The organism is uncultured Roseibium sp. (genome assembly GCF_963675095.2).
Lineage (GTDB): Bacteria > Pseudomonadota > Alphaproteobacteria > Rhizobiales > Stappiaceae > Roseibium.
Genome location: NZ_CAXXSJ010000037.1, coordinates 55,450 through 103,159 on the forward strand (window position 1 = coordinate 55,450; position 47,710 = coordinate 103,159).

Genomic DNA, 47,710 nt, shown 5'->3' on the forward strand with positions numbered 1-47,710 from the left:
CGTGTCGTCGGCTTTTCGAAGGCATGTGAAATGGCGCTGACAGGTGACGCGATCGATGCCGACGAGGCGCTCGCCTGTGGTCTCGTCTCGCGGGTCGTTTCCGAAGACGACCTGATGGCCGAAGCCCGCTCTCTGGCGCTCAGGGTGGCGGCCAATCCGCCGCGGATGGTGCGCATGACCAAGCGCCTCCTGCGTGAGTCCTGCCGCAGCGATCTCGCCGCGCTTCTGGAAATGTCGGCTGCCCTGCAGGCGCTTGCCCAGGCCAGCGAGGATCATGTCGAGGCGGTGGCCTCGCTTCTGGAAAAACGACCAGCCGTCTTCACAGGAAACTGACGCAAGGTACCTGAACGTCACGCAAGCCTTTGCGCGGTCGGCGAAAAAGTCGGTTGCGCGATGGCAGGCTTTGAGTAGAATAAAATGAAGTGACGTTTCACACAGTGAAATTACTCTGCAGTCGCGATAAGACTTTCATGAAACCCGAGGAGGATTGAACTATGATCAAACGTTTGTTGCACCGTTGTGCGGTTGCTGTGGGGGGCATGCTTGCCGGTGCCGTTCTTGCAGGTTCCGGTGCCACGTCCGCGGATGCGAAGACGCTGACCTTCGCTGACAGCTTCCCCGCCGGTCACTATCTGTCCGAGCACGCCATGAAAATCTGGATGAAGCGTGTGGAGGAACTCACCAACGGCGAGATTGACTGGACGTATTTTCCTGCCGGTCAGATCGCCAAGGCCAAGGGTACGCTGACCGCGGTCCGGGACGGCCGCATCGATGCAGCCTATGTCGGCATCAGCTATTTCGCAGACAAGCTGCCCCTCAATACCGTTTCCATGCTGCCGGGCATGACGACGTCTTCGTCGGCAGGCGCTCCGGCCTATTGGCAATTGCTCAAGGACGACACGCCGCTTCGCGAGGAATTCCTCAAGAACAACGCGGTGCCGGTTTTTGGGGCGATGATCGATCCCTATCAGATGGTCATGGCGACTGGTCCGCTGATGACGCCGGAGGATTTCAAGGGGTAAGAAGATCCGTTCGGCGGGCGGCGCCATGAACCTGACGCTTGAGCGTCTCGGTGCGATCCCGGTCGCCATGCCGGCGCCGGACATGTACGTGGCGATGGAACGCGGCATCGTTGACGGCACGCTCTTCTCCGTCAACAGCATCAAGCCGTATCGCGTCAATGAACTGTCCAAGTCACTCAGCCGCAACGGCTCATTCGGCACCTTTGTCTTCTCCATCGCGGTAAACAAGGCGACATTCGACAGCCTGTCGCCGGAAATCCAGAAAGCCTTCATTCGGGCCGGTGACGACACGGTGAAGCATCTGTCCGCCTATGTCGACGAGAGCGTTGGCAAGAACCTCGAGGAATTTGCCAAGGAAGGCATCGAGATCTATGACTTCCCGCCGGAAACGATGAAAGTCATCGATGCCGCGCTTGCCGAAGCGGAACAGGACTGGGTCAAGCGCATTGCCGCACGAGGCCTGCCGGCCGAGGCGGTCCTTACCGAGTTCAAGAAAGCAATGGGCGAATAAGCCGCAACGCATCCCGGGCCGCCTTCCTGGCAGGGCGGCCCGCTGCCTTCGCGGTCGGAGGAACCTCGTCATGCATCATCCCGAAGCCCAAGTCTCTTATCCCACGGCGGGTTTCCGTCACGTCGATCGGGTTCTGATCGGTTTAGAGCATATCGCGGTCTGGTTCGGGATCGCCGGTCTCGGTGCGATCATGCTGCTGGTCTCCGCCGATACGCTCGGACGATATTTCTTCAACGCGCCGCTGCAGTTCCAGTATGAGTTGACGAGCCACTACCTGATGGGAATGACTTCGCTTGTCGCGCTCTCCTGGGGCGTGCGCCGCGGCGCCCATATTCGCATCAGCCTCATCGACGATTATCTGGGCCCGCGCCTGCGCGGCCTTCTGTTCGGCTTCAATTTCTTGCTGGCCGCAGCCGTCATGGCCGTCATCTGCTTCTATTCCGCAGCGGAGGCTCTGCGCTCCTGGTCGGATGCGGAGGTGTTCTTCGGCGTTGTCGATTGGCCGGTCTGGCTCGCTCATATCTGGGTGCCCATCGGCTGCGGCCTTCTGGCCTTGCGGCTCGTGTTCGACGGGGTTCTGGTGATCGTCGATCCGACCCATGCGACGCTTCTCCGCGCGACTGCGGATCCCGTGAACGAAGTGGACGCGGTCTAACCGTGTATCCGTATTTGGGAAGGGCCGCCGTGTCGGCCGCGAACCTGACAAAGAGGACAAACTGGTGAGCCTTGTCATTGGAATTGGCGGATTGTTGCTGCTGCTTGTCGGCGGCATGCCGATCGGATTTGCGCTGGCAACGTCGGGCGCGCTCGGGCTGGCCGCTCATATGGGCCCCGGTATTGTCGGGCCGCTGATGGCCGACAGCTTTTTCGAACACTCATCGTCCTATCTGCTGCTCACGGTGCCGATGTTCGTGCTGATGTCGGAATACCTGTCCGCGAGCGGCATTGCCCGCGATATCGTCGTGGCGAGCTACCGCTGGATCGGCCGTCTTCCGGGCGGGCTCGGCATTGCCTGCGTCGCGGCAAGCGCGCTGATGGCTGCGGTCATCGGTTCCAGCACGGCTTCGGCCGCCACCATGTCGACCGCTGCCTTCCCCAACATGAAGCAGCTCAAGTATCACCCGCGCCTGGCAGCCGGCATCATCGCCATCTCGGGCACACTGGCGATTATGATCCCGCCGAGCGTTATTCTGGTGATCTATGGAATCATGACCGAGCAGAGCATCGGCAAGCTTCTGATCGCCGGTGTGATCCCGGGTCTTCTCACCATGCTCGGCTACATCGTGGTGATGGTCTATCTGGCATTGCGCCACCCCCATCTGGCGCCGCGCGCACCGAGCTTCGACCTCCGCACAGCGACGAAATCGTTGACCACTGTCTGGCCCGTCATGCTGTTGATCGTCGTTGTCATCGGCAGCCTGTACGGCGGTGTCGCCACGCCGACCGAAATCGGTGCGGTCGGCTCGCTCTTTGCGCTCATCATCGTCGTCATCCTGCGCCGCATCAACGGCGAAGGCATGCGCGGGGCCATGGAGAACACGCTCAGGACCTACATGATGATCATGATGATCATCCTCGGCGCGATGGTCTTCGGTTTCTTCATGACCTACACGCAGCTTCCCCAGAAACTCGTTACGGCCGCGACGGTGTCGGAGCTGCCGCCCTGGGTGATCCTTGCCATGCTGATCGGTATCTATCTGTTCCTCGGCTGTTTCCTCGACCAGATCGCGATCCTCGTCCTGACCGTGCCGCTGACCTTTCCGATCGTCTCCTCACTCGGCTTCGATGGTATCTGGTACGGCATCATCATCACGAAGACGGTCGAAATCGGACTCGTGACGCCGCCGCTGGGGCTCAACGTCTATGTCACCTCCTCGGTCACCGGCGTGCCGCTCGGGGAGGCGTTCAAAGGTGTTATGCCTTTCCTGCTGATGGAGCTCGTTCTGCTTCTATTGCTGGTCGCTGTGCCGGACATCAGCCTCTGGCTGCCGTCGCACATGCGCTAAGGAATTCCCGCATGGGTCGGGGTTCGTTCAATGACACATATTTCGGGAGATAAGCCGTTCATGCAAACCGGGCAGATCGCGAAGCCGGAAGGGCCGTTGCGGGGCGTTCGAGTCCTTGATCTCAGCTCGGTCGTGCTGGGACCCTACGCCACAATGATCCTCGGCGATCTTGGCGCCGACGTCATCAAGATCGAGGCCCCGGACGGCGATATCCTGCGTCACATCGAGCCGGCGCGGAATCCGGGCATGGGCGCGGTTTTCCTGAACACCAATCGCAACAAGCGCAGCATGGTTCTCGACCTGAAGCAGGAAGAGGCGCGTGACGTTTTGCGCGATCTCGTCGCCGACGCCGACGTTTTCCTGCACAGCATGCGGCCCAAGGCGATCCGCCGCCTGGGTCTCGACTATGAGGCACTGTCCGGGCTGAACCCGCGTCTCGTCTATTGCAACGCCTGGGGGTTCCGGAGCACCGGGCCCTATGGAGACAAACCGGCTTACGACGATGTTATCCAGAGCCTGTCCGGCCTGGCCGAACTCAGCTCGCGCGCCGGCGGCGATCCGCGTTACGCACCGACTGTCATCGCTGACAAGATGACGGGGATGACAGCGGCCTATGCGGTGATGGCGGCACTGTTTCACCAAGCCCGTACCGGCCAGGGACAGGAGGTCGAGGTGCCGATGCTGGAGTCGGTGACCTCCTGCCTCCTGGTGGAGCATCTTGCAGCCGGCGTCTTTCAGCCGGGGGATGCAGCGCTTGGCTATGACCGCGTCCTGGCGGCTCATCGCCGCCCGTATGCGACGCTCGACGGTTTCATTGCTGTCATGCCCTACAATACCGGCCATTGGCAGCGTTTCTTCCACGCAGCCGGCCGGCCGGATCTCGCTGAAGATACCCGTGTGACCGACATGGGCAAGCGTAGCCGTCATATCGGCGAGCTTTACGCCCTTATCGCCGAGCTGGTCGCGACGAAATCGACCGACGACTGGATCCGCTTGCTCGAGGAAGCCGACGTGCCGAGCGTGCCGGTCAAGTCGATTGATGCGCTTTTCGACGACCCGCATTTCCAGGCCACCGGCTTCTTCATCGACTATGACCATCCCAGCGAGGGACGGTTGCGCACCACGGCCGTGCCGACGATCTTCGGCCAGACGCCTGCGGGGCTCCATCGCGTGCCGCCGCGCCTCGGGGAACATACCCGCGAGGTTCTCGGAGAACTCGGCTACGATGAGGCGCGCATTGCCGCGCTGGAAGCGGGGGGCGTGACTGTGCCGCAAATGGCGGGGACGAAGACCGCAGGGCCAGCAAATGCGGCCACCGGCCTTTCCGCCGCCGGCGTCTGACAAAATCGAAAAGCAAGGAACACAAAAGTGGCAAGCGAACCTCGTCTTCTCGGCCGTGGCTTTTATTGGCAGGAACTGACCCCCGGCGAGCGCTTTCGGACCTATGGTCGTACGATTACCAGCACCGACCGGTCCCTATTCGTCGGCTTGGCCGGGATGGTTGAGGTGCTTTTCACCAACGCGGACTATGCACGAGACCATGCCGCGATGCGTGGCGAGGTCTGTCCCGGCGCACTGGTCCTGTCGATCGCCGAGGGCCTGGCATTGAACGCGACCGCGCAGGAAACCGGTCTCGCTTTCCTCGGTATGGAGATGGACATCAAGCGACCGGTATTCGCCGGCGATACGATCGAGTTGGAGATCGAGGTGGTTGAGGTGCGGGCCGAAAGCAAGGGAACGCGCGGTCTTGTCCGCACGATCAACACCGTCCGCAATCAGAATGGCGAGGTCGTCATGATCTACCGCCCGCTTCGCCTGATGGCAGGCGACCCCGGGGCCGCCGAAGCCTGAGCAGCGGTTTCAGGTCAGGTCAAAGATTGGTGGCCAGAAGGATTTCCACCCGGATCTTCTCCTGTGAGACCAGCGTGCTGCGCTGATCGGTCATGGCTTTCAGCTTGCGGATGGCACTTCTCGCAAGATGGCCGGGATCCTGGGTGATCAGGGCGTCCAGCAGGCCGCTTTTCAATGCGGCCTCGGTATAGGGCGTCCGCTCGTGGGCGATGGTCACGATGTGCTGCGGCAACTGGATCTCATCCAGGACGGTTAGCGGGACCCGTGCCTCCGACGACAGGATATAGGCCGCGACAATGTCCGGTCTTTTCAGGGCTGCGGTGATGATGGTGCGGGCGCGGTCGGGATAGCCGTAGGTCTCCAGCGACGGCAGCGCGTGAAGATGGGGAAACTGCGAATTGATGATCCGGTCGAACCCGAGCCGGCGTTCCAGGCTGTCGCGCGACTGCATGGTTTCCGAAACAATGAGGATGCTTCCGGTTGCCGCACGAACGAACCGGCCGAGCAGGGTGGCCGCGGTCGCGCCGGCGGCGTTGTTGTCGATGCCGACCCAGTCGTCGCCGGTGCCGGTCTGGTTGGAAATAAAGGGCAGGGTCTGGACGCCGCGCTCCTGCAGGCGGTGGATCGCATCGCGCACCTGGGGCGTTTCCGGCGCCATGATCGCAACGCCGTCGACCGTATCGGTGGTCAGGGTGCCGAGGTAGCCGGCAATTCCATGCGGGTCGTTCTCGTTCAGGTGCTCGACGTAGGTGGTGACCATGTCGTTGACCAGAATGCTGTTCGCCTCGTCGATATGACGCACGATTTCCTCGTGAAACAAGTCGCCTGAGCGCGGCAGGACAAAGACGAACCGGTAGCTCTTGTTCTTGGCGAGATTTGCGGCCGACAGGTTGCGGACGAAGCCCAGTTCCTTGATGGCGGCGTTGACCCGGTCAATGGTCTTCTGCTTGACGCCTTCGCGTCCGTTCAGCACGCGATCTACGGTGGCCCGGCTCACGCCCGCAAATTTTGCGAGGTCTTTCGTGGTCGGTCGGGCCAATGGGTCACTGAGGGCCTGGGATGAATTTTTCTTCATCTTATCAGTTGCTTGTTTTCCTTCGGAAGGTGCCGGAATCGCGGCCTGTTTCCGTTTCCCTGACCTTTCCATAGCACAAATTGAGACACGTGCGTCATTTTTTGCTTGTTTTGAGGCACGTGTCTCATTTAGTCTTCTTTCAACGGAGCCGCCGTGCCGGGGAGGGTATGGCCGGTCTGTTCTAGGGAGGATTGATCAAATGAAATCCAGATTTCTGATGGCCGCAGGTGCCTGCGGTCTGCTCATGAGCGGTTTTTCCAGTGCGGCTCAGGCGGAAGACCTGACCTTGTGCTGGGCATCCTGGGATCCGGCCAACGCGCTGGTCGAACTCAGCAAGGATTACGAGGCCCAGAGCGGCAACAAGATGAGCTTCGAGTTCGTGCCCTGGCCGAACTTCGCGGACCGGATGCTGAACGAACTGAACTCCGGCGGCAAGCTGTGCGACCTCATGATCGGCGACAGCCAGTGGATCGGCGGCTCGGCCGAAAACGGCCACTACGTGAAGCTCAATGATTTCTTCGACAAGGAAGGCATCAAGATGAGCGACTTCATCGATGCCACCGTGACCGGTTATTCCGAATGGCCGAAGAATTCACCGAACTACTGGGCTCTACCCGCGTTCGGCGACGTGGTCGGCTGGACCTACCGCAAGGACTGGTTCGAACGGCCGGAACTGCAGGCCGAATTCAAGGAAAAATACGGCTACGCCCTTGCCGCGCCGAAGACCTTCGCGGAACTCAAGGACATCGCCGAGTTCTTCCAGGGTCGGGACATCGACGGCAAGACGGTCTATGGCGCCTCCATCTACACCGAGCGCGGATCGGAAGGCATCACCATGGGCGCGATGGACGTGCTCTACAGCTTCGGCTTCCTCTATGAGAACCCGGACAAGGCTTATGATATGGAGGGCTTCGTCAATTCGGCAGGCGCCGTTGCAGGCCTTGAATACTACAAGGCGCTCTACGATTGCTGCACGCCTCCGGGCTCGTCCAACGGCTACATGAGCGAGGGCATCGATGCCTTCAAGTCCGGCCAGGTCGCCATGCAGATGAACTTTGCCTTCACATGGCCGGGGTTCGAAAACGACGCCAATGTCGGACACGGCAAGACCGGCTATTTCGTCAATCCGAAGGGCCCGGACGGCAAGCAGTTCGCGCAGCTTGGCGGGCAGGGGATTTCCGTCGTGGCCTATTCGGACAAGAAGGATGCCGCGCTCGACTACATCAAGTGGTTCGCAAAGCCGGAGGTTCAGGCGAAGTGGTGGGAAATGGGCGGCTTTTCCTGCCTTAAGGCGGTGACGCTTGCCCCCGATTTCCCGGAAAGCCAGCCTTATGCGCAGACATTCCTGGACTCCATGGCGGTCGTGAAGGACTTCTGGGCCGAGCCGAGCTACGCCACGCTTCTGCAGGACACCCAGAAGCGCTTCCACGACTATGTGGTTGCCGGCAACGGCACGGCACAGGAAGCCCTCGACGGGCTGGTGCGCGACTGGACCGAAACCTTCGAAGACGACGGCAAGCTCTAAGCTCGCCTCTCGGGCGGGGCGGGTCATGTCCCGCCCGATGCTCCCGGCCAATTTCCTTTCGGATCGAGAACCCATGACGGACAAGACCACTGCGCGGGCCCCATCTGCTCCGCCGGGCGCCCCTGTGCGCGCCATCCGGGGCGTGAGCGACCGACTGGTGAGCTGGGCGTTCATCGCGCCGACGATCGTGCTCCTGCTGGCGATCAATATCTTTCCGCTGATCTGGACAATCCGGCTCAGTCTGACGAACTACCGCGCCAATCGCACCGGCGCCGAGCTGAAATGGCTGGGCCTGAGGAATTACGAACGGATCCTGACCGATCCGGACATCTGGAACGCCATGCAGGCGACCGCGCATTTCGTCTTCTGGACGCTGGTGCTTGAGGTTCTGATCGGCTTCACGCTGGCCTATCTGATCAACAAGAAGTTCAAGGGCAACGATCTCTGGACCACGATCATCGTGCTGCCGATGATGTTGAGCCCGGCAGTGGTCGGAAATTTCTGGACGTTCCTCTACCAGCCGCAAATCGGCCTGTTCAATTATTTCATCGGCTTTCTGACCGGCGCGGATCCGTCGTCGTTTTCCATGATCGGCGATGTGGCGCTGGCGCCGTGGGCGATCATCATCGTCGATACCTGGATGTGGACCCCGTTCGTCATGCTGATCTGCCTGGCCGGGCTCAGGTCGATCCCGGAGTCCATCTATGAAGCGGCCGAATGCGACAGGGCGAGCAAATGGCGCCAGTTCTGGACCATCACCATCCCGATGGCCCTGCCGTTCCTGATGCTGGCGGTCCTGTTCCGGGGTATCGAGAACTTCAAGATGTTCGATCTGGTCGTGCAGCTTACCGGCGGCGGTCCCGGCAGTATCACCGAGTTGACCTCCATCAATCTGAAGCGGGAAGCCTTCGAGAAGTGGCGCACCGGGTATGCCAGCGCCTACGCGGTGATCCTGTTCGTGACCGTGTTCGGTCTGGCCTCAATCTACGTCAAGGCGTTGAACAAGGTGAAGGAACGATGAGCTTTTCCGTTACCCAGCCGTCGCTGCGGCAGAAGTGGATCGCCGGCGTTCTGGTCGTAGGCTATGCGGTCCTGACCCTGCTGCCGCTCTTGTGGATCATCGCGACCGGGTTCAAGTCGCCGAACGATGCCATCGCCTATCCGCCCAAGGTGGTGTTCGAGCCGACTTTGGAAGGCTACGTCAACCTGTTCACCACCCGGACCAGGATGTCGCCGGAAGCCCTGAAGGACATGGGCCCGCCGCAAACCTGGTACGACAAGATCGTCCGCCAGTACGACATGGTGATCTCCGGCCCGAGCCGATACGGCGAGCGGTTCCTCAACTCGGTCATCATCGGTTTCGGTTCGACCTTCCTGTCGGTGTTCTTAGGCACGCTCGCCGCCTACGGTTTCTCCCGCTTCAAGGTGCCGCTGAAGGACGACCTGATGTTCTTCATCCTGTCCACCCGGATGATGCCGCCGATCGCGGTGGCAATCCCGATCTTCCTGATGTTCCGCCAGCTCGGCCTGTCGGATACCCATTTGGGCATGATCCTGCTTTATACGGCGGTCAACCTGTCGCTTTCCGTCTGGCTGTTGAAGGGGTTCATCGATGAAATTCCCATCGAGTACGAGGAAGCGGCCCTGATCGATGGCTACACCCGGTTCCAGGCCTTCTACAAGGTGGTGCTGCCGCAGGCGGCGACCGGGATCGCGTCGACTGCGATCTTCTGCCTGATCTTCTCCTGGAACGAATATGCCTTTGCCGTCCTGCTGACCTCGGGAACGGCCCAGACGGCACCGCCCTTCATTCCGACCATCATCGGCGTGGGCAAGGACTGGCCCGCGGTCGCCGCCGGCGCCACCTTGTTCCTCGTGCCGGTCATGGTCTTCACCGTCCTTCTGCGCAAACATCTGTTGCGCGGGATCACCTTCGGAGCTGTCCGGAAATGAAAACGCTGCTTACCGACTTGTCGCGGCTGCGCCGGGGGCCGTGGGAAATGGTCGCCACCGTGCTGATCGCGCTCGGGGTCTTCATGCTGATGCAGCCCTTCGCGCTGTGGCTCTACACCTATTCCTTCATTGTCACTTTGGTCGGAACGGTGATGTTCATCATCGTCAGCCATTTCCCGGAGTAGTTGATGGCCCAGATCAGGATTGAACATCTGCGCAAGGAATTCGGGTCGTTCACCGCCGTGAAATCGTCCTCGTTCACGATCGAGGACGGCGAGTTCTTCATGCTGCTCGGGCCCTCCGGCTGCGGCAAGACGACGACCCTGCGGATGATGGCCGGGCTCGAACTGCCGACCAGCGGACACATTTATATCGACGACGAGGAGGTCAGCCAGAAGCGCGCGAGCCAGCGCGACATCGCCTTCGTCTTCCAGATGTTTGCGCTCTATCCGCATATGAACGTGCGCAAAAACATCAGCTATCCGCTGATCAGTCAGGGCATGCCCCGGGCGCGGGTGAAGGAGAAGGTGGCGGAGGTCGCGAAGATCCTCAGGATCGAGGATCTGCTCGATCGCCCGGTCGGCGGCCTGTCGGGCGGCGACCGGCAGCGGGTTGCGCTCGGCCGGGCCATTGTGCGAGAGCCCAAGGCCTTCTTCATGGACGAGCCCTTAGGCGCGCTCGATGCGGAGTTCCGCGAACACATGGCCGAAGAGCTGCGCGCGCTTCACGACCGCATGGGCGCGACCACGGTCTATGTCACCCATGACCAGCTTGAGGCCATGCAGATGGGCGACAAGATCGTGGTCATGAACCACGGCGTCATCGAGCAGTTCGGCGTGCCGCAGCAGATCTACGACTGGCCGGCCACCAAATTTGTGGCCGAGTTCATCGGCTCTCCGCCGATGAATTTTCTCGATTTCGACGGCACGGTGGCCAACGGCGCGACCCGCGTGCACCTCGGCGAAGCTCAGTTCGAGGTGCCGGAGCAACTGACGGGCGCGCAAGGGGCTTTGACCCTCGGCGTGCGCCCGGAACATGTGGCGCTGAACGACGAAGCCGCCTATCGCGGAGAGGTCATCGCGCAAGAATATCTCGGCACCACCCAGATCGTGACACTGGAAACGGCGAACGGCGTGTTGAAGGCCCGCATTCCGTCCGACCGGCCGGTTCGCGTCGGCGAACAGACCGGCGTGGATCTCGATGCGCGCAAGCTGACGGTCTTCGATGCGACCACCGGAAAGGCGTTGCTTTCGACCGCGAACGAGGAGGTCCTTCACCATGGCTGAAGTCAGGCTTTCCGGGATCTCCAAAAGCTTCGGATCGACGGTCGCCCTCGACGACGTCACCATGACCGTACCGGACGGGTCCTTCGTTGTCCTGCTCGGGCCGACGGGGGCGGGGAAGACCACGCTCCTGCGCATGGTGTCGGGGCTGGACACTCCGGATTCGGGGTCCGTGTCGATCGGCGGCCATTCCATGGCCGGCCTGACGCCGGCTCATCGCAATGTCGCGATGGTGTTCCAGCAGTATTCGCTCTATCCGCATATGAACGTGCGGGAAAACCTGGAATTTCCCTTGAAGTCACCGATGCTGCGGACACCGCAGGCGGAGATCGACCGCAAGGTGGCCGAGGTCGCGGAGATCCTGCAGATCTCCCACAAGCTGGACAACAAGGCGACGGCGCTTTCCGGCGGAGAGATGCAGCGGGTCTCCATCGGCCGGGCGTTGGTGCGAAACCCGTCCGTCTACCTGATGGACGAGCCGCTGAGTTCTCTGGATGCCAAGTTGCGGGCGGACCTGCGGGTGGAACTGAAGAACATCCAGGCCAACTCCGGGGCGACGCTGCTTTACGTCACCCATGACCAGATCGAGGCCATGACCATGGCGACCCAGATCGGGGTTCTGGACCAGGGCCGGCTGGTGCAGTTCGGCACGCCGCGCGAGGTCTACGAAAACCCGGTCAGCGTCTATGCCGCCAGCCGTCTCGGTCAGCCGCGGATCAACATCCTGCCCGCGGACCTCTTCGCCGGGGCTCCGACAAGGGCCGCTTCCATCGGCCTGCGTCCGGAGCACATTGCCCAGGGCGAAGGCGAGGAGAGCTTCGTCAACCGGGTGGAGCACCTGGGTGACCAGACCCGTCTGCACCTGGTTTTCAAGAACCATGATCTCGTGACGGTAACGGATGCGCACACGACGCTGACCCATGGCGACATGGTGAAGATCCAGCCGAGAAACCCGCTTTATTTTGACGCCTCTGGCGCAAGACTCGCCTGAGGGAGGGCCACATGACGCATTTCATGAACAAGAAAGAAGACCTCGTCACCGAAGCCATTGATGGCGCGATCACCGCGGCCGGCGGAACGCTCGCCCGCCTGGACGGTTATCCGCACATCCGCGTCGTGGTGCGCAGCGACTGGACAAAGTCTAAGGTCGCGCTCGTCTCCGGCGGCGGTTCCGGTCATGAACCGGCCCATGTGGGCTTCGTCGGCAAGGGCATGCTGACGGCGGCCGTGTGCGGTGATGTGTTCGCGTCCCCTTCCGTCGATGCGGTTCTGGCTGCCATCCTCGCGGTCACCGGGCCGGCCGGATGCCTGCTGATCGTGAAGAACTACACCGGCGACCGCCTGAACTTCGGGCTGGCGGCGGAACGGGCACGTGCCTTCGGTCACAAGGTCGACATGGTGGTTGTCGACGACGATGTCGCCTTGCCGGACCTGCCCCAGGCGCGCGGTGTGGCCGGAACCCTGTTCGTGCACAAGATTGCCGGTGCCCTGGCCGAAAGCGGCGCGGCCCTTGAAACCGTTGCCGACACGGCGCGGCGCGTGATCGGCAGCATCAAGAGCATCGGCATGTCGCTGGATACCTGCACGGTGCCCGGCTCGCCGAAGGAACACCGCATTCCTCAGGGCAAGGCTGAACTCGGGCTCGGCATCCACGGGGAAGCGGGTTTTGAGCAGGTGGCCTTCGTCGATGCCAGGCAGGCCATGGATGCGGTCGTGGAAAAGCTGCGGGTCGCAATGTCCGACAAGCCCCACGTCGCTCTCGTGAACAACCTCGGTGCGGCCTCGGTCCTGGAAATGGGGCTTCTTGCCAACGAACTGATGCAGTCGTCCATCGGTTCCCAGATCAAGTGGATGGTGGGACCGGCGTCGATGATGACGTCTCTCGACATGCACGGCTTTTCCGTGTCGCTGCTGGAACTGGGCGATGGAGATGCCAAGCTTTTGTCGGAGCCGACCCCCGTGTCGGGCTGGCCGGGATGTGTGGCGCTTGAAGAAACCAGGGTGCTGCCGCTTCCCGATGGTCTGGCGCCGATCAAGGCGATGCCGTCGCCGCACGAGCCGACACGGGCGTTCCTGACTTCCTGTTGCGAGCTTCTGATTTCAGCCGAAGCGGATCTCAATGCGCTGGATGCGAAATCCGGCGATGGCGATACCGGATCGACCCTGGCGAATGCCTCCCGAGCGCTGATTGCATCGATGGATAGCCTGCCGCTGGCCGATTTCACGCAGCTGTTCCGGGCGATCGGGCAGGAACTGAGCCAGACCATGGGTGGGTCCTCCGGTGTGCTGCTGGCGATCTTCTTTGCTGCCGCCGGCGATGCGTCGTCGTCCGGCCTGCAGATGCGGGACGCGCTCAAGGCCGGTCTGGACCGGATGCAGCAGATCGGCGGCGCCAAGCCGGGTGACCGGACCATGATCGATGCGCTTCAACCCGCATTGGATGCCCTGGGCGACGGGTTCGCTGCTGCGGCGACCGCCGCCCGCAAGGGCGCCGATCACACGGCAACGCTTGCCAAGGCCAATGCGGGCCGGGCGTCCTATCTGAATGCGGAGCAACTGATGGGGCACAACGATCCGGGCGCGGAAGCCGTCGCCCTGCTGTTCGAACATGTGGCCCGTCTCTAGAATGGCCTGAGTACCTTCGCCCTGCACTGATCCGCAGGCTCCCCGGATCCGTATTACAGATGGATCTCAGATTATCCCGCGTGGGCCTAGCGCCCCGTAGGAGAAGGGGCGCATGCAATGGACGGTCAACAAAAGCGGGCCTGGGTCGTCGGTGCCAGTTCGGGTATCGGCGCGGCAGTCGCCTTAAAGCTTGCCGATGCCGGATACCTTGTCGCGGCTAGCGCGCGGAACGAAACGGCGCTAGATCGGCTCGCGACCGAGGCCGGTGGTTCGGTTCGAGCGTATCCGGTCGATATCCGCGATGGCGAATCCGTCGGCCGGACGCTTGGCGAAATCGAAGAGACCATGGGTCCTGTCGATCTCGCCGTCTTTGCCGCGGGGATCTACCGGCGCGATGAACCGGGACGGTTCGCGGCGGACCTTGTGGCGAAAACGGTCGACGTCAATCTGATGGGGACCAGTCATTGCCTGGATGCGGTTCTGGGCCGGATGGTGCCACGCCGCAGCGGGCATGTGGCCATCATTGCCTCGGTGTCCGGTTATGCGGGTCTTCCTGGCGGAGGTGTCTACGGGGCGACCAAGTCGGCGTTGATCACGCTCGCGGAAGCGATCTATCCGGAGCTGAAGGAAAAGGGGATCGCCGTCAGCGTGATCAATCCGGGCTTCGTGCAAACGCCGCTGACCGATCAAAACGACTTTCCCATGCCGTTCATGATTTCGGCGGAAGATGCGGCGGGACGGATCGTGCGGGGACTGCAGTCCAGACGGTTCGAGATCGCCTTCCCGAAGCGCATGGTCTACCTGCTCAAGCTGCTTCGGTTGCTGCCCTATCCGCTCTTCTTCGCCGTTACGAAAAAGATGCTGCGCGCGGATCGTGTTTAAGGCTATCGAGCAAGTGTGAACTGCACGACGTCCAGCCGGCCCGAGCGGAATCCGGCGGCGCAGTAGTGCAGATAATAACGCCACATCCGGTAGAAGCGGTCGTCAAAGCCGAGGGGACGGATCTTCGACCAATTGTCGGAAAAGACACGATCCCAGGCGAGAAGCGTGCGCCCGTAATCCGGGCCGAAACGCAGCCTGTCCGCGACCTGAAGGCCGCCTTTCGTGGCGCTTTCTTCAAATACCGTTACCGATGGCAGGAAGCCGCCGGGAAAGATATAGGTCTGGATGAAATCGGCACCGCGGCGATAGTCCCGGAACTGGCTTTCATCGATGGTGATGACCTGGATCGAGGCCTTGCCGCCGTTTGCGAGCAGGTCGCGAACCCGCTCAAAATAGACCGGCCAGTTCTCTTCGCCGACAGCTTCGAACATCTCGATCGAGACGACCTTGCTGAAACTGCCTTCCACATCGCGGTAGTCTTCAAGGCGGATCTCTGCCAGTGCGGATAGTCCCGCCAGCGCCAGCCGCCTGCGGGCGTAATCCGCCTGCTCGGTCGACAGGGTCAGGCCGGTGACGCGGCAACCGGTTTTCCGGATGGCATGTTCGGCGAAACCGCCCCAGCCGCAGCCAATCTCCAGCACGTGGTCATCGGGACCTATGCCAAGCGTTGCGATGATGCGGTCGTATTTGGCAGCCTGTGCCTCTTCCAGGGACATGTCCTGCCGCTCATATAGGGCGGAGGAATAGGTCATCGTGCCGTCGAGCCAATGGCGATAGAAGTTGTTGCCGAGATCGTAGTGGAAGGCGATGTTGCGCTTGCTGCCGGCCCGGGTGTTGCTGTTCAGGAGATGCCGCAGGCGCGCAAACCACCGGCCGAAGGCCGGCGCGCGCATTGCGCCCTGAAGCTGGTCCTCGTTGACGAGCGCCAGTTCCAGGAACGCAAGCATGTCTGGGCTGTCGATGTCGCCATCCATATGGGCGCGGGCAAAGCCGAGGCTGCCACCGCCGAGGACCTTCCAGAAGGCGCCTGCGGTGTTGAGTTTCAGCATGGCCGACGGGCCGGGCTCGGGGCCTTCGACCTGAAACTCCCGTCCATCGGCGAAAACGAGGGTCAGCCGCCCGCGGGAAATCCGCTGCGCCCAGCGGCAGATCATGCGTTGCCAGAGGGGCGGCTTTTGCTCGGCGATCAGGGCTGCGGACTGGTCGATCTCACTCATATCAGTTCTCCCCCAGGCGGTGGCCCGCGACGACGGTGGTGTCGATGGGACGGGTTGCCGCCTTATGACGGTAAACCGAGATCCCCTTGAGCCACAACCGCAAGGCCTCGAAATGAATCGCGCCCATGATTTTCAGGGTCATGAGTGGATAGGTTGCGAGCGCCTTGAGGAGGGTGCGATCGCTCAAGCGCCGCCGGCGGCCGGAAAAGGACGCATGAAGGAGCGGGCCGTCGGTATCGGCCTCGTTGATCGCAATCAGGACCCGCTCAGAAGGCGGCGCGATACGGAACCGGTAGCGGCAGTCCATCGGGATGAAGGGGGAGACGTACATTTCCTTGGCGCACTCGTGTCGAAACTGGCCGTCGCGCCCTGCACCGGCGGGGATCACGTAGGTATGCCGCTCATGAAACGTGTTGCTGACCTCGTAAAGGATGGCGCGCAGGTCTCCCTCGGCTGTGCGGCAGAAATAAACGGTCAGCGGATTGAAGACGTAACCGAAGATGCGCGGGTAGCAGAGCACGCTAATACGCATTCCCGGGCTCCACAGGCCGGCGCTTTCCAGCTGGTCCCGCACCCAGTCCTTCAAGCCGTTTCGGTCCCCGGAGCCGTGGTCGGCGTCATGAAAACTGAAGACGGCCCGACGGTTATGGCCGAACAGCTTCAGTTGCCGGTCGAGCCTCTCAAGTTCGTCGAGATCGAGAAGCAGGGAAAAGACGCGGTAGCGGAGCTTGTGGGCCTTGGGACGGAGGCGGTTGTGAAACACCTCGCCGGCATAAAGGGCGGATGTGAGCGTCATTCGGCGGCGATCCTGTTCTCCGGCACGACGATGCGGTCCGACGGGTTTTCAAGAGACCACGGACGCTTCATGCCGCCAAGCTCTTCCGCGACCGCCAGACCGGATTGCAGCCCGTCCTCATGAAAACCGCTGCCGAAATAGGCGCCGCAGAACCATGTCCGGCGGCGACCCTGCAATTGCCAGAGGCTTGCCTGCGCCGCCATCGCGTTGCCGTCGAAGAGCGGGTGGGTGTAGTCGAAGGTGCGATGGATGTTCCGGGCGTCGATTTCCCGGCTCGGGTTCAGCGTCACGAACAGCGGCAGGTCGGTCTGCAGGTTCTGGAGCCGGTTCATCCAGTAGGTCACGCACAGCTGCTCTTTGCCATTGCCGCGTTTTTCGCCGATGTAGTTCCAGCTCGCCCACGCTCCCTTTCGCTTCGGCATCAGTCCGGGATCGGAATGCAGGACGGCGGTGTTTTCCGTGTAGCCGAAGCTGCCCAACAGGGTTTGCTCTTCAGCATCCGGATCGGCAAGCAGGTGAAGCGCCTGGTCCGCATGGGCGGCGATCACGACCTGGGAAAACCGGTCCGACTGTCCGTTGGCGCAGGTGATCGTCACGCCGAGATCGTCGCGGCGGATTTCGACAACGGGCGAGCCGAAACGCAGGGTTCCGCTGAAGGCGCCGAGAAGGCGTTTGACGTAGGCGCGGCTGCCGCCGGTGACGGTCCGCCACTGCGGCCGGTCCTTGAGAAGCAGGAGCCCGTGATTGGCAAAGAACCTGATGAAAGCCTCAAGCGGATAGGCGCGCATCTCGCTGGCGGTGGTCGACCAGATTGCCGCGCCCATGGGCAACAGATGGTCCTCGATAAAGGTGCGGCTGTAGCCTTCCCGGTCCAGGAAGTCTCCAAGCGAAAGGGTCGCAATATCGCGGCGGTTCAGAGCCTCTGGGGCTTCGCGATAGAACCGCAGGATACCGCCCATCATCGACCAGAACCGCGGACTGATCGCATTGGTTCGCTGGCTCAGCAGCCCTGAGAGGCCGGAACCGGAATATTCGAACCGGCCGCCGTCCAGCGAAGCGGAAAAGGACATGTCGGAGGCTTCCGTCGGCACGCCGAGATGATCAAACAGCGCGACGAGGTTCGGGTAATTCTTGTCGTTGTAGACGATGAAACCGGTGTCGACCGGGGTCTTGCCGGTAATGGTTTCGACATCGACCGTGTTGGAATGGCCGCCTGCCCGGGCTTCGGCCTCAAAGAGCGTGACGTCTTTTGTCTGCGACAGCAGCCAGGCGGCGGAAAGACCGGAAATACCGGAGCCGATGACGGCGATCCGCGCATTGCCTGCATGAAAATCTTTATTGCCCCGAAAGCTCATCGCAAACCAACCGTTTCTGTTTTGTGTTGGATGGGATTACGCATGAAGGCTGCCGTCGGATCGGTGCCAAAAAATATTTTATGCGCCGTGATCCACCACGCCAAACGGCGCGTAATAGCGGCATGACAATAACAGTTTCCCAGGCGGCCGAGCGATGCCACTATGGTCTTGCGTTAGCCAGATGGACCGCACGTCCGGTGCGGAAGCCACGTGGCGTTGCGATGATCAAAGTGCGCGGAACTCCCATGACCGAAGACCCTGAAGACATGTCACGGCTGATCGCAGCCGTGGCGCGGGCGCAGGATGTGTCTGCCTTTGAGAGACTGTTCCGACATTTTGGTCCGCGGGTGAAGGCCTACATGATGCGCCACACCGGCAACCATCAGACCGCAGAAGAACTGATGCAGGAAACGATGATGCTGGTGTGGAACAAGGCCACACTGTTCGATCCCGATAAAGGAAATGCCTCGACGTGGATCTTCACGATCGCGCGCAACACCTTCATTTCTGCCTATCGCAAGCAGAACCGGCCGGAATTCGATCCAAACGATCCGGCTTTTGTCCCCGATGATATTGCGCCGGCCGATGTGGAATTCCAGAACAGGCAGGAAGCGGACCTCGTCCACGCGGCTCTGAAGGACCTGCCCGAAGAACAACGCGAACTTGTGCAACGTTCGTTCTTCGGTGACGTGTCGCATTCCGATCTTGCCGAGGAATTCGGATTGCCGCTCGGAACGGTGAAGTCGCGCATTCGCATGGCAATCGCCAAGCTTCGAAAAAGCCTGGGGGAACGCTGATGAGACCGCGTCATCATATCCGGGACGAGTTGCTCGCAGCCTATGCGACCGGGGATCTGGCGGAAGGCTGGAGCCTGCCTGTGGCCACCCATCTTGCCTTGTGCCCCGAGTGCCGGGCGCGGCTGGCTCGCTTCGAAGCAGCCGCCGGAGATATGCTGGAGACAATCGAGCCGGCAGAAGCGTCCGTGGAAAGCTCGTGGCAGGAAATCCGGCAGCGCCTCGCCGAAGCAGGGTCTCCTACCTCCAGGCCGAAACCGAAGACGGAAACAACGCGCGGCGACTATGTCTTGCCCGCGCCGCTCAGAAATTACGTCGGTGCCGACGCGGACGAACTGAAATGGAAAGCGCTGGGCCGGGGTGCCTATCAGGTCCTGGTGCCGACAGGGGATGAGGAAACCAGTGTGCGCCTGCTGCGTATCCCAGCCGGCAAACCGGTGCCGGAGCATGGCCATGGCGGGCGCGAACTCACGCTCGTGCTGTCCGGAAGCTTCAGCGACGTGACCGGGCGTTACGGACGGGGCGACCTGGAGGATGCGGACGAGGACCTTGAGCATCAGCCGATCGCCGGTGACGAGGAAGACTGTATCTGTCTCGCGGTCACGGACGCGCCGCTTCGCTTCAAGAGCCGCCTGTTGCGGTTTGTCCAGCCGATGCTGGGTATCTGAGGAGAGACGAATGCGCGTTCTGGTTCTCAGCTATCTGTCTGCCGCTGTGGTGTTTTTCGGTCTCGATTATCTGTGGCTCAGCCGGGTGGCGATCGGTTTTTACCGCTCTCATATCGGTGACCTTCTCAGAGACCGCCCCGATATGACGGCGGCCGGGCTGTTCTACCTCGCCTATATCGCCGGCATCGTCTATTTCGCCGTCCTGCCTGGCCTGCAGAAGGAGAGCGTGGCCATCGCGCTCGTGAACGGAGCGCTGCTGGGTCTGCTCGCCTACGGCACCTATGACATGACCAACCTGGCAACCCTGAAGGGCTGGTCGTTGACCGTCAGCGTGGTCGACATGGTCTGGGGAACCGTGTTGACCGCCACGGCTTCGGCGGCGGCCTTTGCCGTGGCCGGTCTGCTGAAAGCAGGATGACGGAGCAAATCCGCAACCTTGTCCTCGTTCTCGGGGACCAGCTTTCCCTTTCGATGTCGAGCCTGAGCGACGCCGATCCGGCCCGGGACCCGGTGCTGATGTGCGAGGTCGCCGAGGAGGCCACCTATGTCCGCCATCACAAGAAGAAGATCACCCTGATCTTTTCCGCCATGCGGCATTTCGCGGACGAGCTGCGCGACCATGGATTCGAAGTTCGCTACGTGAAGCTCGATGACGATGGCAACAGCAATTCCTTCACCGGCGAAGTGAAACGCGCGGTCGGAGATCTGAAGCCGGAGCGGATCGTTGTGACCGAGCCCGGCGAGTGGCGGGTGCGACAGGCCATGGACCGCTGGTCTGCCGACTTCGACATCCCGGTCGAGATCCGCGACGATACCCGCTTCCTGTGTTCCCGCGGCGATTTCCGCCAATGGGCCGGAGATCGGCGCGCGTTGACGATGGAATTCTTTTACCGGGAGATGCGCCGGCGGACGGGTCTGCTGATGGACGGCGACAAGCCGTGCGGGGGGCGCTGGAATTTCGACGCCGACAACCGCAAGCCGGCTTCTCCTGATCTCTTCCGTCCGGCGCATTCGACCTTTTCCCTGGACGCAATCACGCAGTCGGTCATGAAACTGGTCAATGCCCGGTTTCCGGACCACATGGGCTCGGCCGATGGATTTGCCTTTGCGGTGAAGCGCGAAGACTGCGAACGGGCGGCGGACGATTTCATCGAAAACTTCCTGCCGGATTTCGGTGAGACGCAGGATGCGATGCTCAAGGACGATCCGTTTCTCAATCATTCGCTTTTGTCGTTCTACCTGAACCTCGGCCTGCTCGAGCCGATGGCGCTTTGCCGGGCGGCGGAACGGGCCTATTTCGACGGTCACGCGCCGCTCAACGCGGTGGAAGGGTTCATCCGCCAGATCATTGGCTGGCGGGAATATGTGCGCGGCGTCTACTGGCTGTTCATGCCGGACTACGCCGACAGCAATTTCTTCGATGCGAAACGGCCGCTGCCGGCTTTTTCTGGACGGGAAAGACGGAGATGGCCTGTCTTGCGCAGGTGATCGGCGAGACGATCGAGAATGCCTATGCGCATCATATCCAGCGGCTGATGATCACGGGAAACTTCGCCCTGCTGGCTGGGCTCGATCCCCATGCGCTGCATATTTGGTACCTGGAGGTCTATGCCGATGCGTTCGAATGGGTGGAGCTGCCGAATGTCATCGGCATGAGCCAGTTCGCCGACGGCGGACTGCTCGGCACCAAACCCTATGCGGCGAGCGGCGCCTATATCTCGCGCATGTCGGACTACTGCAAGGATTGCCGCTACGATGTCCGCGCCAAGACCGGCGAGGGGGCCTGTCCGTTCAACGCCCTCTATTGGGATTTCCTCGACCGGAATGCGGACAGGCTCTCGTCCAATCGCCGGCTGGCTCAGCCCTATACCACCTGGCGACGTATGGGAGAAGACAAGAAGCAGGTCTACCGTCAAAGCGCCCGGGCGTTCCTTGAAAAACTGGATGCCCGGCACCCTGTTTGATCAAAACGTCGGTGGGGTACAGGCGCTGACGACGACGCAGCGCTTGTTTCTGAGCGCCTTGAACCGGTGCGGGGTCGTGCTCTTGAACATGTAGGCATCGCCCGGTCCGAGCACCTTGCGCTGGTCGCCGACGGTGATCTCGATATGGCCTTCCATGACGATGCCGGCTTCCTCGCCCTCGTGGCTGAGCATCACCCGGCCGGTATCGGCGCCCGGCTCATAGACCTCGTAGAGCATCTGCAGGTCATGGCCGAACAGGTTGTTGCCAACCTGCCTGTAGGAAATCTTTCCTTTGCCGATCTCGGTCAGTTCCTCGGCGGCAAAGAACACCTGGTCCTGGCGTTCCGGTTCATAGGCGAAGAAGTCCGACAGGCCGATCGGAATGCCGTCCAGAACCCTCTTCAGGGCGCTCAACGACGTGTTGATCTTCGCGGCCTCGATTTGGGAGATGAAACCGTTGGTGACGCCCGCCCGCTTGGCGAGCTCCCGCTGGGAATAACCGTGGGCTTCGCGGATCGCGCGCAGCCTGAGGCCAACGTCCTTCGAGAAGTCATCCGTGTTTAGTGTGTTTATCATCATAAACACATACACATGGAATCCGATGAAAACCAGTGACTTGCCGGATTGAAGAAACAGACTTTTCTTCCGACTGAAATCAAGGCCTTCTAGTCCCGGTTGCTGAGGAGAAGTGCCATGGATGCTGTCGTCGACCGAAACGAAACCCGTTCCAATCAGGTTCTGGATGCCTACTGGATGCCGTTCACCGCGAACAGGCAGTTCAAGCAGAACCCGCGCATGCTGGTCTCCGCCAAGGGCATGCATTACCAGTCCGACGACGGCCGAACGATCCTCGACGGCACGGCCGGCCTTTGGTGCTGCAATGCCGGTCACGGCAATGCTGAGATCACCGATGCGGTCGCCCGGCAGCTCTCAAATCTCGACTACGCACCGTCCTTCCAGATGGGCCATCCGATCGCGTTCGAGTTTGCCGAGCGGCTGAAACAGATTGCGCCGGACGGGTTCAACCATGTCTTCTTCACCGGCTCCGGATCGGAGTCGGTCGACACCGCGCTGAAGATCGCGCTGGCCTATCACCGCGCCCGCGGCGATGCGGGCCGGATCCGCCTGATCGGCCGGGAACGGGGCTATCACGGCGTCGGTTTCGGCGGCATTTCGGTGGGCGGCATCGTCAACAATAGGCGCCACTTCGGCACGCTTCTGACCGGTGTCGATCATCTGCCGCATACCCACGCTCCGGAGCACAACGCCTTTTCCAAGGGACAGCCGGAGTGGGGCGCCCATCTCGCCGACGACCTTGAGCGGATCGTCGCCCTGCACGGCGCGGAAACGATTGCCGCGGTCATCGTCGAACCGGTCGCCGGGTCAACCGGCGTGCTGGTGCCGCCCAAGGGCTACCTGGAACGCCTGCGCACTATTTGCGACCGGCATGGTATCCTGCTGATCTTCGACGAGGTGATCACCGGGTTCGGCCGTCTGGGCACGCCGTTTGCCGTCGACTATTTCGGCGTGAAGCCGGACCTGTTCACGACGGCCAAGGCGCTCACCAACGGTGTCGTTCCCATGGGTGCGGTGTTCGCGCAGGACCATATCCATGAGGCCTTCATGAACGGTCCGGAAGGGGCGATCGAGCTCTTCCACGGCTACACCTATTCCGGCCATCCGGTCGCCTGTGCCGCGGGCCTTGCCACGCTGGACATCTATGAAAAGCACGGCCTTCTGACGCGCGGCGCCGACATTGCCGATCATTGGGAAAACACTATCCATTCGCTGAAAGATGCCCGCCACGTCAAGGATGTACGCAATCTCGGCATCATTGCCGGGATCGAGCTGGACTCCCGTGACGGAGCCGTGGGCCAGCGCGCCTACGAGGTGTTCGTCAAGTGTTTTGAGGCGGGTCTCCTGATCCGGGTGACGGGCGATATCATCGCCCTGTCGCCGCCGCTGATCGTCGAGGAAGGCCAGGTTTCCGAAATGGTCGACACCCTGCGCGATGTTCTGGCCGCGACCGACTAGACCTGAACCGCTCCATCAGTAGCTGTCGGAAACGGCGACCCTGACGTCAAGTACGGCCTGCCGCCTTTCGGTGCGGATTGCGTTGATGGCTGCTTCCAGGGCAGGGCGCAGATCGGTGCCGTGGGTCACCCGTGCCGTGAAGGCGCGGCTGGCGGCGGCGACTTGCAGGTAGTCGGGCGCGGGTTCCAGGGACGTCAGCGGCATGGTGTTCGCTTTTGCCGCCGCCCCGTCCTTATAGGCGTTGACGACCGAGCGCCGGACCGCGTTCCACATGCCGTTGTTCTTGATGATCACCAGCACGGGCAATTGCAGCGCCTCGGAAATCTGGTGGCAGGCGACCGGGTTGGAAAAGATGTAGGAGCCGTCGCCCATACAGGCAACGCAGAGCCGGTCCCGGTCCGCCAGTTGCGCTCCGAGGGCCGCCGGAAAGGCCCAGCCGAGGCCGCCTGCGTGAACGTTCATGAACATCCGGTTGGGACCCTTCAGGTCCATGGCGCCGGCGACGACGCCAAGTTCGCAAAAGACAGCGGCATCGTCCCCCATCACGTCTGAAAGCGTACGGCTCAAAAACTCCGCGCCGATGGGATCGCCAGCCCCTTTCGAAATCAGATCCTCCATTTTCTCACGTCGCGGCGCGATCTCCGCGGCCAGGCGGTTCTTGCGCCTTTGGACGCGGGCCTCATCCGTTTTCAGCGCAGCGCTCAGAGCCTCGATGGCGCGCACCGGATCGGAGCCGATGGCAAGGTCCGTCTTGTAGTTGCGCACCGGCATGCGCGCGAAATGCGGGTCGGCTCCGATGTGAACGATTTTCACGTCCTCGGACGGGGCATGGAACCGCTCGATCCAGGGAATGTCGGTGTCGAGCACGACGATCAGATCAGCGCCGGCAATGGCGGCCGCCGGGTCGTGGCCGAGAAACATCGGATGGTCGCTTTGCATGACATTGCGAACGACGAAGGGCTCGGCAACGCCGATGCCGTGGGCCTCCGCAAGGTCGGCCAATGCGGCAGACAGGCGGCCTTCGGTGTCGCCGCGCTGGCACAGGATCACGGGCCGTTCCGCCTCGCTGAGCCAGACCGCGAGCTGATTGATCGCCTCGGCGTCCGGGCTTGCCGGCGTGGCGGCCGGCCGCAGGCGGGCGGGCTGTTGCGCGCTTTCGGGGATGTCCGCGCCGAGCGGTTCGCGCGGCAGGCTGATATAGGCCGGACCCTCGGGGGCGCTGGTTGCCAGCGACAGGGCACGGCTCACCAGCGCGTCGCCCTGTTCCGGATAGCGCATCTCGTAATTGAACTTGGTGACGTCACGGATCAGGGAGGCCTGATCATATTGTTCCTGGCCGTACTGGATCGGGGTCGCCCGGCTACCCATCCTTCCGGTTTCGGTGATCGGGGTCCGTCCGGACATGACCAGGACCGGGATGTTGTCGCTGGCGGCATTGATGACGCCCATGGCCGCATTGGCGAGCCCGACGTTGACATGAACCATGACCGCCTGGGCCTTGCCGGTCACCAGATAGTAGCCGTGGGCCATGGCGACCGAGGCCGTCTCGTGGGGAACCGTCACCGGTTCGGGAATCTCGTCGGCCGGCAGGGCGGAAAGGGCTTCGATGATCGGCGGAAAATCGGTTCCCGCATTGGCAAACAGATAGTCCACACCGGCCCGCTTCAGGCCGAGCAGCACGGATTCGGCGCCGTTTTTCGGCGCACGCGGATGCTTCGACGTCATTCATTCCCTCCCGTGTCCGGCGATCTCTGTCGCCCGACTGCGACAAAATGGACTTGTCAAAGCTGCGAATGCAAGTAATAAATGATCAGAAATCTCAATTATTGGGATTTTTGTCGCCTTTTGGAGGAGGCGGCGATCAAAGGGAGGAACCACATGACAAGATTTTTCAAGGCAGCAGCCTTTGCCGCGGCGATGGTCGCGGCCGGGTCTGTCCAGGCGCAGACGGTCGGGATCGCAACGTCGAACCCGGGTTCGCTGTTCCACAATATCGGGACGGCTGTTGCCAATGCGGCCAATGAAGCGGGGTTGAACACCACCGTTCAGCCGGCCACCAGTCCGAACCAGTTCATTCCGTTCGTGAATTCCGGAGGGATCGAATTCGGCGTCGCCAATCTGCAGGAAGTGAATTACGCGATTTCCGGTGAAGCCTGGTGGAACGGGGTCAAGAACCCGAACCTTCGCGTCGTGGCCATGCTGATGCCGCTCAAGGAAGCGATCTTCGTGCGCGCCGACAGCGACATCAAGACGCTCGCCGACCTGAAGGGCAAGCGGATGACGGACGGCTATACCGCCCAGAACACCATCCTGCCGCAGCTCGACGCGGTCTATGCCACCGCGGACATGACCCGCGAAGACATGACGCCGGTCTATGTCACCTCGGTCGTTGCGGGGGCGCAGGCTTTCATCGCCAATGATTCCGACGGTTTCATCTTCGCCCACGGTGCGGGCAAGGTCCGCGAAGCGGATGCGTCCGTCGGCGGTCTGCGTGCGCTGCCGGTTGCCGATGACAGCGATGAAGCCCTGGCCAAGGCCCGCAAGCACTGGCCGACTGCCTTCTTTGCCAAGATGAAGGCCGGCTCGTCTCCGGGCGTTCTCGAAGACGCGACCTATATCGCTTTCCCGCAGGTGATCTTCACCCATTCCGGTGTGCCGGACGATGTCGTCTATGCGATGGCCAAGGCCATTTACGACGGCAAGGATGCCATGGTCAGCACGTTCAAGCCGTTCGCCGCATTCAATCCGAAGGACATCAAGGGCGATCCCGGCATTGCCGAATTCCATCCCGGTGCATTGAAGTTCTTCACAGAAGCTGGTCTGGACTGAGGACGCACCGTGCAGGACGAAACGGAAGAGAGAGGCCTGATCGGCCTCTCTCCAGCGATCCGGCGCCCGATCGCCGATGTGCTGGCAACCCTCTTGACGCTGACGACGATCTGCTGGGCGCTGTCCGTGCCCCGCTATCTGGGCCTCGGCTTTTATCCGCAGCAGTTCTTCGCCGCGGTGCTTGCCCTGGTCCTGCCGATCGCTTTTCTTGAGCTGCCGGCACGCCGTTTTTCGAGCCGCAAGGTCGTGCCCTGGTATGATGTTGCCCTGGCGCTGATCGCGTTTGCTTCCGTTTCCTGGATCGCCGTCGGCTATCCGCAATTCGTGCTTCAGATCTTCGCGAAACCCGCGGTGGTCTGGATCCCGGGCATCATCATCACACTGCTGACGCTCGAATGTCTCAGGCGCGCGACCGGCTGGACGCTGGTTTTGATCATCTGCGCCTTTCTGCTTTACGCTCTCTTCGGCGACGTGCTGCCGGGCCGCCTTCAGGGGCGGGCGCAGGACTGGCAAATGCTCGCCGGTTACATGACGCTCGATTCCAACGGCATTCTCGGCCTGCCCATGTCGGTGGCCGCGACCGTCGTCGTCGCCTTCATCCTGTTCGGGACGCTATTGGGTATCACCGGCGGGTCGAATTTCTTTACCGATGCCGCCATGCTCGGCATGGGCCGGTTCCGTGGCGGGTCGATGAAAATCGCCGTTCTGGCGTCGGGCCTGTTCGGATCGATTTCCGGATCCGCAGTCGCCAATGTGGTCGGCACCGGCGTTGTGACGATCCCCATGATCAAGCGCGATGGTTATCCCGGCCACAAGGCCGCGGCGATCGAGGCAGTCGCCTCCACCGGAGGCCAGCTCATGCCGCCGGTGATGGGGGCCTCCGCCTTCCTCATGGCAGAGTTCCTGGCCATTCCCTATTCCGACATTGTCACGGCCGCGCTGGTTCCGGCAATCCTCTACTACGTTGCCCTGTTCATCCAGGCCGATCTGGATGCGGCGCGCATGGATATCCGTCCGGTGCCGAAGTCGGAGATCCCGGCCGGCCGGATCGTCGTGCGCGGCCTGCATTTCATTCTCGCCTTCGCCGTCCTGATCTGGCTGTTGTTCTGGCAGGGGTTTCAGCCTGAACGTGCGGCGCTCTGGTCCGCTGTGGTGCTGATCGCAACCTCACTTGCGATCGGTTATCGCGGCAGCCGTCCGGCTCTGCGCGCGATCTTCGGCAGCCTGTCCAGATGCGGTCATTCCGTGGTCGAGATCATCCTGATCTCGGCGGCTTCCGGCCTGGTGATCGGCGTCTTGAACGTGACCGGCCTGTCATTCAATCTCACCTACCTTCTGGTCCAGATCGGCGGCAACAACGCCTTCATCCTTCTGAGCCTGTCGGCCATCGTCTGCATTATTCTGGGCATGGGGCTGCCGACCCTCGGGGTCTACGTGCTGCTGGCGGCGCTTGTCGCACCGGCCCTGATCAAGGTTGGTATCGATCCGATTGCGGCCCACTTGTACGTGCTCTATTTCGGCATGATGTCGATGATCACGCCACCGATCGCCATTGCGGCCTTTGCCGCTGCGTCGCTGGCGAAAGCGCCAGCGATGGCGACCGGTTGGGCCGCCATGAAATTCGGCTGGGTCGCCTATATCATTCCGCTGCTGTTCGTGTTCTCGCCGACCCTGCTGCTCAATGGAGCGCCTTTGGAAATCGCCTTGGCGGTCACGACAGCCGTCGCCGGGGTCTGGCTGGTTTGCATCGGAATAGCCGGTTACTTTGCCGGTCCTCTGACCTCCTGGGTCCGGGTCCTGTTTGCCGTTGCCGGATTGCTTGCTCTCATTCCTTCCGGGGCCTTTCCCCAGGCCGTCATCACCGATGTGATCGGCGTTGCCTGCGGCGTCCTCCTGATGGGGTGGCAACTGATGAGCCGGAAGCCCGCCACAGCAAAGGATACCGTCCAGTCATGAGCGTTTCTTCCGGCAGCGGCGAGCGGCTGTTCGCGATCCTCGACCTGTTCACCGAGGACAGGCTCGAGTGGACGCCGCAGGAAATCATGGCGGAGCTCGGCTATACGCGTCCGACGCTCTACCGCTATCTGCGCACACTGAAGGATGCGGGGTTCCTGACCTCCCTGCCGGGGCGGGGCTTCACCCTCGGGCCGAGGGTGGTGGAGCTGGACTTTCTGGTCCGCCGCTCCGACCCGGTCGTGGAGATCGGGCGGGACCAGGTCGACGCGCTGGCAAACCGCTATCCGTGCTCGTCGCTCCTGGTGCGCTATTACGGCAAGAAGCTCCTGTGCGTGCATTCGGCCTGCTCGATCCCCGATCCTCGGTCGAGTTACCCCAGAGGTCGGCCGATGCCGTTGGCGCGCGGGGCAATTTCGCGTGCTATCCTCGCCAACCTGCCGCGGCGCCAGCAGAAACCGATCATCACCGAAGCCCTTGAGGACTTTGCCGAGATCGGCATCGGCTCCACCGTTGAAGACGTGCTCGATTCGCTGCGGGCCATCCGCCGCCGCGGATATTCAATTGCCCATGGGGAGGTCACGCCGGGTGTCGTCGGTATCGCCGCGCCGGTTTTTGATTCCGGGCGCCTGCCCATTGCAGCGCTCTGCGTCACCATCGAAGCAACAGCTCTGGAGGCCCAGGGTCTGAGCGAGGCCACGGTTGCCGAAAACGTTCGCGAGGCGGCAGCGGAAATCAGCTTCGAGCTGGCGGAACTGCAGCACGATCCAACCGAAACAATAGACCAGAACCCGGCCGAGGCCGGAGAAACAGCTTGATTGCTCAGGGAGAAAACACGTGAGAAAACTCGATATTTTCAATCATATCTGGCCGAAGCCTTTTTTCGATGCCCTGATCGATCACATCGGCGAAATGACCGACATCACCCGGCGCTCCGGCGATGTGCCGATGATGACCGAGCTGGATCGGCGGTTCGAGGTCATGGACATGTTCGGGCCCGACTACAGCCAAGTTCTGTCGCTGGCCTCGCCGCCCTTGGAAAAGCTCTGCGATCCGGCGAAGGCGCTCGAACTCAGCCGGATCGGCTCCGATTCCCTGGCTGAGCTTTGCGCAAAATATCCGGACCGCTTTCCCGCCTTCATCGGCACCGCGCCGATGAACAATCCGGATGCGGTCGTCGAGGAGAGCCGGCGCGCCATCGAGGATCTCGGCGCATCGGGGATGCAGATCTTCACCAACGTGTCGGGCAAGCCGCTCGACCTGCCGGAGTTCGATCCGTTCTTCGACTACATGGCGAAGTCGGGCAAGCCGGTGTGGCTGCATCCGGCCCGCGGTGCCAATTTCACCGACTACCTGACGGAGAAGGAATCCGAATACGAGATCTGGTGGACCTTCGGCTGGCCCTATGAAACCTCCGCCGCCATGGCGCGGCTGGTCTTTTCCGGCGTCTTCGACCGGCATCCGGGCCTGAACGTCATCACCCACCATGCCGGCGGCATGGTCCCCTATTTCGAGGGTCGGGTCGGCCCCGGATGGGACCAGATGGGCGCGCGCACGTCGAACAAGGACCTGGCGGCCGTGCGCAAGGCGCTCAAGCGTCCGCATCTTGAGTATTTCAAGGATTTCTATGCCGATACCGCGACCTTCGGCTCGCGCAAGGCGATCGAGCATGCCATCGAATTCTTCGGCGAGGACCATGTGGTGTTTGCCTCCGATGCGCCGTTCGATCCGGAAGCGGGCCCGATGTATATCCGCGAAACGATCCGCATCCTGGAAGAGCTGGACGTCTCGGAGGAAACCCGGGCGAAGCTGTTCCACGGCAACACCGAACGCCTGCTCGGTCTGAAGGGATAACGATGGCGGACGGTTTTACCCATGACGTGATCATCATCGGCGGGGGCCCCGTCGGGGTCGGGCTTGCAATCGAGCTCGGCCTCAAGGGCATCACCTCCGCCGTGGTGGAGAAATACGAGACCATCCAGCCGATCCCGAAGGGGCAGAACCTCACCCAACGCACCATGGAGCATTTCCATTTCTGGGGCTGTGAGGAAGATCTGCGCAATGCCCGCACCGTGCCGCGAGGCGCCGGCATCGGTGGGTTGACCAATTACGGAACGCTTCTGAACGACTACAGCTATGACTGGCTGAACCGGGCCGCGGTCAAGGACTATTACTACAGTGCCAACGATCGCCTGCCGCAATATGCCATGGAAGCGGTGCTGCGCACCCGCGCGGCGGAGATCGATGCCATCGATCTTTTCTACGGTTTTGACGGCGCGGATATCGAGCAGGACGCCGAAGGCGTCACGGTGACGGCGACGGAATACGGGGGCTCCGGACAACGGATCCTGCGCGGACGCTATGCGGTCGGTTGCGACGGCAGCCATTCCTTTACCCGGCAGGCAGCGGGAATCCCCCAGACCCTTGCCGATCACGACCGCAAGATGGTGCTGTTGGTCTTCACCTCCACGGAACTCCACGAACTCCTGGAGCGCTATCCGGGCAAGGCGTTCTTCAACGTGCTGCATCCCGACTATGACGGCTACTGGCTGTTCTTCGGCCGGGTCGATCTCGGGACATCGTGGTTCTTCCATGCGCCGGTTCCGGCGGATGCCACGGAGGAGAATTTCGATTTCAAGGGGTTCGTCCAAGAGGCCGTGGGCTACGAGATCGACCTCAGTGTGGATTACATCGGCTTCTGGGATTTGCGTTTTGCCCTGGCCGACACGTATCGCAAAGGCAGGGTGCTGATTGCGGGCGATGCCGCGCACAGTCATCCGCCCTATGGAGGCTACGGAGTGAATTCCGGCCTCGAAGATGCCCGCAATCTCGGCTGGAAACTCGCCGCAACCCTGAAGGGCTGGGCGGGACCAGGCCTGCTGGACAGCTACGATGCTGAACGGCGGCCGGTGTTCGCGTCGACGGCGGCGGACTTCATCGGCAATTACATCGAACAGGACCGCGAATTCCTCAATCGCTACAGTCCTGAAAAGGATCCGGAAGAGTTCCGGACGGCCTGGGGCAAACGCAGCGAAGACACGGCGGATGTGAATTCCTTCGAGCCGAACTACGAAGGCTCGCCGCTCGTCACCGGAAGCCCGGCCGGTGCTGCGCCGAGTGCGAAGGGAACACATGAATTCAAGGCCCGTCCGGGCCATCACCTCGCGCCGCAGGTTCTGCCGGACGGACGGAATATCTTCGAGATGCTGGGCGAAGGCTTTACGCTTGTCTCGATCAAGGGGGATGCCGCCCTGGTCGAAGCGTTCCGGCAATCGGCTGAGGAGCGGACCATTCCCTTGACGATCGTCGAAGTGGACGCGCCCAAACTGATCCTTGCTTACGGGGCCTCGATGATCCTGATAAGACCGGATCAGTTCGTCGCTTGGGTAGGTGACGAGGGTAGTGCGGACAGGATATTGGCAAAGGCCATCGGCGCGAATTGAGGGGTGGAGGACGTTACTCGTCCTTCGTTGCCTGGTTCGACTGACCGAGAGAGGCCGCGGTTTCGCCTGCCATGTCGGCCCGGATCAGGGCCGTCAGGAAGTCCGGAAATTCTTCCGGTTCGACCAGTGCGGACAGGTAGGTGACATCTTCGGGCAGGCCGAGGGAACGGGCGGCCGCGTAGGTTCGGTCATCTGTAAAGGGATAGAGTTCCTTCCAGACGACCTGAGCCTCGCGGCAGAAGATATCGGCGCCAACGTCGCCGATCCCCTTGAACTCCTTCAGGAGTTTTCGTTCCGTCAGCGGGTCGCGGTGGGCCTTCTCACGCAAGGCCCGCAGATCGCCGTCATAGTCGGCCATGATCTTTTCTGCGAGTTCGCCGAGCAGCGTCGCCGTCTTTTCGTCGAAGCGCGCATAGCCGGCGGCTGTCAGCACGCTTTTCCGGTCGGCCCAGTGGCTGAGGGCAAGCTTGGCCGGCGTCGTCCAACCCTTGTCCGCCAGCGCTCTTGTCGCGCGCATGGCGAGGCGTGCGGAAATCGGCGCGCTCATGAGCAGGCATGCGCACAGCCAACGGAAAAGATGCGCAGGAATATTGCCGGGCAGATCCAGTCCCAGCTCGCTGGAATAGGTTTCCCCGTATCGGCGTAACAGGCCCGATATCAGGCTGTCCTGCGGCATGTTTCGGTCCTCTGCAGCCCGGTCATTTTTAATTATCGCCTAGCGCTTTTTCCGGATCGCCTCGGATCCGGCGACCACTTCGAGCAGTTCGTTCGTGATCGTTTCCTGCCGCTTTTTCCGGTATTCGGCAAGCAGGTTTTCCCGCCGCTCGTTAATGTTGCGTTCCGCATTCTGCATGGCGGCAAGCCGTGAGGCATGCTCGCTTGCCAGGGATTCGGCAAGGGCTGCGTAAAGAACCAGGGTCAGGTGCTGCCGGATCAGCCAGGAAAACAGTTCGCCTTCGTCCATCCGGTACATGGGTAGCCTTTTCGACGGCCAGGGGGTGGTCGCGAGCCGGTCCAGATAATCCTGCGAGATCGGAAGCAGGTCCTTGTGCGTCGTCTCCGCGAGCGCCTGCTCGGATCTGCGGTTATAGACCAGCGCGACAGGCCCGACCCCTTCCTCCCGAACCCAACGGTCGAGCTCAACGACGATGGCCTGGACGGAATCGATCAGGCCGTCGACTGAGCCGGGCAGGGTAAACAGCCTGTCCACCGGCCGGTCCATGGCTTCCAGGCGGGCCGCGGCGCGGACGCCGACGACGCAGATGAAGGGCGGTCTCTCGTCCGCTGTCTTTGCTTCCGTCTCCAGTCCCTGGCAGGCGAATTCGGCAATCCGGTCGTTGAAGCGGCCGCACAAGCCCCTGTCGGAACCAACGACGATGAGCGCGCGGCGATGACCGGACTTGCGGTCCGGCCCGGTGAGGTCGAGCGGCTCCGCCTTGTTCCTGCGATTGCGCAGAACCACCTGCAGGCCCAGGGTGATAGTCCGTTCGTAGTCGGCGATCGCCGTCACCGCATGTTCGTATTGCCGGATGTTGACGGACGACAGCGCCTTCATCGTGCGGACGATGGACTGGATTTCCTCGGTGGTGTGCAGGCGTTCCGACAGCGCCTCGAGCGTTTCCATAGCGATTAGCTCCCGCCGGTGTCGGGCAGCAGGACCTGCAAGGCCTGTTTCATCGTATCGATCAGGCGGTCGCGGTCGTCGTCGCCCAGTTCCTCGTCGCCTTGAATGCGGGTGCAGATCTGGGCGCAATGTTGGCTCGCGGCCTCGCAGACGCGTTTTTCCGCTTCCGCGATCCGCTCCGGCGGGACCCGGTCGAACAGGCCGTTGGTCGCGGCCAGCAGCGCGACGATCTGATCGACCACGGACATGTGCGCGTGTTCGTTCTGCTTGAGGATTTCCCGCACCCTCAAGCCCCGGTCGATCTTCATCCGGGTTTCCGGATCGATCTGGGTGCCGAAGCGGGCGAAGCTCTCCAGTTCCTCGAACTGGGCATAGAACAGGCGCAGGTCGCCGGCGACGGAGCGATAGGCGGGAAGCTGGGTTTTGCCGCCGACGCGGCTGACGGATTCGCCGATGTCGATGGCCGGAAGCTGGCCTTTTTCGAAAAGACCCGGCGACAGGTAGATCTGCCCGTCGGTGATCGAGATCAGGTTGGTCGGCACGTAGGCCGAGATGTTCTGCGCCTGGGTTTCGATGATCGGCAGGGCGGTAACGGAGCCGCCGCCGAATTCGTCCCTGCGACGGGCGGAGCGTTCCAGAAGCCTGGAATGGATATAGAAGATGTCGCCCGGATAGGCCTCGCGTCCCGGCGGGCGGCGCAGCAGCAGCGACAGTTCCCGGTAGGCGCGGGCGTGGCGGGTCAGATCGTCATAGACGATCAGGACGTCGCGGCCTTTCTCCATGAAGTGCTCGGCCATGGATGTCGCCGCATAGGGGGCTACGAACTGGAGCCCGGGCGCCTCATCGGCGCTGGCGACGACGACGATGGTCCGCTCCATCGCGTTGCCCGCGCGCAGGGCCTGGATCACACGGGCGACGGCGGAGGCCCGCTGGCCGATGGCGCAATAGATCGAAACGACACCGCTGTCGTGCTGGTTCAAAATGGTGTCGACGGCGATCGCGGTCTTGCCCGTCTGCCGGTCTCCCAGGATCAGTTCCCGCTGGCCCCGCCCGATCGGGATAGCGGCGTCGATGGCTTTGATCCCGGTCTGGAGCGGGACGTTGACCGGCGCGCGATGCATGATCGGCAGGGCGGGGCGCTCGATCGGCAACCGGGCTTCGGCCCGGATAGCCTTTCCGTCGTCCAGCGGCTGACCCAACGGATCGACCACCCGGCCGAGCAGGGCGTCGCCGACCGGCACATCCACGACCCTGCGGGTGCGCATTACGGTGTCGCCGGGGCGGATGTGCTCCGTGGGCCCGAGCACGATCACGCCGGTCCGGTCCTCACCAAGACTGGAGGCAATGCCCATTTCGCCGTGGGGGAAGGAGACCAGTTCGTCGGCATATAGGTCGGTGAAGCCGGCGATTTCGGCAATGCCGCTGCCCACGCTGAGGACCCGTGCGATATCGGCGACTTCCAGCGTGGCCTCGGTCTTGTCCAGGACCTCGTCCATCTGGTCGAAGAGTTTGTCAGTTAGATCTTTGGGCAGGTCCTCGGGCAACTCAGGCATTGGTTTGCCCTTCCGGCTTCGGGGTGCCCATTCCTGCGGCGTCCAGGGTGTCGCGGACAAGGTCGTCCAGCTTCTTCAGATAGCTGCCGGCCGACCACTCGACGATCTCCTCGCCCAGGGTCAGGCGGATGCCGAGGACCACGTCCTCGTCGGTGCGGTAGTCGAACTCGATATTTGTGCCCAGATTGTCGTGAACGGCCTGCGCGATGAGGCTGCGGGCATCGGCGGGCAAGTCGATGCCGCATTCGATCACCGCCTCGCTGTCGGGCCTGCTGGCCGCAGCGCGCAGACGGGTCTTGTTGTCCTCTGCCAGCGTCTCCATGCGCCGGGCGAATTCCTTGGCAATCTGTGTGGCGAGATCCGTATTGGCGAAGTCGGACAAGGTGCGGCGGACGACTTTGACCACCTGATCGGCCATGCGTTTGCGCAGCTGGCGCACCAGTTCCGTCTTTTCCTCTTCCAGGTGCTCCTGCCAGTTGCTGCGCTTTTCATCGAATTCCTTGCGGAGGTCCTGCTCCAGCCGGTCCTTCAGTGCTTCGGCCTCTTGGCGGGCCTCGGCCAGGACTTCCTCGGCACGGGCGTCGAGGTCCTGCTGCCGTTCGCGCAAGGCCTTTGCTTCCTGCTCCGCTTCTTGCCTTTGCTTGCGCGCATCGGCCAGGCGCTCCTCGATGCGGGCTTCACGCTTCGCCATGGCACGCGTGATCGGCGCGTAGAGGAAACGCTGCAGCAGCCAGATCAGGACCAGAAAATTCGCTATCTGCGCGGCGATCGTCAGCCAGTCGAGCTCCAAGGTTTATCCTCCGGCGGCCTGGGTGGCTTGCGTGACGAACGGGTTTGCAAACAGAAGAATCATGGAGACGACAAAGCAATAGATCGCCGTCGATTCAATCATGGCCAGGCTGACGAACAGGGTCCGGGTGATCGTGTTCGACGCATCCGGCTGCTGGGCGATGGCGAGCAGCGCCTGGGAGGCCGCCCGGCCTTCGGCCAGGGCCGGTCCGATGGCGCCGAACATGGTCGTCATGCCGGCGGTGAAAACGGACACGATTTCGATCCATGGAATTTGTTCCATATTCATTCTCCGGGAGTTTGGATTTCGTCTGAGGGGCTGGCAGCTTCCGCTTCTTTCGGTCCGTGCCGATGGGTCTTCGATGCGGAGGCGATATAGACCATCGCCAGAACGGCGAAGATGTAGGCCTGAACCAGGCCGGTGAGCAGGCCGAGAAGCTGCATGATGATCGGAAAGAAGAAGGGGGCGATACTGATCAGGATGCCGACGATGATCGAGCCGCTCATGATGTTGCCGTAGAGACGGACGGCAAGGGCCAGCGTCCGCGACACCTCGCCGATGACGTTGAACGGCAGCATCATGAAGGTCGGTTCGGCATAGCTTCGCAGATAGGCGAGCAGACCGCCCCTGGCGATGGAAAACATCGGCACCGCGATCAGGACACAGATGGCCAGCGCCGCCGTCGTCGACAGGGATCCGGTCGGCGGTTCGTACCACGGCAGAATGGTGAGGAGGTTCGAGGTCGCGATGAACAGGAACAGGGTTCCGATGAAGGGGAGGTAGCGCAAGGGGTCTCCCGCCCCGATATCGGCGATCTGATCGCGAATGCCGCTGACGATCACTTCCAGCAGGACCTGCCAGCGGGAGACGGTTTCTCCTTCGGACAGGCGGGAGGTGATCGACCAGGACCCGAGCACCAGGATGGCCATGATGGCCCAGGTGAACACGATCGTCGCGTTCAGCCTGAGGCCGTGCCATTCGTAAATGATCCACTGGTCCGGACTGATTTCCATTACCGGGTGCCTTCAGGGTTTTTCTGTTTGGCGATGCGCGTTGCCGAGAAGCGGACGATCACGAACCCGGCGACGGCGGCGGCCAGTTCGTAAAGCCCGAACTTGCCGAGGACGAACCACGCCATGGCGCCACCGACCAGCGCAAGCCGCCCGAGCGTGCTGGCGGCAAAGACCCACCCCGGCCCGCCGCCCGTGAAGCTGCGGACGGCAAACCACAGCATCACGAAATAGGCGGCACCCAGAATGGCTCCGACGGAAAAGGCGATGACAAGGGGGAAAGGGGACATGTCAGGCGTGGCCCTCCGTCGGCGAACTCACGCAGCCGTTCAGTGTCTTAGTCTTCATCATCGTCATCATCCTGACTTTCCCGCTGAACCCAGTACCAGGCGTTCATGCAGCCAAGGGCCACGCCGGCCAGAAGCATGGCGAGCGTCCAGGAAAACTTCGGGTTTGAAATCATCCGGTCGTCCATCCACACGCCCAGGGCGGTGCCGAGCACGGTTGGAATGGCGACCGCCCAGCCCACGAGGCCGAACATGCCGAGGCCGTAGAGTTCGCTCTTTCCTTCCCGCAGGTGGGCTTCCCTTTTGCGCTTTGCCTTGCGGGCGATCTCGTCGGCCTGTCTGCCGGCGCTTTCATCGTAGCTGTGTCTGTCCTTGCGGGTCATGCGGACTGTTCCAGATCGAGGAAGCGGCGGACCATCTGCGCCTCCAGCCGGGCCAGCGCGGAGCGGGCCGCTCTTTCATTCTCGTCGAGATCCCGGAAGACCTCCTGCACGCGGTCCTGCAGGCTTTCAAGATCGTGCCCGAGGATCGCGTTGCTTGTCGAGACGAGGACTTCCTCGGCGGATTTCACCAGGGTTCCGGCGCGAATGCCGGCGTAACACTCGGTTCCATCCGTCGTCTCGTAGGTCAGGATGCCCGGAACCAGTTGCGAGACGAAATCGATGTGGTTGGGCAGCATGCCGAAGGCGCCGTCGGGCCCTTCGGCCACGATCCGGTTGACCTCGATATCGAGAAGGATCTTTCTGGGTGTGACGATCTTAAGCTGCATCAGTCTTGGTCCCTGCCGCCGCTTTATCGCGTTCCAGATCACCGACAGTGCCGATCATGTAGAAATCGCTTTCCGGACGGTCGGCGAATTCATCGGCGAGAATGCGTTCGCAGGAGGTGAGCGTGTCCTCCAGGCGGACGAAGGTCCCTGGATTTCCGGTCATCTTTTCGGTGGAGAAGAACGGCTGGGTCAGGAACCGTTCCAGGCACCGCGCCCGTTTGACCACCGCCCGGTCCTTTTCCGACAATTCCTCCAGGCCCAGCATGGCGATGATGTCCTTCAGCTCCTCGTATTCGGCAAGCGTGTTGCGGACGGCGCGGGCGACAGTGTAGTGGCGGTCGCTCACCGTGCCCGGTGTCAGCATCTTGGAAAACGAGGTCAGCGGATCGATCGCGGGATAGATGCCTTCCGAGGCCTTCTTGCGCGACAGCACGATCGAGGCGGACAGATGCGAGAAGGTGTGGGTGGCGGCCGGGTCGGTAAAGTCGTCGGCGGGCACATAGACGGCCTGGATCGAGGTCATCGTTCCCTTGTCCGTGGAGCAGATCCGTTCTTCCAGATCGGCCAGTTCCGTGCCGAGGGTCGGCTGGTAGCCGACGCGTGACGGCATTCGTCCGAGGAGGCCGGAGACTTCGGATCCCGCCTGCACGAAGCGGAAGATGTTGTCGACCAGCACCAGAACGTTGCGGCGCAGGTCGTCGCGGAAATACTCCGCCATGGTCAGGGCCGCGTGGCCGACCCGGAACCGGACGCCGGGGCTTTCGTGCATCTGTCCGAAGACCATGATGGTCCGGTCGAGGACCTTGGCCGCTTCCATCTCGCGGTAGAGTTCCTCCGCCTCGCGGCAGCGTTCGCCGACGCCGCAGAACAGGCAGATCCCCTCATATTCGGCGACCGTGTTGTGGATCATCTCGGTGATCAGCACGGTCTTGCCGACCCCGGCACCGCCGAACAATCCGGCCTTGCCGCCCTTTTCCAGAGGGCTCAGCAGATCGATCGCCTTGATGCCAGTTTCGAAGATCTCGCTTTCGACCCGGCGTTTGGACAGGGGGACCACGTCCCCGTGGATCGACCGCCGGGGCAGGTTGGCGAGCGGCTCCTTGTTGTCGATCGTCTCGCCGAACAGGTTGAGCATGCGGCCGAGCAGGTCTTCGCCGACCGGCACGGTCAGCGGTCGTCCCGTGTCGTGTACGGCAAGGCCCAGGCGCAGTTCGGACGAGGGGTTGAGAACCAGTCCGCGCGCGATATCGGCGCCGGGCAGGGTTGCGACCTCGATATCGATTTCGGGATCGGACAGAGCCACGAGGTGATTGCCGATTTCCGGCAGGCGGCCGGTGAAACGGACATCGGCAACGCCGCCTTCCAGGGCAACGATGTGTCCAATATTCCGTCCGTCCGCCATGAAGGATCCTGCCTGTGACTGAATTCCGGGGCGCTGCTTATGAAAGGATAGGTGACTTACGTTTTATTTAAAACGTTTAGTGCGGTGCGGGATGAGACACATTGACCGCGATCAACACCCGCGAACGGTGGGTTCTGTGAATAGTTCCCCATGGCATTCCGAAAACTGCCTATAGTTTCCAACCAGGGCCCGTTAACTTTTCAATTGCATATTTACATGGCCGCGTGAGGGTGCCAAACCGTGGTTTGCCGGCTCAGGCAGCGAAGGGATGCGACGAATGGCCCTTAAGAAAATTTGACTGAATGGCTGGCTTTGAGATAGCGCAATGATAGATTGCTTTTTTGGCATGTAAAAAAGCCCCACTAGAAAATGCACCACTGGACGCAGGTGCCTGAGTATTGGGAGAGGTTACTGATGGATTATGACGCGCTGTTCCAGGATCAGCTCGATCAGCTGAAGGAAGAAGGCAACTATCGCCTCTTCGCCGATCTTGAACGCCGTTGCGGCTCCTTCCCGAAAGCCGACAATCATGTCGGCGACGAGCAGCGTGAAGTCACCATCTGGTGCTCCAACGACTATCTGGGTATGGGCCAGCACCCGAAGGTCATCTCGGCCATGCACGAGGCTCTGGACCATTGCGGTGCGGGCGCGGGCGGCACGCGGAACATCTCCGGGACCAACCATTACCATGTGAAACTGGAAAACGAGTTGGCCGACCTGCACGGCAAGGAAGCCGCTCTGCTGTTCACCTCCGGTTACGTGTCTAACTGGGCGGCCCTCTCCACCCTCGGGTCGCGCCTCAAGGATTGCGTGATCCTGTCCGATTCCATGAACCACGCCTCCATGATCGAAGGCATCCGCCATTCGCGTGCGGAAAAGGTGATCTGGAACCACAACGACGTGGCCGATCTGGAGCGCAAGCTCGCCGCGATCGAACCGCACCGGCCGAAGATCGTCGCTTTCGAGAGCGTCTATTCCATGGACGGCGATATCGCCCCGATCGAGGCCATCTGCGACGTCGCCGATAAATACGGCGCGATGACCTATCTCGATGAGGTGCATGCGGTCGGTCTCTATGGCCCGCGCGGCGGTGGCATTTCCGAACGTGACGGCGTCGCCGACCGGGTGACCCTGATCGAAGGCACGCTGGGCAAGGCCTTCGGCGTGGTCGGCGGTTACATCACCGGCTCGGCCGCTCTAGTCGACTTCGTGCGCAGTTTCGCCAGCGGCTTCATCTTCACGACGGCCCTGCCGCCGGCGGTTGCCGCAGGCGCCACGGCCTCGATCCGTCACCTTAAGGAAAGCGAATTCGAGCGCGCACGGCATCGTGCGGCGGTCGCCAAGCTGCGCGCGCGCCTCGATGCGGCCGGCATTCCGCACCTGGACAATCCGAGCCACATCGTTCCGGTGATGATCAAGGATCCGGTCAAGTGCCGGATGATCAGTGACATCCTGCTGGATCAGTACGGTATCTACATCCAGCCCATCAATTATCCGACGGTCGCCAAGGGCACCGAGCGTCTGCGGATCACGCCTTCGCCGATGCACTCGGACGCGGATCTCGACCGTCTGGTGCACGCGCTCAACGACCTGTGGTCCCAATGCGCCCTTGCCCGCGCGGTCGCCTGATCGCGCGCAGGAGACGGCGCTTCGTTCGCTGAGGCAGCTGTGAGTGATGACAGCTAGCGTCCTTGCTCCCGTCTCCCCCCTTGAGGGGGAGATGTCACCGACGGTGACAGAGGGGGGTAACGGCGGCGGCGTCACACTTCAGTGCTGCGATATTCCGATAGGCTGACACCCCCCTCTGTCCGCATACGCGGACATCTCCCCCTCAAGGGGGGAGACGGGAACAAGCGGTGTGGCCGTCACAGTTTCAGCGTTCGGACCGGCGGTGAGGTTACTCTGTATTTTCAGATGCCGACGCCACTCAGGCGTCCGGCGTCCACAGCCGGTTGATGTCGAACGCGTGAATGTCCTTCATGAGGTCGACGAAGGCCTCGGCGGCCTTGTCCAGAGACTTCTTGCCCTTTTCGGCGCTGGCGTTGGCCGCGTTGCCGACGGCACCCTTCGGGTTGAGGTCCTGGGACTTCCAGCCGAACTGCTGCGGTCCGTGCCCGCGCAGATACTTGAACTCCTTGATGAACTCCTGCTGGGAGGACTTGAAATCCTCTGCCTGATCCATGCGTACAAGCTCCGGATGGAGGTGCAGCATGATGGAGGTTTCCACGTCGCCGCCATGGATGCCGTAGACGAATTCGCCTTCCGGGAAGACCCCTTCAGGCTGTCCGAAGCGGGACCAGGCGGTGGCGGTGACCAGCATGTCGTGCTTTACCCTGAGTTCCCGGGCGACGATGTCGATGATCGGCACGTTACCACCATGGGAATTGATCAGGACCAGCTTGCGGATGCCGGCGCGCGCGACGCTGTCGCCGATGTCCAGCCAGGCCTTGGTCAGTGTGTCCCAGGAGAGGGTCAGGGTACCGGGCGAAGAGATGTGCTCGTTCGACTTGCCGATAGCCTGGGTCGGCAGGAAGGTGACGGGCAGGTCTTCCGGAAGCAGTTCCAGGACACGGGCGATCTGACCTTCGGCGATGGCGGTGTCCGTATAGACCGGGAGATGTGGCCCGTGTTGTTCGATGGCGGCAACAGGAAGGACGGCGATCCAGTCCTTGGTGGACGGATCCCTGAAATCCATCGTTGTCATTTCGTGCCAATAACGTCTTGGAAGCATTCTACTCACCTTCAGCGGAGATCTTGTTGCGGCGGACCATACCGCGCTGCAACGTAATCGTCAGGTGGGGCGATGTCTATTTTTCATATTCCTGAATTCTAAGGCCCGACCCTGGTCCCTCACGGAAATCTGATGACGAGCGTTAAGGCGCGTTAAGGTTTCGATAGGCGGTTGCACGGACAATGTTCGTCATGATCGGCGCCTTGTTGTCCAGTTCCGCCGCACGCAGCCTTGCCGCAAGCAGGACTGTGGGGTTCGGCGCAGGCACCTCCGAAGAGAAACTGCCTCTTCGGGGGGACGACTGTGAGTGCGAGACTGACGAAAAGAGACAGGCCAAACAAGCAGCGACCCAGCCGCCGGCAGTTCCCCCGTTGGACACCAATGCGATCCTGGCCCTGCAGGGGGTCGATGCGGAGGAGTTCGCAGCGCTCAAGCAAGACCCGAACGGCACGGCTGGTCAGGCGCCCGCACAAGGCCAGGAGCAGGGCGAGGAAGACGGGCAGGGTATAGCCATCAGTGGGGCGGATACCACCGGCAATCCGGCGACCGCGACGCAGGCGGAAGAGGACGAAGGCACCAACAAGGCGGACGGGCTTTCCGAAAGTGAGGAAAAACAGGTCAAGGAGCTGAAAGAGCGCGACCGAGAAGTGCGTGCCCACGAGCAGGCCCATGCCCGGACCGGGGGAGGCCATGCGGGCGCGCCGAGCTATACCTACCAGCAGGGACCGGACGGAAAGCGCTATGCCATCGGCGGCGAAGTCTCCATCGACACTTCGGCAGAACGAACGGCGGAAGCCACGATCCGCAAGATGCAGGTCGTCATCCGCGCCGCGACCGCGCCCGCCGAACCCTCTTCCCAGGACCTGAAGGTCGCGCAGCAGGCACGGGCGCAATTGCAGGAGGCCCAGGCACAGGCTCGCCAGGAGCGCGCCGCCGAACAGTCCGGTGGTGACGAAACGACCGGTGCTGCGGGTGCCGAAGGGTCTTCTGCTGCCGGCGCCGGTCCGTCCGCTGCCGAAAACGGCTCTGGCCAGAACGGTGCGAACCAGAACGGCTCGAACGGTGGTGGAGATACCAGCAGGGGAGGTCTCTTCAGTGCCCCTGCCAGCTCCGGATCGGGACGTGATGACGGCGCTTCATCGTCGGCAAACAGGGCCTATTCCGATGCCCTGCAGCTGTTTCAGCAAGCGAACACGGAACGGGCTGCGGAACGCCGGAACGGGCTTTACGCCTGATCGCATTGCGGACGGTTTTCCGGGCTTGCCCGCTTCGTGATTTTCGAACTACTGTCGCCGCCGAAATCTTCTGTGCGGGGCAAGACCCGCATGTCTCTCCAACACTGAGAACCGATGCAAGCTGTGAAGGCGCGGCGCGCCGTTGCGACGATCTTTTTTCTATTGGGAACGCTGATCGGGATTTGGGCGTCGCGCATCCCGGATATCAAGGCCATCCTGAAGCTCGATGAAGCCGGGTTCGGCCTCGTGCTGCTTGCCATGGCGCTTGGCGCCTTCGTTGCGTTTCCGATCGTTGGTCGGCAGATCGACCGGATTGGGGCCGCCCGCATGGCCCGGTGGCTTGCCGTGCTCACGCTCGTCCTGTTCGTCAGCCTGGCGGCGGGCACGACGGTGTGGGTCATGGTGCCCCTTGCCTTCGTCGTCGGCTTTCTGATCGGGGCGCTGGATATCGCGATGAATGCCTGGGGTGCGGAAGTGGAACAGGCGCTGCGCAAACCGGTCATGTCCTCCTATCACGGGCTTTACAGCCTGGGCGCCGGCGTCGGGGCGGCGGCGGGTGCCGGAGCGATCCGGCTTGGGTTGAGCGTCCCGCAGCATTTTATCCTCTGGGGTCTGTTGATGGCGGTCATGCTCGCTTTCGCTCTGCGGGTTCCCTGGACTTCGGAACGGCAGGCGCCGGAGAAGAAAAAGGGGCCGCTGCTGGCACTCCCGAAAGGCGCCCTGTTTTTCGTCGGCATCATGGCGCTGATTGCCGCGCTGGGCGAGGGAGCCGTGACCGACTGGGCCGCGGTTTACCAGATCGAGGAACTCGGCTTCGGCAGTTCACAGGCCGCGATCGGCTTTGCGCTGTTCTCCGGCGCCATGGTCATCATGCGTCTGTCAGGCGACAGGCTGATCGCCCGCTATGGCCCGGTGCCGGTTGCCCGGCTCAGCGGACTGGCCGCCGCCATCGGCGCGTTGTTTCTGGTGTTGGGATCTCATATCTGGCTGATCTGGATCGGCTGCGTGGTCATGGGGCTCGGCAACGCGGTCATCTTTCCGCTCGCCATGTCCCGTGCCGCGGCCGATCCGGTCATGTCCAAGGGGGCGGCCCTTGCCGCCGTGGCGACGCTCGGCTACGGGGCATTCCTGTTCGGCCCGCCGGTCCTGGGCTTCATCGGCACGGCGGTGTCGCTCCGCGCAGCCTTCGGGCTGGTCGCCGTGCTCGCCCTCTTCATTTTCCTGCTGGCCGGGGCCTTGAAGGTGGAAAAGTAGACGGAAGTGTAGAGAGACTACGGGGCGTTTTGCGCCCCGCAGCACTTGTTGTCTCAGAGGCTTTCCAGGAACCGCTTGGCGGCCTGGCCGTGTTCGTAGCGCAGTTCGCCAATGTCGATACCGGTCGGAACGCCGTCGGCAACCTTCCACTCACCGCCGATCATGACCCGGTCGGCGGTATGCGCTCCACACAGCACCAGGGCCGCCAGCGGATCGCCCGCGCCGGAGAAGCGCAACTCATCGAGGGTGTAGAAGGCCATGTCGGCCATCTTGCCGACCTTGATCGCACCGATGTCGTCGCGGCCGAGGCAGCGGGCCGAGCCTTCGGTCGCCCAGCGGAAGGCGTCGTAATGGGTCACGGAGGCCGCGTCATAGGTCAGCCGGTTGATCATCAGCGCGTGACGCACGCCCTCGATCAGGTTGGAATTGTCGTTGGAGGCTGAGCCGTCCACGCCGAGACCGACCGGACTGCCGGCGGCTTCCAGTTCCTTGGTCCGGCACTGGCCTGAGGCCAGCACCATGTTGGATGTCGGGCAGTGGCAGACACCGACACAGGCATGGCCGAGGCGCTTGACCTCATCGTCGGTGAAGTGAATGCCGTGGGCGAGCCAGACCCGCTCGTTCAGCCAGCCGCACTCTTCCAGGTAATCGACCGGGCGGCAGTTGAACTTCTCCAGGCAGTAATTGTCCTCGTCGATGGTCTCGCCCAGATGGGTGTGCAGCCGGCAATCGTATTTTTCGGCCAGGGCCACACTGTCCTGCATCAGGCGCTTGGTGACCGTGAAAGGCGCGCAAGGAGCGAGGGCGACCTGAAGCTTCGAGCCCTTCGAGGTGTCGTGATATTTCGACAGCACCCGCTCGCAGTCGGCGAGGATCGTGTCCTCGTCCTGAACCACGGTATCCGGCGGCAGGCCGCCGTCCTTCTGGCTGAGGTTCATGGAGCCGCGGGTGATGGTCATGCGCACGCCGACCCGTTCGGCTTCCTCCGCCTGGATGTCCATGGCCTCTTCAAGGCCATCCGGGAACAGATAGTGGTGGTCGGAGGCGGCGGTGCAGCCGGACATCATCAGCTCGGTCAGTGCCAGGCGCGATCCGAGGCGGAAATTGTCGGGTTTCACGTTCTTGGCCCAGATCGGGTAGAGCGTCTGCAGCCAGGGAAACAGTTCCTTGTTGATCGCCTGCGGGTGGGCGCGCGTGAGCGTCTGGAAGAAATGGTGATGGGTGTTGACGAGGCCCGGCGTGATCACGTGCCGGGAGGCGTCGAAGGTCTGGTCGACCGGCAGCATCGGTTCCTTGCCGGAGGCGACGAGTTCGACGATGACACCGTCTTCCACGACGACGCCCCGCTCCGCGCCTTCGGCGAGAATCGCGATGGGGTCCTTGATCCACAAACGCATTGAAATGGTCCTTTTTCACGGACCTGCAGGCTTAGATAACAGCCCGATACATCTCAGGCTGTCCGAGTTCCGCGCAGGGAAATTAAGTCTGTTGAGGCGCGCCTCGCGCGAAGTCGCACCGGCCGATTGGCCGAGGGTCATTCTTTATGCGGTTTCGCGGCAAGCGCAAGTCTCACATGGAGGGTTGTTAAAAATGCGGCCCTATTCAATGATCGGCATCGCGCAACCTGGGGGCGAAGTCGATTTATGGACACTGGCAGAATTTCACCACTTCACCTGTTGGCGCTGGTCGAATCCATGGGCGAATTCAGGACAGGTATCAGAGGGGCCCTGGTTCCCAAAGTTCGGCCTCTTGTTACGATCGAGCAGTTTTTCAAAGGATCCGGAGGTCAGGCCTCCCTATGGTACAACCTGTGGCGGGAGCCGGAATATGTCGATGAGATGGAATTCTGGAAAGGCTTACGGAACAAGGATACGGTCTGGGATGTCCTCATAAGCCTGACCCAGTTGGAATACTTCAACATACCATTCGATGCGGACACGTGGGTTCATTCGGATCACGTCGTGATCATTACGAGCTCGAGCCCGGAAGAGGTGCTTTCCTGGTTTCCGGAATATACCGCACCGGAATTCATAATGGATGAGTGGGCGGAGGAGGGCTTTGTTTCAGCGAAGGTCTTCGTGCCGAGAGGAATGAAACCTCTGCTGTTCTGGTATGACTAGGGTCAGGACCTAATCCGCCTTCGCGGCGATCACCTCGACTTCCACGACGAACTCCTCGCGGGTAAAGCCGCCGACGATCATCAGGGTCGATGCCGGTGGCGGATCGGCGGTGAACTCGTCCCGGATCTTCATGTAGCCAGCCATGTGTTCGCGGCCGGTGACATAGGCGTTGATGCGCACGATGTCCTGATACCACATGCCGGCCCCCTGCAGGATCGCGCCGATGTTTTCAAAGCAGAGGCGGGTCTGTCCCTCCACGTCCGGGGGGATGGTGTCGTCTTGCGCGATGCCGAGTTGGCCGGAGGTGAAGACAAGCCTGTGGCCGGCTGGAACCTCTACGGCGTGGCTATACCGGGCAAAGGGGGGGCGGATGGTGGATGGGGTAACGGCTCGCACCATGGAACCTGTCGCCTTTCTGTTACGAAGATGTGTTTGTGGAAGCTTAGCCTGCGCGGAGGGTTGCGCAAGCGAGGTCGCTGCTGAAGCTTGTGGCATTTATCCGGCAAAGCTGCATAATAAATAGGCAGGTTTGTGGTTCGGAAGACCTCGATTCTTGTTCGGTGGCGTAAAAATCGAAACAGGCGAGCCGGGGAATCGTCCCGGTTTTCGGCAGGCGAGCGGTTTTGGCACGGGGTTTGCTTTTTTAGTCCCCGCATGATTGCCTGACCCGCTCCCAGGGCCTGTGGAGGCACAGCGGCAGAGCACGTATCGGGACCCTCGGTGAGCGGCCACGGTGCATTTTGAGCGTATAGGAGACGGTAGACAACATGCATATCCTCAAGACTCTCGGCGTCGCTGCAGCGGCCCTTTCCTTCACCACGAGCGCCTTCGCCCTCGATGAAGTGAAGTTCGGAACCAACTGGCTCGCACAGGCCGAGCACGGCGGCTATTACCAGGCGGTCGCCGACGGTACCTACGAAAAGTACGGCCTCAAGGTCACGATCGTTCCGGGCGGACCGCAGGCGGCCAACCGGGCACTGCTCCTGGCCGGCAAGATCGATTTCTACATGGCCGGCAACATGCTGCAGCCGTTGAACGCGCTGGCTGAAGACATCCCGCTGGTCGAAGTGGCCGCGATTTTCCAGAAGGACCCGCAGGTCCTGATCGCGCATCCGGATCAAGGTCTCGAAAAGTTCGAGGACCTGGCCA

At 62.0% G+C, this 47,710-nt stretch carries 50 protein-coding genes (1 of these 50 cut by a window edge); 31 read left to right on the forward strand and 19 right to left on the reverse strand.

What is annotated here, in order from left to right; genetic code table 11:
* From ABIN98_RS14585 to ABIN98_RS14615, 7 genes are all read left to right on the forward strand, one after another.
* A protein-coding gene (locus ABIN98_RS14585) for a crotonase/enoyl-CoA hydratase family protein (RefSeq protein WP_346911054.1) crosses the window boundary here: on the forward strand, positions 1-333 show its 3' end. The gene continues 483 nt to the left of window position 1, outside the view; only the last 333 of its 816 coding nucleotides appear in the window; the start codon falls outside the window, past its left edge; the stop codon is at positions 331-333.
* 161 nt (positions 334-494) lie between these two features.
* A complete protein-coding gene (locus ABIN98_RS14590) occupies positions 495-1,022 on the forward strand; it encodes a hypothetical protein (protein WP_346911056.1) in 528 nt (175 codons plus the stop codon).
* Positions 1,023-1,047: 25 nt separating this feature from the next.
* Positions 1,048-1,533, forward strand: a complete 486-nt coding sequence (locus tag ABIN98_RS14595) for a hypothetical protein (RefSeq protein ID WP_346911058.1) — start codon at positions 1,048-1,050, stop codon at positions 1,531-1,533.
* A 70-nt stretch (positions 1,534-1,603) separates the two neighbouring features.
* Complete coding sequence (locus ABIN98_RS14600) at positions 1,604-2,188, forward strand: TRAP transporter small permease (protein WP_346911060.1); 585 nt, start codon at positions 1,604-1,606, stop codon at positions 2,186-2,188.
* A 64-nt stretch (positions 2,189-2,252) separates the two neighbouring features.
* Positions 2,253-3,539 carry a TRAP transporter large permease gene (locus ABIN98_RS14605; protein ID WP_346911062.1) on the forward strand — a complete coding sequence of 429 codons (1,287 nt, stop codon included), beginning with the start codon at positions 2,253-2,255 and terminating at the stop codon, positions 3,537-3,539.
* Positions 3,540-3,599: 60 nt separating this feature from the next.
* Positions 3,600-4,880, forward strand: a complete 1,281-nt coding sequence (locus tag ABIN98_RS14610) for a CoA transferase (RefSeq protein WP_346911064.1) — start codon at positions 3,600-3,602, stop codon at positions 4,878-4,880.
* Positions 4,881-4,907: 27 nt separating this feature from the next.
* Positions 4,908-5,390 (forward strand): MaoC/PaaZ C-terminal domain-containing protein, encoded by a 483-nt coding sequence (locus ABIN98_RS14615; RefSeq protein ID WP_346911066.1) that lies wholly within the window; start codon positions 4,908-4,910, stop codon positions 5,388-5,390.
* 19 nt (positions 5,391-5,409) lie between these two features.
* Here ABIN98_RS14615 and ABIN98_RS14620 read toward each other — a convergent pair whose 3' ends face one another.
* Positions 5,410-6,465 carry a LacI family DNA-binding transcriptional regulator gene (locus ABIN98_RS14620; RefSeq protein WP_346911068.1) on the reverse strand — a complete coding sequence of 352 codons (1,056 nt, stop codon included), beginning with the start codon at positions 6,463-6,465 and terminating at the stop codon, positions 5,410-5,412.
* Between the two features lie 199 nt (positions 6,466-6,664).
* Here ABIN98_RS14620 and ABIN98_RS14625 point away from each other — a divergent pair, with 199 nt between their 5' ends.
* The 8 genes from ABIN98_RS14625 to ABIN98_RS14660 all read left to right on the forward strand — a co-directional run bounded on the left by ABIN98_RS14625 (position 6,665) and on the right by ABIN98_RS14660 (position 14,733).
* Positions 6,665-7,990 (forward strand): ABC transporter substrate-binding protein, encoded by a 1,326-nt coding sequence (locus ABIN98_RS14625; protein ID WP_346911070.1) that lies wholly within the window; start codon positions 6,665-6,667, stop codon positions 7,988-7,990.
* A gap of 73 nt (positions 7,991-8,063) precedes the next feature.
* Positions 8,064-9,011 carry a sugar ABC transporter permease gene (locus ABIN98_RS14630; protein ID WP_346911072.1) on the forward strand — a complete coding sequence of 316 codons (948 nt, stop codon included), beginning with the start codon at positions 8,064-8,066 and terminating at the stop codon, positions 9,009-9,011.
* Positions 9,008-9,943, forward strand: coding sequence for a carbohydrate ABC transporter permease (locus ABIN98_RS14635; protein WP_346911076.1), 936 nt, complete (start codon positions 9,008-9,010; stop codon positions 9,941-9,943). Before ABIN98_RS14630 ends, ABIN98_RS14635 begins: the two co-directional genes overlap by 4 nt.
* A complete protein-coding gene (locus ABIN98_RS14640; RefSeq protein ID WP_346911078.1) occupies positions 9,940-10,128 on the forward strand; it encodes a hypothetical protein in 189 nt (62 codons plus the stop codon). Before ABIN98_RS14635 ends, ABIN98_RS14640 begins: the two co-directional genes overlap by 4 nt.
* A gap of 3 nt (positions 10,129-10,131) precedes the next feature.
* Positions 10,132-11,229, forward strand: a complete 1,098-nt coding sequence (locus tag ABIN98_RS14645; RefSeq protein WP_346911080.1) for an ABC transporter ATP-binding protein — start codon at positions 10,132-10,134, stop codon at positions 11,227-11,229.
* The gene (locus ABIN98_RS14650; RefSeq protein ID WP_346911082.1) at positions 11,222-12,217 is read left to right on the forward strand and encodes an ABC transporter ATP-binding protein; all 996 of its coding nucleotides are present in this window, start codon (positions 11,222-11,224) and stop codon (positions 12,215-12,217) included. Before ABIN98_RS14645 ends, ABIN98_RS14650 begins: the two co-directional genes overlap by 8 nt.
* 11 nt (positions 12,218-12,228) lie before the next feature.
* Entirely contained in the window at positions 12,229-13,851 is a 1,623-nt protein-coding gene (locus ABIN98_RS14655) for a dihydroxyacetone kinase subunit DhaK (protein WP_346911084.1), read from the forward strand.
* Positions 13,852-13,968: 117 nt separating this feature from the next.
* Entirely contained in the window at positions 13,969-14,733 is a 765-nt protein-coding gene (locus ABIN98_RS14660; RefSeq protein WP_346911086.1) for an SDR family NAD(P)-dependent oxidoreductase, read from the forward strand.
* A gap of 2 nt (positions 14,734-14,735) precedes the next feature.
* Here the strand turns inward: ABIN98_RS14660 and ABIN98_RS14665 are convergent, their stop codons facing one another.
* Genes ABIN98_RS14665 through ABIN98_RS14675 form a run of 3 tightly spaced genes read right to left on the reverse strand, consistent with a single transcriptional unit; the run spans position 14,736 to position 18,101 of the window.
* Positions 14,736-15,950 carry a cyclopropane-fatty-acyl-phospholipid synthase family protein gene (locus ABIN98_RS14665; protein ID WP_346911087.1) on the reverse strand — a complete coding sequence of 405 codons (1,215 nt, stop codon included), beginning with the start codon at positions 15,948-15,950 and terminating at the stop codon, positions 14,736-14,738.
* Between the two features lies 1 nt (position 15,951).
* Positions 15,952-16,746: a DUF1365 family protein gene (locus ABIN98_RS14670; protein WP_346911089.1), complete on the reverse strand. Its 795-nt coding sequence runs from the start codon at positions 16,744-16,746 to the stop codon at positions 15,952-15,954.
* Positions 16,743-18,101, reverse strand: a complete 1,359-nt coding sequence (locus ABIN98_RS14675) for an FAD-dependent oxidoreductase (RefSeq protein ID WP_346911091.1) — start codon at positions 18,099-18,101, stop codon at positions 16,743-16,745. The genes ABIN98_RS14670 and ABIN98_RS14675 overlap by 4 nt, the downstream gene beginning before the upstream one ends.
* 26 nt (positions 18,102-18,127) lie before the next feature.
* On the opposite strand from ABIN98_RS14675, the gene ABIN98_RS14680 reads away from it, so the two are divergent.
* The 5 genes from ABIN98_RS14680 to ABIN98_RS14700 are packed head-to-tail and all read left to right on the forward strand — an operon-like array spanning position 18,128 to position 21,527.
* On the forward strand, positions 18,128-18,898 hold the full coding sequence (locus ABIN98_RS14680; RefSeq protein WP_346911093.1) for a sigma-70 family RNA polymerase sigma factor: 771 nt from the start codon (positions 18,128-18,130) through the stop codon (positions 18,896-18,898).
* Complete coding sequence (locus ABIN98_RS14685; RefSeq protein ID WP_346911094.1) at positions 18,898-19,563, forward strand: ChrR family anti-sigma-E factor; 666 nt, start codon at positions 18,898-18,900, stop codon at positions 19,561-19,563. Before ABIN98_RS14680 ends, ABIN98_RS14685 begins: the two co-directional genes overlap by 1 nt.
* A gap of 10 nt (positions 19,564-19,573) precedes the next feature.
* Positions 19,574-19,981 carry a DUF2177 family protein gene (locus tag ABIN98_RS14690; protein WP_346911096.1) on the forward strand — a complete coding sequence of 136 codons (408 nt, stop codon included), beginning with the start codon at positions 19,574-19,576 and terminating at the stop codon, positions 19,979-19,981.
* A complete protein-coding gene (locus ABIN98_RS14695) occupies positions 19,978-21,051 on the forward strand; it encodes a cryptochrome/photolyase family protein (protein WP_346911097.1) in 1,074 nt (357 codons plus the stop codon). Before ABIN98_RS14690 ends, ABIN98_RS14695 begins: the two co-directional genes overlap by 4 nt.
* Positions 21,030-21,527, forward strand: a complete 498-nt coding sequence (locus ABIN98_RS14700) for a hypothetical protein (protein WP_346911099.1) — start codon at positions 21,030-21,032, stop codon at positions 21,525-21,527. The genes ABIN98_RS14695 and ABIN98_RS14700 overlap by 22 nt, the downstream gene beginning before the upstream one ends.
* Here ABIN98_RS14700 and ABIN98_RS14705 read toward each other — a convergent pair whose 3' ends face one another.
* Positions 21,528-22,103, reverse strand: a complete 576-nt coding sequence (locus ABIN98_RS14705; RefSeq protein ID WP_346911148.1) for a cupin domain-containing protein — start codon at positions 22,101-22,103, stop codon at positions 21,528-21,530.
* Between the two features lie 117 nt (positions 22,104-22,220).
* Here ABIN98_RS14705 and ABIN98_RS14710 point away from each other — a divergent pair, with 117 nt between their 5' ends.
* Entirely contained in the window at positions 22,221-23,561 is a 1,341-nt protein-coding gene (locus ABIN98_RS14710) for an aspartate aminotransferase family protein (RefSeq protein ID WP_346911101.1), read from the forward strand.
* Between the two features lie 15 nt (positions 23,562-23,576).
* Here the strand turns inward: ABIN98_RS14710 and ABIN98_RS14715 are convergent, their stop codons facing one another.
* A complete protein-coding gene (locus tag ABIN98_RS14715; RefSeq protein ID WP_346911102.1) occupies positions 23,577-25,286 on the reverse strand; it encodes a thiamine pyrophosphate-requiring protein in 1,710 nt (569 codons plus the stop codon).
* Between the two features lie 153 nt (positions 25,287-25,439).
* Between ABIN98_RS14715 and ABIN98_RS14720 the strand changes: the two genes are divergently transcribed.
* From ABIN98_RS14720 to ABIN98_RS14740, 5 genes are read left to right on the forward strand one after another with little or no spacing between them, the layout of a single operon-like run.
* On the forward strand, positions 25,440-26,390 hold the full coding sequence (locus tag ABIN98_RS14720) for a TAXI family TRAP transporter solute-binding subunit (protein ID WP_346911104.1): 951 nt from the start codon (positions 25,440-25,442) through the stop codon (positions 26,388-26,390).
* A gap of 9 nt (positions 26,391-26,399) precedes the next feature.
* Positions 26,400-28,346 carry a TRAP transporter fused permease subunit gene (locus tag ABIN98_RS14725; RefSeq protein WP_346911106.1) on the forward strand — a complete coding sequence of 649 codons (1,947 nt, stop codon included), beginning with the start codon at positions 26,400-26,402 and terminating at the stop codon, positions 28,344-28,346.
* On the forward strand, positions 28,343-29,161 hold the full coding sequence (locus ABIN98_RS14730; protein WP_346911108.1) for an IclR family transcriptional regulator: 819 nt from the start codon (positions 28,343-28,345) through the stop codon (positions 29,159-29,161). The genes ABIN98_RS14725 and ABIN98_RS14730 overlap by 4 nt, the downstream gene beginning before the upstream one ends.
* Positions 29,162-29,180: 19 nt before the next feature.
* Complete coding sequence (locus ABIN98_RS14735; protein WP_346911109.1) at positions 29,181-30,197, forward strand: amidohydrolase family protein; 1,017 nt, start codon at positions 29,181-29,183, stop codon at positions 30,195-30,197.
* A 2-nt stretch (positions 30,198-30,199) separates the two neighbouring features.
* Complete coding sequence (locus ABIN98_RS14740) at positions 30,200-31,786, forward strand: FAD-dependent monooxygenase (RefSeq protein WP_346911111.1); 1,587 nt, start codon at positions 30,200-30,202, stop codon at positions 31,784-31,786.
* Between the two features lie 13 nt (positions 31,787-31,799).
* On the opposite strand, the gene ABIN98_RS14745 is transcribed toward ABIN98_RS14740, so the two are convergent.
* The 10 genes from ABIN98_RS14745 to atpD are packed head-to-tail and all read right to left on the reverse strand — an operon-like array spanning position 31,800 to position 39,221.
* Positions 31,800-32,462: a hypothetical protein gene (locus ABIN98_RS14745; protein ID WP_346911112.1), complete on the reverse strand. Its 663-nt coding sequence runs from the start codon at positions 32,460-32,462 to the stop codon at positions 31,800-31,802.
* Between the two features lie 39 nt (positions 32,463-32,501).
* The gene (locus ABIN98_RS14750; protein ID WP_346911113.1) at positions 32,502-33,410 is read right to left on the reverse strand and encodes a F0F1 ATP synthase subunit gamma; all 909 of its coding nucleotides are present in this window, start codon (positions 33,408-33,410) and stop codon (positions 32,502-32,504) included.
* 5 nt (positions 33,411-33,415) lie between these two features.
* Positions 33,416-34,963, reverse strand: a complete 1,548-nt coding sequence (locus ABIN98_RS14755; RefSeq protein ID WP_346911115.1) for an alternate F1F0 ATPase, F1 subunit alpha — start codon at positions 34,961-34,963, stop codon at positions 33,416-33,418.
* Positions 34,956-35,753 carry a hypothetical protein gene (locus tag ABIN98_RS14760; RefSeq protein WP_346911117.1) on the reverse strand — a complete coding sequence of 266 codons (798 nt, stop codon included), beginning with the start codon at positions 35,751-35,753 and terminating at the stop codon, positions 34,956-34,958. Before ABIN98_RS14760 ends, ABIN98_RS14755 begins: the two co-directional genes overlap by 8 nt.
* A 3-nt stretch (positions 35,754-35,756) precedes the next feature.
* The gene (locus ABIN98_RS14765) at positions 35,757-36,035 is read right to left on the reverse strand and encodes a F0F1 ATP synthase subunit C (protein ID WP_346911119.1); all 279 of its coding nucleotides are present in this window, start codon (positions 36,033-36,035) and stop codon (positions 35,757-35,759) included.
* Between the two features lie 2 nt (positions 36,036-36,037).
* Positions 36,038-36,766, reverse strand: a complete 729-nt coding sequence (locus tag ABIN98_RS14770; RefSeq protein ID WP_346911121.1) for a F0F1 ATP synthase subunit A — start codon at positions 36,764-36,766, stop codon at positions 36,038-36,040.
* A complete protein-coding gene (locus tag ABIN98_RS14775; protein WP_346911123.1) occupies positions 36,766-37,053 on the reverse strand; it encodes an ATP synthase subunit I in 288 nt (95 codons plus the stop codon). Before ABIN98_RS14775 ends, ABIN98_RS14770 begins: the two co-directional genes overlap by 1 nt.
* A gap of 47 nt (positions 37,054-37,100) precedes the next feature.
* Positions 37,101-37,433, reverse strand: coding sequence for an AtpZ/AtpI family protein (locus ABIN98_RS14780; protein ID WP_346911125.1), 333 nt, complete (start codon positions 37,431-37,433; stop codon positions 37,101-37,103).
* On the reverse strand, positions 37,430-37,819 hold the full coding sequence (locus tag ABIN98_RS14785; RefSeq protein ID WP_346911127.1) for a F0F1 ATP synthase subunit epsilon: 390 nt from the start codon (positions 37,817-37,819) through the stop codon (positions 37,430-37,432). The genes ABIN98_RS14780 and ABIN98_RS14785 overlap by 4 nt, the downstream gene beginning before the upstream one ends.
* The gene (gene atpD, locus ABIN98_RS14790) at positions 37,809-39,221 is read right to left on the reverse strand and encodes a F0F1 ATP synthase subunit beta (protein WP_346911128.1); all 1,413 of its coding nucleotides are present in this window, start codon (positions 39,219-39,221) and stop codon (positions 37,809-37,811) included. Before atpD ends, ABIN98_RS14785 begins: the two co-directional genes overlap by 11 nt.
* 414 nt (positions 39,222-39,635) lie before the next feature.
* On the opposite strand from atpD, the gene hemA reads away from it, so the two are divergent.
* A complete protein-coding gene (gene hemA / locus ABIN98_RS14795) occupies positions 39,636-40,850 on the forward strand; it encodes a 5-aminolevulinate synthase (protein WP_346911129.1) in 1,215 nt (404 codons plus the stop codon).
* Positions 40,851-41,148: 298 nt separating this feature from the next.
* Here hemA and ABIN98_RS14800 read toward each other — a convergent pair whose 3' ends face one another.
* Positions 41,149-41,952, reverse strand: a complete 804-nt coding sequence (locus ABIN98_RS14800; protein ID WP_346911130.1) for a creatininase family protein — start codon at positions 41,950-41,952, stop codon at positions 41,149-41,151.
* Between the two features lie 182 nt (positions 41,953-42,134).
* Here ABIN98_RS14800 and ABIN98_RS14805 point away from each other — a divergent pair, with 182 nt between their 5' ends.
* Both ABIN98_RS14805 and ABIN98_RS14810 read left to right on the forward strand, forming a co-directional pair.
* On the forward strand, positions 42,135-43,187 hold the full coding sequence (locus ABIN98_RS14805; RefSeq protein ID WP_346911132.1) for a putative metalloprotease CJM1_0395 family protein: 1,053 nt from the start codon (positions 42,135-42,137) through the stop codon (positions 43,185-43,187).
* 114 nt (positions 43,188-43,301) lie between these two features.
* Positions 43,302-44,441 (forward strand): MFS transporter, encoded by a 1,140-nt coding sequence (locus ABIN98_RS14810; protein WP_346911134.1) that lies wholly within the window; start codon positions 43,302-43,304, stop codon positions 44,439-44,441.
* Positions 44,442-44,494: 53 nt separating this feature from the next.
* Here the strand turns inward: ABIN98_RS14810 and ABIN98_RS14815 are convergent, their stop codons facing one another.
* The gene (locus tag ABIN98_RS14815) at positions 44,495-45,838 is read right to left on the reverse strand and encodes an 8-oxoguanine deaminase (protein ID WP_346911136.1); all 1,344 of its coding nucleotides are present in this window, start codon (positions 45,836-45,838) and stop codon (positions 44,495-44,497) included.
* A gap of 246 nt (positions 45,839-46,084) precedes the next feature.
* Here ABIN98_RS14815 and ABIN98_RS14820 point away from each other — a divergent pair, with 246 nt between their 5' ends.
* Positions 46,085-46,561, forward strand: coding sequence for a hypothetical protein (locus tag ABIN98_RS14820; RefSeq protein WP_346911138.1), 477 nt, complete (start codon positions 46,085-46,087; stop codon positions 46,559-46,561).
* Positions 46,562-46,570: 9 nt separating this feature from the next.
* On the opposite strand, the gene ABIN98_RS14825 is transcribed toward ABIN98_RS14820, so the two are convergent.
* Positions 46,571-46,960 (reverse strand): RidA family protein, encoded by a 390-nt coding sequence (locus tag ABIN98_RS14825; RefSeq protein ID WP_346911140.1) that lies wholly within the window; start codon positions 46,958-46,960, stop codon positions 46,571-46,573.
* Positions 46,961-47,328: 368 nt separating this feature from the next.
* Here ABIN98_RS14825 and ABIN98_RS14830 point away from each other — a divergent pair.
* Positions 47,329-47,710: ABC transporter substrate-binding protein (locus ABIN98_RS14830; RefSeq protein WP_346911142.1), on the forward strand; the 382-nt coding region annotated here is incomplete at its 3' end.

Bases quoted from the DNA above. Each gene is read 5' to 3' on its own strand.
- ABIN98_RS14810 (WP_346911134.1), top strand. From the start codon at position 43,302: ATGCAAGCTGTGAAGGCGCGGCGCGCCGTTGCGACGATCTTTTTTCTA.
- ABIN98_RS14660 (WP_346911086.1), top strand. From the start codon at position 13,969: ATGGACGGTCAACAAAAGCGGGCCTGGGTCGTCGGTGCCAGTTCGGGT.
- ABIN98_RS14675 (WP_346911091.1), bottom strand. From the start codon at position 18,101: ATGAGCTTTCGGGGCAATAAAGATTTTCATGCAGGCAATGCGCGGATC.
- hemA (WP_346911129.1), top strand. From the start codon at position 39,636: ATGGATTATGACGCGCTGTTCCAGGATCAGCTCGATCAGCTGAAGGAA.
- ABIN98_RS14600 (WP_346911060.1), top strand. From the start codon at position 1,604: ATGCATCATCCCGAAGCCCAAGTCTCTTATCCCACGGCGGGTTTCCGT.
- ABIN98_RS14730 (WP_346911108.1), top strand. From the start codon at position 28,343: ATGAGCGTTTCTTCCGGCAGCGGCGAGCGGCTGTTCGCGATCCTCGAC.
- atpD (WP_346911128.1), bottom strand. From the start codon at position 39,221: ATGGCGGACGGACGGAATATTGGACACATCGTTGCCCTGGAAGGCGGC.
- ABIN98_RS14785 (WP_346911127.1), bottom strand. From the start codon at position 37,819: ATGCAGCTTAAGATCGTCACACCCAGAAAGATCCTTCTCGATATCGAG.
- ABIN98_RS14700 (WP_346911099.1), top strand. From the start codon at position 21,030: ATGGCCTGTCTTGCGCAGGTGATCGGCGAGACGATCGAGAATGCCTAT.
- ABIN98_RS14655 (WP_346911084.1), top strand. From the start codon at position 12,229: ATGACGCATTTCATGAACAAGAAAGAAGACCTCGTCACCGAAGCCATT.
- ABIN98_RS14755 (WP_346911115.1), bottom strand. From the start codon at position 34,963: ATGCCTGAGTTGCCCGAGGACCTGCCCAAAGATCTAACTGACAAACTC.
- ABIN98_RS14670 (WP_346911089.1), bottom strand. From the start codon at position 16,746: ATGACGCTCACATCCGCCCTTTATGCCGGCGAGGTGTTTCACAACCGC.
- ABIN98_RS14815 (WP_346911136.1), bottom strand. From the start codon at position 45,838: ATGCGTTTGTGGATCAAGGACCCCATCGCGATTCTCGCCGAAGGCGCG.
- ABIN98_RS14805 (WP_346911132.1), top strand. From the start codon at position 42,135: ATGTTCGTCATGATCGGCGCCTTGTTGTCCAGTTCCGCCGCACGCAGC.
- ABIN98_RS14715 (WP_346911102.1), bottom strand. From the start codon at position 25,286: ATGACGTCGAAGCATCCGCGTGCGCCGAAAAACGGCGCCGAATCCGTG.
- ABIN98_RS14640 (WP_346911078.1), top strand. From the start codon at position 9,940: ATGAAAACGCTGCTTACCGACTTGTCGCGGCTGCGCCGGGGGCCGTGG.
- ABIN98_RS14705 (WP_346911148.1), bottom strand. From the start codon at position 22,103: ATGATAAACACACTAAACACGGATGACTTCTCGAAGGACGTTGGCCTC.
- ABIN98_RS14825 (WP_346911140.1), bottom strand. From the start codon at position 46,960: ATGGTGCGAGCCGTTACCCCATCCACCATCCGCCCCCCCTTTGCCCGG.
- ABIN98_RS14740 (WP_346911111.1), top strand. From the start codon at position 30,200: ATGGCGGACGGTTTTACCCATGACGTGATCATCATCGGCGGGGGCCCC.
- ABIN98_RS14690 (WP_346911096.1), top strand. From the start codon at position 19,574: ATGCGCGTTCTGGTTCTCAGCTATCTGTCTGCCGCTGTGGTGTTTTTC.
- ABIN98_RS14590 (WP_346911056.1), top strand. From the start codon at position 495: ATGATCAAACGTTTGTTGCACCGTTGTGCGGTTGCTGTGGGGGGCATG.
- ABIN98_RS14665 (WP_346911087.1), bottom strand. From the start codon at position 15,950: ATGAGTGAGATCGACCAGTCCGCAGCCCTGATCGCCGAGCAAAAGCCG.
- ABIN98_RS14685 (WP_346911094.1), top strand. From the start codon at position 18,898: ATGAGACCGCGTCATCATATCCGGGACGAGTTGCTCGCAGCCTATGCG.
- ABIN98_RS14750 (WP_346911113.1), bottom strand. From the start codon at position 33,410: ATGGAAACGCTCGAGGCGCTGTCGGAACGCCTGCACACCACCGAGGAA.
- ABIN98_RS14710 (WP_346911101.1), top strand. From the start codon at position 22,221: ATGGATGCTGTCGTCGACCGAAACGAAACCCGTTCCAATCAGGTTCTG.
- ABIN98_RS14645 (WP_346911080.1), top strand. From the start codon at position 10,132: ATGGCCCAGATCAGGATTGAACATCTGCGCAAGGAATTCGGGTCGTTC.
- ABIN98_RS14630 (WP_346911072.1), top strand. From the start codon at position 8,064: ATGACGGACAAGACCACTGCGCGGGCCCCATCTGCTCCGCCGGGCGCC.
- ABIN98_RS14765 (WP_346911119.1), bottom strand. From the start codon at position 36,035: ATGGAACAAATTCCATGGATCGAAATCGTGTCCGTTTTCACCGCCGGC.
- ABIN98_RS14745 (WP_346911112.1), bottom strand. From the start codon at position 32,462: ATGCCGCAGGACAGCCTGATATCGGGCCTGTTACGCCGATACGGGGAA.
- ABIN98_RS14650 (WP_346911082.1), top strand. From the start codon at position 11,222: ATGGCTGAAGTCAGGCTTTCCGGGATCTCCAAAAGCTTCGGATCGACG.
- ABIN98_RS14620 (WP_346911068.1), bottom strand. From the start codon at position 6,465: ATGAAGAAAAATTCATCCCAGGCCCTCAGTGACCCATTGGCCCGACCG.
- ABIN98_RS14780 (WP_346911125.1), bottom strand. From the start codon at position 37,433: ATGACCCGCAAGGACAGACACAGCTACGATGAAAGCGCCGGCAGACAG.
- ABIN98_RS14820 (WP_346911138.1), top strand. From the start codon at position 46,085: ATGGACACTGGCAGAATTTCACCACTTCACCTGTTGGCGCTGGTCGAA.
- ABIN98_RS14635 (WP_346911076.1), top strand. From the start codon at position 9,008: ATGAGCTTTTCCGTTACCCAGCCGTCGCTGCGGCAGAAGTGGATCGCC.
- ABIN98_RS14695 (WP_346911097.1), top strand. From the start codon at position 19,978: ATGACGGAGCAAATCCGCAACCTTGTCCTCGTTCTCGGGGACCAGCTT.
- ABIN98_RS14770 (WP_346911121.1), bottom strand. From the start codon at position 36,766: ATGGAAATCAGTCCGGACCAGTGGATCATTTACGAATGGCACGGCCTC.
- ABIN98_RS14610 (WP_346911064.1), top strand. From the start codon at position 3,600: ATGCAAACCGGGCAGATCGCGAAGCCGGAAGGGCCGTTGCGGGGCGTT.
- ABIN98_RS14625 (WP_346911070.1), top strand. From the start codon at position 6,665: ATGAAATCCAGATTTCTGATGGCCGCAGGTGCCTGCGGTCTGCTCATG.
- ABIN98_RS14720 (WP_346911104.1), top strand. From the start codon at position 25,440: ATGACAAGATTTTTCAAGGCAGCAGCCTTTGCCGCGGCGATGGTCGCG.
- ABIN98_RS14800 (WP_346911130.1), bottom strand. From the start codon at position 41,952: ATGCTTCCAAGACGTTATTGGCACGAAATGACAACGATGGATTTCAGG.
- ABIN98_RS14595 (WP_346911058.1), top strand. From the start codon at position 1,048: ATGAACCTGACGCTTGAGCGTCTCGGTGCGATCCCGGTCGCCATGCCG.
- ABIN98_RS14775 (WP_346911123.1), bottom strand. From the start codon at position 37,053: ATGTCCCCTTTCCCCCTTGTCATCGCCTTTTCCGTCGGAGCCATTCTG.